Annotated in this window: 60 protein-coding genes (1 of these 60 cut by a window edge); 33 read left to right on the top strand and 27 right to left on the bottom strand. The window is 71.9% G+C overall.

Annotation, left to right across the window (positions count from 1 at the left end):
- The first annotated feature begins 7 nt into the window (after positions 1 to 7).
- Positions 8 to 166, top strand: coding sequence for a hypothetical protein (locus tag SOM35_RS09870; protein ID WP_181439167.1), 159 nt, complete (start codon positions 8 to 10; stop codon positions 164 to 166).
- Positions 159 to 326 carry a hypothetical protein gene (locus tag SOM35_RS09875; RefSeq protein ID WP_320515263.1) on the top strand — a complete coding sequence of 56 codons (168 nt, stop codon included), beginning with the start codon at positions 159 to 161 and terminating at the stop codon, positions 324 to 326. Before SOM35_RS09870 ends, SOM35_RS09875 begins: the two co-directional genes overlap by 8 nt.
- Here the strand turns inward: SOM35_RS09875 and SOM35_RS09880 are convergent.
- Together SOM35_RS09880 and SOM35_RS09885 are read right to left on the bottom strand one after the other, a co-directional pair.
- On the bottom strand, positions 323 to 1,009 hold the full coding sequence (locus SOM35_RS09880) for an NAD(P)-dependent oxidoreductase (RefSeq protein WP_320515264.1): 687 nt from the start codon (positions 1,007 to 1,009) through the stop codon (positions 323 to 325). The two genes, SOM35_RS09875 and SOM35_RS09880, sit on opposite strands and share 4 nt — an antisense overlap.
- Positions 1,009 to 2,085 (bottom strand): zinc-binding alcohol dehydrogenase family protein, encoded by a 1,077-nt coding sequence (locus SOM35_RS09885; RefSeq protein WP_320515265.1) that lies wholly within the window; start codon positions 2,083 to 2,085, stop codon positions 1,009 to 1,011. Before SOM35_RS09885 ends, SOM35_RS09880 begins: the two co-directional genes overlap by 1 nt.
- Positions 2,086 to 2,176: 91 nt before the next feature.
- On the opposite strand from SOM35_RS09885, the gene SOM35_RS09890 reads away from it, so the two are divergent.
- The 10 genes from SOM35_RS09890 (at position 2,177) to SOM35_RS09935 (ending at position 10,490) form a co-directional block, all read left to right on the top strand.
- On the top strand, positions 2,177 to 2,743 hold the full coding sequence (locus tag SOM35_RS09890) for a TetR/AcrR family transcriptional regulator (RefSeq protein WP_320515266.1): 567 nt from the start codon (positions 2,177 to 2,179) through the stop codon (positions 2,741 to 2,743).
- A gap of 53 nt (positions 2,744 to 2,796) precedes the next feature.
- The gene (locus tag SOM35_RS09895; protein ID WP_320515267.1) at positions 2,797 to 3,834 is read left to right on the top strand and encodes a zinc-binding dehydrogenase; all 1,038 of its coding nucleotides are present in this window, start codon (positions 2,797 to 2,799) and stop codon (positions 3,832 to 3,834) included.
- Positions 3,835 to 4,182: 348 nt separating this feature from the next.
- Complete coding sequence (locus tag SOM35_RS09900; protein WP_320515268.1) at positions 4,183 to 4,782, top strand: hypothetical protein; 600 nt, start codon at positions 4,183 to 4,185, stop codon at positions 4,780 to 4,782.
- Positions 4,779 to 5,234, top strand: a complete 456-nt coding sequence (locus tag SOM35_RS09905; protein ID WP_301221614.1) for a hypothetical protein — start codon at positions 4,779 to 4,781, stop codon at positions 5,232 to 5,234. The genes SOM35_RS09900 and SOM35_RS09905 overlap by 4 nt, the downstream gene beginning before the upstream one ends.
- A gap of 56 nt (positions 5,235 to 5,290) precedes the next feature.
- A complete protein-coding gene (locus SOM35_RS09910; protein ID WP_320515269.1) occupies positions 5,291 to 6,001 on the top strand; it encodes a GntR family transcriptional regulator in 711 nt (236 codons plus the stop codon).
- Complete coding sequence (locus SOM35_RS09915) at positions 5,998 to 7,038, top strand: ADP-ribosylglycohydrolase family protein (protein ID WP_320515270.1); 1,041 nt, start codon at positions 5,998 to 6,000, stop codon at positions 7,036 to 7,038. The genes SOM35_RS09910 and SOM35_RS09915 overlap by 4 nt, the downstream gene beginning before the upstream one ends.
- Positions 7,039 to 7,126: 88 nt before the next feature.
- Positions 7,127 to 8,635: a purine-cytosine permease family protein gene (locus tag SOM35_RS09920; protein WP_253465641.1), complete on the top strand. Its 1,509-nt coding sequence runs from the start codon at positions 7,127 to 7,129 to the stop codon at positions 8,633 to 8,635.
- Positions 8,632 to 9,552: a PfkB family carbohydrate kinase gene (locus SOM35_RS09925; protein ID WP_320515271.1), complete on the top strand. Its 921-nt coding sequence runs from the start codon at positions 8,632 to 8,634 to the stop codon at positions 9,550 to 9,552. The genes SOM35_RS09920 and SOM35_RS09925 overlap by 4 nt, the downstream gene beginning before the upstream one ends.
- 81 nt (positions 9,553 to 9,633) lie before the next feature.
- On the top strand, positions 9,634 to 9,918 hold the full coding sequence (locus tag SOM35_RS09930; RefSeq protein ID WP_320515272.1) for a hypothetical protein: 285 nt from the start codon (positions 9,634 to 9,636) through the stop codon (positions 9,916 to 9,918).
- A gap of 107 nt (positions 9,919 to 10,025) precedes the next feature.
- On the top strand, positions 10,026 to 10,490 hold the full coding sequence (locus tag SOM35_RS09935; protein WP_320515273.1) for a hypothetical protein: 465 nt from the start codon (positions 10,026 to 10,028) through the stop codon (positions 10,488 to 10,490).
- A 50-nt stretch (positions 10,491 to 10,540) separates the two neighbouring features.
- On the opposite strand, the gene SOM35_RS09940 is transcribed toward SOM35_RS09935, so the two are convergent.
- The 6 genes from SOM35_RS09940 to SOM35_RS09965 form a co-directional block, all read right to left on the bottom strand.
- Positions 10,541 to 11,026, bottom strand: a complete 486-nt coding sequence (locus SOM35_RS09940) for a hypothetical protein (protein ID WP_320515274.1) — start codon at positions 11,024 to 11,026, stop codon at positions 10,541 to 10,543.
- Between the two features lie 7 nt (positions 11,027 to 11,033).
- The gene (locus SOM35_RS09945) at positions 11,034 to 11,558 is read right to left on the bottom strand and encodes a hypothetical protein (protein WP_320515275.1); all 525 of its coding nucleotides are present in this window, start codon (positions 11,556 to 11,558) and stop codon (positions 11,034 to 11,036) included.
- Complete coding sequence (locus SOM35_RS09950) at positions 11,555 to 12,043, bottom strand: hypothetical protein (protein WP_320515276.1); 489 nt, start codon at positions 12,041 to 12,043, stop codon at positions 11,555 to 11,557. The genes SOM35_RS09945 and SOM35_RS09950 overlap by 4 nt, the downstream gene beginning before the upstream one ends.
- Positions 12,040 to 12,438: a hypothetical protein gene (locus SOM35_RS09955; RefSeq protein WP_221849267.1), complete on the bottom strand. Its 399-nt coding sequence runs from the start codon at positions 12,436 to 12,438 to the stop codon at positions 12,040 to 12,042. The genes SOM35_RS09950 and SOM35_RS09955 overlap by 4 nt, the downstream gene beginning before the upstream one ends.
- 110 nt (positions 12,439 to 12,548) lie before the next feature.
- Positions 12,549 to 14,513 carry an alpha/beta hydrolase gene (locus SOM35_RS09960; protein ID WP_320515277.1) on the bottom strand — a complete coding sequence of 655 codons (1,965 nt, stop codon included), beginning with the start codon at positions 14,511 to 14,513 and terminating at the stop codon, positions 12,549 to 12,551.
- A gap of 153 nt (positions 14,514 to 14,666) precedes the next feature.
- Positions 14,667 to 15,125: a hypothetical protein gene (locus SOM35_RS09965; RefSeq protein WP_320515278.1), complete on the bottom strand. Its 459-nt coding sequence runs from the start codon at positions 15,123 to 15,125 to the stop codon at positions 14,667 to 14,669.
- A gap of 405 nt (positions 15,126 to 15,530) precedes the next feature.
- Here SOM35_RS09965 and SOM35_RS09970 point away from each other — a divergent pair, with 405 nt between their 5' ends.
- From SOM35_RS09970 to SOM35_RS09980, 3 genes are all read left to right on the top strand, one after another.
- A complete protein-coding gene (locus SOM35_RS09970) occupies positions 15,531 to 15,905 on the top strand; it encodes a hypothetical protein (RefSeq protein ID WP_320515279.1) in 375 nt (124 codons plus the stop codon).
- Positions 15,906 to 16,119: 214 nt separating this feature from the next.
- Entirely contained in the window at positions 16,120 to 17,172 is a 1,053-nt protein-coding gene (locus SOM35_RS09975) for a BLUF domain-containing protein (RefSeq protein WP_320515280.1), read from the top strand.
- 315 nt (positions 17,173 to 17,487) lie between these two features.
- Positions 17,488 to 19,254, top strand: a complete 1,767-nt coding sequence (locus SOM35_RS09980; RefSeq protein WP_221849264.1) for a hypothetical protein — start codon at positions 17,488 to 17,490, stop codon at positions 19,252 to 19,254.
- Between the two features lie 83 nt (positions 19,255 to 19,337).
- On the opposite strand, the gene SOM35_RS09985 is transcribed toward SOM35_RS09980, so the two are convergent.
- A complete protein-coding gene (locus tag SOM35_RS09985) occupies positions 19,338 to 19,829 on the bottom strand; it encodes a MarR family winged helix-turn-helix transcriptional regulator (protein ID WP_320515281.1) in 492 nt (163 codons plus the stop codon).
- Positions 19,830 to 19,886: 57 nt separating this feature from the next.
- Here SOM35_RS09985 and SOM35_RS09990 point away from each other — a divergent pair, with 57 nt between their 5' ends.
- Positions 19,887 to 21,077 (top strand): FAD-dependent monooxygenase, encoded by a 1,191-nt coding sequence (locus SOM35_RS09990; protein ID WP_320515282.1) that lies wholly within the window; start codon positions 19,887 to 19,889, stop codon positions 21,075 to 21,077.
- A gap of 62 nt (positions 21,078 to 21,139) precedes the next feature.
- Here the strand turns inward: SOM35_RS09990 and SOM35_RS09995 are convergent, their stop codons facing one another.
- On the bottom strand, positions 21,140 to 22,021 hold the full coding sequence (locus SOM35_RS09995; RefSeq protein WP_320515283.1) for an SDR family oxidoreductase: 882 nt from the start codon (positions 22,019 to 22,021) through the stop codon (positions 21,140 to 21,142).
- An 88-nt stretch (positions 22,022 to 22,109) separates the two neighbouring features.
- Between SOM35_RS09995 and SOM35_RS10000 the strand changes: the two genes are divergently transcribed.
- Positions 22,110 to 22,688 (top strand): TetR/AcrR family transcriptional regulator, encoded by a 579-nt coding sequence (locus SOM35_RS10000; protein ID WP_320515284.1) that lies wholly within the window; start codon positions 22,110 to 22,112, stop codon positions 22,686 to 22,688.
- 63 nt (positions 22,689 to 22,751) lie between these two features.
- Here SOM35_RS10000 and SOM35_RS10005 read toward each other — a convergent pair whose 3' ends face one another.
- The 3 genes from SOM35_RS10005 to SOM35_RS10015 all read right to left on the bottom strand — a co-directional run bounded on the left by SOM35_RS10005 (position 22,752) and on the right by SOM35_RS10015 (position 25,673).
- Positions 22,752 to 23,279 carry a hypothetical protein gene (locus SOM35_RS10005; RefSeq protein ID WP_320515285.1) on the bottom strand — a complete coding sequence of 176 codons (528 nt, stop codon included), beginning with the start codon at positions 23,277 to 23,279 and terminating at the stop codon, positions 22,752 to 22,754.
- Between the two features lie 108 nt (positions 23,280 to 23,387).
- On the bottom strand, positions 23,388 to 25,289 hold the full coding sequence (locus tag SOM35_RS10010) for a glycoside hydrolase family 43 protein (RefSeq protein WP_320515286.1): 1,902 nt from the start codon (positions 25,287 to 25,289) through the stop codon (positions 23,388 to 23,390).
- A 258-nt stretch (positions 25,290 to 25,547) separates the two neighbouring features.
- Positions 25,548 to 25,673: a hypothetical protein gene (locus tag SOM35_RS10015; RefSeq protein WP_258366233.1), complete on the bottom strand. Its 126-nt coding sequence runs from the start codon at positions 25,671 to 25,673 to the stop codon at positions 25,548 to 25,550.
- A gap of 215 nt (positions 25,674 to 25,888) precedes the next feature.
- Here SOM35_RS10015 and SOM35_RS10020 point away from each other — a divergent pair, with 215 nt between their 5' ends.
- Entirely contained in the window at positions 25,889 to 26,446 is a 558-nt protein-coding gene (locus tag SOM35_RS10020; protein ID WP_111074101.1) for a MarR family winged helix-turn-helix transcriptional regulator, read from the top strand.
- 16 nt (positions 26,447 to 26,462) lie between these two features.
- Here SOM35_RS10020 and SOM35_RS10025 read toward each other — a convergent pair whose 3' ends face one another.
- Positions 26,463 to 27,803, bottom strand: a complete 1,341-nt coding sequence (locus SOM35_RS10025) for an AGE family epimerase/isomerase (protein WP_320515287.1) — start codon at positions 27,801 to 27,803, stop codon at positions 26,463 to 26,465.
- A gap of 151 nt (positions 27,804 to 27,954) precedes the next feature.
- Complete coding sequence (locus SOM35_RS10030; RefSeq protein WP_320515288.1) at positions 27,955 to 28,860, bottom strand: ROK family protein; 906 nt, start codon at positions 28,858 to 28,860, stop codon at positions 27,955 to 27,957.
- Positions 28,861 to 29,076: 216 nt separating this feature from the next.
- Here SOM35_RS10030 and SOM35_RS10035 point away from each other — a divergent pair, with 216 nt between their 5' ends.
- The 6 genes from SOM35_RS10035 (at position 29,077) to SOM35_RS10060 (ending at position 35,161) form a co-directional block, all read left to right on the top strand.
- Positions 29,077 to 30,222: an ROK family transcriptional regulator gene (locus SOM35_RS10035; protein WP_320515289.1), complete on the top strand. Its 1,146-nt coding sequence runs from the start codon at positions 29,077 to 29,079 to the stop codon at positions 30,220 to 30,222.
- Positions 30,223 to 30,267: 45 nt separating this feature from the next.
- On the top strand, positions 30,268 to 31,596 hold the full coding sequence (locus SOM35_RS10040) for a sugar ABC transporter substrate-binding protein (RefSeq protein ID WP_320515290.1): 1,329 nt from the start codon (positions 30,268 to 30,270) through the stop codon (positions 31,594 to 31,596).
- 102 nt (positions 31,597 to 31,698) lie between these two features.
- Entirely contained in the window at positions 31,699 to 32,634 is a 936-nt protein-coding gene (locus SOM35_RS10045) for a carbohydrate ABC transporter permease (protein WP_111074097.1), read from the top strand.
- A complete protein-coding gene (locus SOM35_RS10050) occupies positions 32,631 to 33,557 on the top strand; it encodes a carbohydrate ABC transporter permease (RefSeq protein WP_290155607.1) in 927 nt (308 codons plus the stop codon). Before SOM35_RS10045 ends, SOM35_RS10050 begins: the two co-directional genes overlap by 4 nt.
- A gap of 57 nt (positions 33,558 to 33,614) precedes the next feature.
- On the top strand, positions 33,615 to 34,109 hold the full coding sequence (locus tag SOM35_RS10055) for a DUF4126 family protein (RefSeq protein ID WP_320515291.1): 495 nt from the start codon (positions 33,615 to 33,617) through the stop codon (positions 34,107 to 34,109).
- An 89-nt stretch (positions 34,110 to 34,198) separates the two neighbouring features.
- A complete protein-coding gene (locus tag SOM35_RS10060) occupies positions 34,199 to 35,161 on the top strand; it encodes an SDR family NAD(P)-dependent oxidoreductase (RefSeq protein ID WP_320515292.1) in 963 nt (320 codons plus the stop codon).
- A 47-nt stretch (positions 35,162 to 35,208) separates the two neighbouring features.
- Here the strand turns inward: SOM35_RS10060 and SOM35_RS10065 are convergent, their stop codons facing one another.
- The gene (locus SOM35_RS10065; RefSeq protein ID WP_320515293.1) at positions 35,209 to 36,099 is read right to left on the bottom strand and encodes an SGNH/GDSL hydrolase family protein; all 891 of its coding nucleotides are present in this window, start codon (positions 36,097 to 36,099) and stop codon (positions 35,209 to 35,211) included.
- A gap of 125 nt (positions 36,100 to 36,224) precedes the next feature.
- A complete protein-coding gene (locus SOM35_RS10070; RefSeq protein ID WP_253465579.1) occupies positions 36,225 to 37,205 on the bottom strand; it encodes an aldo/keto reductase in 981 nt (326 codons plus the stop codon).
- An 88-nt stretch (positions 37,206 to 37,293) separates the two neighbouring features.
- Between SOM35_RS10070 and SOM35_RS10075 the strand changes: the two genes are divergently transcribed.
- The 4 genes from SOM35_RS10075 to SOM35_RS10090 all read left to right on the top strand — a co-directional run bounded on the left by SOM35_RS10075 (position 37,294) and on the right by SOM35_RS10090 (position 41,508).
- Complete coding sequence (locus SOM35_RS10075) at positions 37,294 to 38,274, top strand: NAD-dependent epimerase/dehydratase family protein (RefSeq protein ID WP_320515294.1); 981 nt, start codon at positions 37,294 to 37,296, stop codon at positions 38,272 to 38,274.
- 99 nt (positions 38,275 to 38,373) lie between these two features.
- Positions 38,374 to 38,769, top strand: a complete 396-nt coding sequence (locus tag SOM35_RS10080; protein WP_320515295.1) for a lactococcin 972 family bacteriocin — start codon at positions 38,374 to 38,376, stop codon at positions 38,767 to 38,769.
- Positions 38,770 to 38,842: 73 nt separating this feature from the next.
- Positions 38,843 to 40,870 carry a hypothetical protein gene (locus SOM35_RS10085; RefSeq protein WP_320515296.1) on the top strand — a complete coding sequence of 676 codons (2,028 nt, stop codon included), beginning with the start codon at positions 38,843 to 38,845 and terminating at the stop codon, positions 40,868 to 40,870.
- Positions 40,870 to 41,508, top strand: coding sequence for an ATP-binding cassette domain-containing protein (locus SOM35_RS10090; protein WP_253468014.1), 639 nt, complete (start codon positions 40,870 to 40,872; stop codon positions 41,506 to 41,508). Before SOM35_RS10085 ends, SOM35_RS10090 begins: the two co-directional genes overlap by 1 nt.
- 75 nt (positions 41,509 to 41,583) lie before the next feature.
- Here SOM35_RS10090 and SOM35_RS10095 read toward each other — a convergent pair whose 3' ends face one another.
- Complete coding sequence (locus SOM35_RS10095; protein ID WP_320515297.1) at positions 41,584 to 42,822, bottom strand: MFS transporter; 1,239 nt, start codon at positions 42,820 to 42,822, stop codon at positions 41,584 to 41,586.
- 154 nt (positions 42,823 to 42,976) lie between these two features.
- Between SOM35_RS10095 and SOM35_RS10100 the strand changes: the two genes are divergently transcribed.
- Positions 42,977 to 44,044: an SDR family oxidoreductase gene (locus SOM35_RS10100; protein ID WP_320515298.1), complete on the top strand. Its 1,068-nt coding sequence runs from the start codon at positions 42,977 to 42,979 to the stop codon at positions 44,042 to 44,044.
- 30 nt (positions 44,045 to 44,074) lie between these two features.
- Here the strand turns inward: SOM35_RS10100 and SOM35_RS10105 are convergent, their stop codons facing one another.
- Entirely contained in the window at positions 44,075 to 45,193 is a 1,119-nt protein-coding gene (locus SOM35_RS10105; protein ID WP_414648567.1) for a PQQ-dependent sugar dehydrogenase, read from the bottom strand.
- 138 nt (positions 45,194 to 45,331) lie between these two features.
- Here SOM35_RS10105 and SOM35_RS10110 point away from each other — a divergent pair, with 138 nt between their 5' ends.
- From SOM35_RS10110 to SOM35_RS10120, 3 genes are all read left to right on the top strand, one after another.
- On the top strand, positions 45,332 to 45,838 hold the full coding sequence (locus SOM35_RS10110; protein ID WP_320515300.1) for a hypothetical protein: 507 nt from the start codon (positions 45,332 to 45,334) through the stop codon (positions 45,836 to 45,838).
- A 55-nt stretch (positions 45,839 to 45,893) separates the two neighbouring features.
- A complete protein-coding gene (locus SOM35_RS10115) occupies positions 45,894 to 46,295 on the top strand; it encodes a (R)-mandelonitrile lyase (RefSeq protein WP_320515301.1) in 402 nt (133 codons plus the stop codon).
- Between the two features lie 82 nt (positions 46,296 to 46,377).
- On the top strand, positions 46,378 to 47,043 hold the full coding sequence (locus SOM35_RS10120) for an SDR family NAD(P)-dependent oxidoreductase (protein ID WP_320515302.1): 666 nt from the start codon (positions 46,378 to 46,380) through the stop codon (positions 47,041 to 47,043).
- Between the two features lie 208 nt (positions 47,044 to 47,251).
- Here the strand turns inward: SOM35_RS10120 and SOM35_RS10125 are convergent, their stop codons facing one another.
- Complete coding sequence (locus tag SOM35_RS10125; RefSeq protein WP_320515303.1) at positions 47,252 to 47,656, bottom strand: sigma factor-like helix-turn-helix DNA-binding protein; 405 nt, start codon at positions 47,654 to 47,656, stop codon at positions 47,252 to 47,254.
- An 8-nt stretch (positions 47,657 to 47,664) separates the two neighbouring features.
- The gene (locus SOM35_RS10130) at positions 47,665 to 47,883 is read right to left on the bottom strand and encodes a type II toxin-antitoxin system HicA family toxin (protein ID WP_320515304.1); all 219 of its coding nucleotides are present in this window, start codon (positions 47,881 to 47,883) and stop codon (positions 47,665 to 47,667) included.
- A 420-nt stretch (positions 47,884 to 48,303) separates the two neighbouring features.
- On the opposite strand from SOM35_RS10130, the gene SOM35_RS10135 reads away from it, so the two are divergent.
- Entirely contained in the window at positions 48,304 to 48,588 is a 285-nt protein-coding gene (locus SOM35_RS10135; RefSeq protein ID WP_111074083.1) for a hypothetical protein, read from the top strand.
- Positions 48,589 to 48,670: 82 nt separating this feature from the next.
- On the opposite strand, the gene SOM35_RS10140 is transcribed toward SOM35_RS10135, so the two are convergent.
- The 6 genes from SOM35_RS10140 to SOM35_RS10165 form a co-directional block, all read right to left on the bottom strand.
- A complete protein-coding gene (locus tag SOM35_RS10140) occupies positions 48,671 to 51,484 on the bottom strand; it encodes an FtsX-like permease family protein (RefSeq protein WP_320515305.1) in 2,814 nt (937 codons plus the stop codon).
- Entirely contained in the window at positions 51,481 to 52,212 is a 732-nt protein-coding gene (locus SOM35_RS10145; RefSeq protein ID WP_320515306.1) for an ABC transporter ATP-binding protein, read from the bottom strand. The genes SOM35_RS10140 and SOM35_RS10145 overlap by 4 nt, the downstream gene beginning before the upstream one ends.
- On the bottom strand, positions 52,209 to 52,811 hold the full coding sequence (locus SOM35_RS10150) for a PadR family transcriptional regulator (protein WP_320515307.1): 603 nt from the start codon (positions 52,809 to 52,811) through the stop codon (positions 52,209 to 52,211). The genes SOM35_RS10145 and SOM35_RS10150 overlap by 4 nt, the downstream gene beginning before the upstream one ends.
- A 159-nt stretch (positions 52,812 to 52,970) precedes the next feature.
- Entirely contained in the window at positions 52,971 to 53,852 is an 882-nt protein-coding gene (locus SOM35_RS10155) for an aldo/keto reductase (protein ID WP_320515308.1), read from the bottom strand.
- A 9-nt stretch (positions 53,853 to 53,861) separates the two neighbouring features.
- A complete protein-coding gene (locus SOM35_RS10160; RefSeq protein ID WP_221851331.1) occupies positions 53,862 to 54,488 on the bottom strand; it encodes a YdeI/OmpD-associated family protein in 627 nt (208 codons plus the stop codon).
- Positions 54,485 to 54,666, bottom strand: the 3' end of a protein-coding gene (locus tag SOM35_RS10165; protein WP_320515309.1) for a thioesterase family protein. The gene runs 352 nt beyond the window's last position; 182 of the gene's 534 nt are visible here — the last part of the coding sequence; its start codon lies beyond the right edge, outside the window; the stop codon is at positions 54,485 to 54,487. Before SOM35_RS10165 ends, SOM35_RS10160 begins: the two co-directional genes overlap by 4 nt.

Raw genomic sequence — 54,666 nt, forward strand, 5'->3', positions numbered from 1 at the left:
GACGCCCGTGTTCACCACCATCACCCCGATCGCGACCCGGATCGACCCCGCCGACGTGTCTCTGCCGCCGACCCGGTCGATCAGCCTGGGCCGGTGCCGACGGCCGCCCGTGCCGCCGCGCGAGACCCTGCACCACGACGACCGGCGGGACGGTGCCCGTGGCTGACCGGCACGCGATCAGCGCCGCCCGGGCCGATCCGGCGCAGTGGCGGCGGCACGGCCTGACCCCGCCGGAGGACCTGGCAGCCATCGTGACCTCGCGTCTCTGGGAGCCGGGGGAGCCGCGGTACTCCGACTTCTTCCGCGCCGAACCGCGGCTCCGCTAGCTGCGGTCCCGCGCGACGCCCCCTGCCCGCCGGCCGGTCTTCCGGTACGCGCTGAGGCTCATCGTGTGCACCGCCGTCGGGTCGTCCAGCAGCCGCAGGTCGTACGCGGCGCAGTCCCCGAACGTCCCGATGCCCGGCGTCCCCTCGGTCCGTTCGAGCACGCCCTTCGAGGGGCCGTCCGACCCGATGCCGGCGCGGTGCACCATCCACTCGAGGTCCATCGCCTCGTCGGCCAGGTACCGCATCACCGCCTCGTTGTCCCGGTGCTGGCCGTCGTAGCTGCGGGCGACGGTGTTCCGGATCGCCCAGAGCGTCGGCGTCAACCGTGCGTGCGGCGGCGCACTGAGGGCACCTGCCTGGTACAGGAACCGGCGCACCCCGGCCCGGCGCATCGCCGGCACCAGGCGTCGGACGAACGCCGTGTTCACCATCGCGGTCCGCTGCGCCTGCACGTCGCCGAGCAGCGAGACCACCGCGTCGACACCGTCGAGCAGTCCGTCGAGGTCGAGCTCCTCCGTCACGGATCCCTGCCGTACCTCGAGTCCGGCACGTGTGGGTCCGGCCTTCGCGGGCGTGCGGGCGAGGACGCGGACGCGGTGTCCGGCCGCGAGGGCGAGGTCGGTGAGGTGGCGGCCGGTCTGCCCGGTCCCGCCGAACACAAGGAGCGTGCGCTGCGACGGCATCAGGCGTCCATCCCGACGACGATCTTGGTCGCCGAGACGCCGTTCCGGAGGGTCTGTAGGGCGGTGGGGAGGGCCTCCAGTCCGTCGCCGACGACCGTCGGCTCGGGTGCCGGGCGGAACCGGCCGTCGGCCAGCGCCGCGGGCAGGAAGTCGCGGAAGACCGCCGGTCCGACCGGGGAGACGACGGGGGTGCCGCCCCAGATCGCGGTGACGTGCATGCCGCGGAGTCGTTCGATGCGCGAGCGCATGCTGGTCACCGGGTCGGGGTAGGCGGATGCGATCCGCTTCGTGCCGGGTGCGGAGCGTGCGATGCGCAGAGCGTGTCCGAGGGAACCCTTCCCGATCGCGACGGTGCCGACGAGGCGCCGTCCGCCGAGTGCCGCGACGACCTGACGGTCGACGTCGGCGTCGCGGTAGTCGACGACGGCCTCGGCGCCCAGGGCGCGCACCAGGTCGTGGTTCGCCCGTCCGGCCGTCGCGACCACCGTGTAGCCGCTGGCGCGGGCGAGCTGGACGGCGTTCATGCCGACGCTCGTCGACGCGCCCCAGACCAGGACGACCTCGTCCGCGTGGGACGCCCCGACCGTCGGGAACGGCAGGCCGAGCTGGTCCGCCTCGTACAGGCCGGCGGCGGCCGTCGCGAGTGCCAGCGGCAGGACCGCGGCACGGTCGAACGCGACGTCGGCCGGGAGGCGCGTGGTGACGCGCTCGAGGACCGTCACGTACCGCTGGAACCCGCCTTCGGACGCGCGGTTCCGCGCCTTCTCCTGTCCGGCGGCGAACGCGGTCACCCGGTCGCCGACCCGGAGGTCCGTGACGTCGGGGCCGACCGCGACGACCTCGCCAGCGACGTCGCTGCCGAGGACGGTCGGGAACCGCACCCACGGCGAGACGAGGCGGCGGAGCGGGCCGGTGATCGCGTCGACGGGGTTCACCGCGACCGCGCGGACCCGGACGACGAGCTCGCCGCTGCCGGGGGTGGGCATCGGGGTCGGGCGGACCTCGAAGGGGCCGCGCGGGCCGAGCAGGAACAGTGCTTCGTTCGGCGGTGTGGTGATGGGGTCGGCGGCGGTCATTTCGGTTCCTCGTTCCTCGGTGCCAGCGTGATGACACGTGATGTCATCGTAGGCCCTCATGGCACGTCGTGTCATCAGGTACGATCGACCGATGCGATGGGCTCCCGATGCACGAGGACGACTCGAGCGCGCGGCCTTCGAACTCTTCGCCGAGCAGGGCTTCGCGGCCACGACCGTGCCGCAGATCACCGCACGTGCCGGTCTGACCACCCGGACGTTCTTCCGGCACTTCGCCGACAAGCGCGAGGTCGTCTTCGCCGGCGACGAGATCCCCGAGAACGCCGCACGGCTCATCGCCGAGGCCCCCGCCGACCTCGAACCCATGCAGGTCATCCGCAGCGTGCTGCACCAGGTCGCCGCCGCACGCTTCGACGGCAACCACGCCCAGACAGCGGCCTGGCGCCGGATCGTCGAGGGCAGCGACGAACTCCGCGACCGCGACGCCCGGAAGCGCTCCGACCTGGTGCGCGCTGCCCGGGGCGCCCTCGTCGGACGGGGCGAGACGCCACTGCAGGCCACCGTCCTGGCCGAGATCGGCGTGCTCGTGTTCCAGGTGGCGCTGGAGTCCTGGGTCGAGGAGGACCCGGCGACCGCCCGCCCGATGTCCGTGGTGATCGACGAGGTCCTGGCCGCGCTGCCCCTCGCGGCTCGGCCCTGACCGTCCGGCGCTGACCGTCCGGCGTCGGCCCTCCGGGTGGCAGGATCGGGCACATGCGCGCCGTCACCTTCGACTCCTTCTCCGCGACGCCCGTCGTCACCGACGTGCTGGAGCCCGCGTGCCCACCGCACGCCGCCGTCGTCCGGGTCGTCGCCACCGGCGTCTGCCGCAGCGACTGGCACGCCTGGCACGGCCACGACGACACCGTCGCGCTGCCGCACGTCCCCGGCCACGAGTTCGTCGGCGTCGTCGAGCGCGTCGGCGACCAGGTCCGGCAGTGGCAGCCCGGCACCCGCGTGACCGCACCGTTCGTCAACGCGTGCGGCACCTGCCCGACGTGTATCGCCGGCCGCCAGAGCATCTGCCCGAACCAGACCCAGCCCGGCTTCGACCGGCCCGGGTCCTTCGCCGAACAGGTCGTCGTGCACCACGCCGACACCAACCTGGTCGCCGTGCCCGACGCCATCGACGACGCCACGGCCGCAGGGCTCGGCTGCCGCTTCGCCACCGCCTACCGGGCCGTCGTGAACCGTGCACGCACGGCGGCTGGGGAGCACGTGGTCGTCTTCGGATGCGGGGGAGTCGGGCTCTCGGCGATCGTCGTCGCGGTCTCGCGTGGTGCCCGGGTCGTCGCGGTCGACGTCTCCGCCGAGGCGCTCGCGCTCGCCCGCACCCTCGGCGCCACCACCACGGTCGATGCCCGGTCTGATGACGTCGACGAGCAGATCCGCGTCGCGACGGACGGCGGCGCGCACGTCGTCGTCGAGGCGCTCGGACGTGCGTCCCTCGTCCGCCAGGGCATCGCCGCGCTCCGCCCGGGTGGTCGGCACGTGCAGGTCGGACTCCTGGCGGGGGCGGACGCCACCCCGCAGGTCGACCTCGGCCGGGTCATCGGACTCGAGCTCGAACTGCTCGGCAGCCACGGTATGTCCGCGCACGAGTACCCGGCGATGCTCGCCGAGATCGCCGACGGCCGGCTCGATCCCGCGCCGCTGGTCGGTCGGACGATCCCGCTCGATGAGGCACCGGCGGCGCTCGAGGCGATGGACCGTCCGGCGACGTCGGCGGGGACGACGGTCGTCGTGCTGTAGCCGGATCGGAGGCGGACGGGAGGCGCCGGACCAGCCGGCCACGGGCCTCCCGTCCGTCGAACCGTCGGCCGCGAGCATCTCGCCGGACCGCTGTCCGGGCAACGTGGTTACGATGCCGAGCATGGGGGTCGAATTCGACGACGCTGCAGCGGGGGCGCTGATCAGGGCGACGCGTTCTGCAGACGGTGCGTCCACCGGGCAGAGCGGTGCGCGGCGGTGACACCGTCACGGCGGGTCGTCGGACCCGCGGTCGCGGCCCTCGTGGTCGTGCTCCTCACCGGATGCGCACCCGGACCCGACGGCCCGGCACCCGCCGGGTCGGCCAGCTCCGACGGAAGCGAGCACGGCGTGAGCCATCGAGGCCCCGAACCCACCGCACGGTCCTCCGAGAACGGGATCGAGACCTGGGACCTGACGGTGCCGCCCTCGGTCGAGGCGTTCGGGATCGACACGGACGTCCCGGACGGCGCGCGGACCCGGGTCGGTGCGTACGGCTCGGAGGCAGCGGGGGGACGACCGGTCCGGTTCCTGCTCCCCGGCGGCGAGCAGGTCCGGGTCCAGGCGACCCAGGTGGTCTTCGACGCGCTCGACAACGCGCAGGAGATGAAGGACGCGTCGGGCGAGGTGGTCCTGCCGAAGGGACGGCTGTTCCACCTCCGTGTCAACACGGTGCCGGTGGCCGGCGCGAAGGCCGGGGTGGACGGGTACCGCGACGTGCTCCGACAGCTCGATCTGCCGGACACCTCCGTCGGTGAGCTCGAGGAGAAGATCGCGTCGGCCGACGCGGTCGACCCGGTGGATGCGTCCCAGCGGGTCGGTGTCGAGGCCGGCGTGCCGAAGGCTGGCGGGTTGGACTTCGGGCCCAGCACGTCGTTCCGGCCGAACGACGATCCGCTGCTGTTCACCCTCCGGCTGAACGGTGCGTGGGACCCGGTGCGGATCCCATGACCGCCAACAGCGGCGGAGTCCGTCCGCCCGTGCGCGGGCCCGACGGGGAGACCGCGGTCGCCGTGCCGGTTCGTCTCCACTGGCGGGTCCTCGCCTGGCTCACGCTCGTCGTCGACGTGCTGCTGGTGGGCCTGCCGTTCCCGATCCTGATGTTCGCCCAGGCCTCCGGTCTGTCCGCGCTCGCGAGCATCGCGTTCCCGATGCTCGTCTGGGGTCCGCTCGTGGCTGCCGTCGCCACGGTGGTCGCCCTGTGGGTGGTGCCCGCGCCGCGCGCGCCCGTGAACTCCGCCGGGATCGTGCTGGCCATCATCTCGGGGGGCGCCGGACTCCTCTGGCTCGGCGTGGGTGCGAGCTTCGGTGGTGCCTCGATCGCGTTCGGCCTGCTGCTGCTCGGGGTGACGGTGCTCCTCGTCGTGCTCGTCGTCGGTGATGGTCCGCATTCGCGTCGCTGACCGTTCGAGTTCGCACTGGCTGGCTGAACAGGTCTTGTACATGTAGTCTCCTGTCCATGCCGGTCTCATCGAAGCGACGCCTCGTCGCCGACGCCCTGCGCGACGCGATCGCCACGGGTCGGTACGCCCCGGGCCAACGCCTGCCGGGCGAGCACGACCTGGCCGAGCGCTTCGCCGTCAGCCGCGGCACCGTGCGGGCGGCGCTCGCCGACCTGGCCGACGAGGAGTACATCGCCATCCACGGCGGCATCGGCTCGATCGTCACCTTCGACGGCGCCGCGCTCGACCCCCGCAGCGGCTGGGCCCGGTCGCTCGCCGCCACCGGTACCGAGATCGCCGTCCGGGTCCTGCGCATCGAGCGTGTCAGCCGACCCGGGCAGGCCGCCGAGCTGGGGCTCGACGACCCCGACTTCATCGCGGTCGACCGCGTTCGCCACGTGGTCGGTGGGCCGGACATCTCGCTCGAGCGCAGCCTGGTGCCGCCGTTCGGCAGACTGGCCCGCGCCGTCGACGAGGGGCTCGTCGACGACTCCCTCACCGCCACCATCGCCAGTGCCGGCCTGGTGCCTGCGCTCGCCGAGCAGTGGGTCGACCTCCAGCCGCTCACCGCGGAGGAAGCGGCTTCCCTCCACAGGACGGTCGGCGAGCCGTTCCTCCGCAGCCGACGGGTCTCCCGCACGGCCGACGGCACGTTCGTGGAGGCTGTCGACAGCCTGCTCGACCCGAGCCGGTTCCGCCTGCACATGAAGTTCGGGAGCGCGTCGTGACGACCACCGCCGAGTACGAGTACGAGCACGCGCTCGCGGCCTTCCGGGGGCTCGCGATCGGTGATGCCCTGGGCATGCCCACGCAGTCGATGTCCCTCGACCAGATCCGTGCCGACCACGGGGTGATCGACGGGTTCGTCGACGCCGGGCCCCACCAGCGGATCGCGCACGGCATGCCCGCGGCGAGCATCACCGACGACACCGAGCAGGCCGTCCTCGTGGCGCAGCTGCTCGTGCAGGGCGACGGACGACTGGACCCCGTCGACTTCGCCCAGGCGCTCATCGCCTGGGAGCGGACGATGGCGGCGAAGGGTTCGCTCGACCTCCTCGGACCGAGTACCAAGACGGCCGTGCAGCGCATCCTCGACGGGGTCCCGGCCTCTGAAGCCGGCTCGACGGGCACCACGAACGGTGCCGCGATGCGGATCACCCCGGTCGGCATCGCGACGCCCCTCGATGGTGTCGGTGAAACCGGATCAGGCGGTGTCGCTGCACTCGTCGACGCGGTGCAGGACGCCTCGCGGGTCACCCACGACACCGGCCTCGGCATCGCAGGCGCCAGCGCGATCGCCGCCGCGGTCTCCGCCGGCATCGACGGTGCGACCCGGTCCGAGGCACTCGACGTGGCGATCGCTGCCGCACGCGTCGGTGCGACCCGGGGGCACTGGGTCGCCGGCGCCTCGATCGCCGAGCGCACCGAGTGGGCCCGTGGACACCTCGCCAGCGTGCCGGCCGACCAGCGGATCGACGTCGTCTCCGGACTGATCGGGACGAGTGTCGCGTCGCAGGAGTCGGTCGTCGCGGCCCTCGCCCTCGTCGCCCTCGACCTCGACCCCTGGCAGACCGTCTGCACCGCGGCCAGCATCGGCGGCGACACCGACACCATCGCCGCGATGGCCGGAGCCGTCCTCGGCGCCGTGCACGGTGCTCCGGCCTGGTCCGACGACGCCGTGCGCCAGGTCGAGACCGTCAACGACCTGCACCTCGACGAGCAAACCCAGCAGCTCCTCGTCCTCCGCGCCGCCGCTCGACGGTAGCGCCCACAGACCGCCGGGCGGCGGTGTCCCCCCTTCACCGTCGCCCGGCCTCACCCCTCGCACCCTTCCGATGACGTAAGAGGACCTGATGACCACCACCCCCACGGACACCGGCACCAAGTCCGGCACCCTGACCACGATCGAACAGCGCGGCATCGAGCCGGTCCCCGTCGCCGAACGCACCGGCACACCCGGTGCGCTGTTCTGGGTCTGGTTCGCCGCGAACATCTCGATCCTCGGGCTGCCCCTCGGTGCCACCCTCGTCGCGTTCCAGGGCCTCACCGTCTGGCAGGCACTGCTCGTCGCCGTCATCGGTGCCGCCGGGTCGTTCGCGGTCGTCGGGGTCATCTCGATCGCCGGTCGTCGAGGCGGAGCTCCCGGTCTGACCCTCAGCCGTGCGGTCTTCGGCGTGCGCGGCAACATCGGCCCGACCGCCGTCTCGCTCCTCAGCCGTCTGGGCTGGGAGACCGTGAACACCACCACGGCCGCGTTCGTGCTGCTCTCGCTGTTCACGATCCTGTTCGGCACCGACGGCGGCTCGAAGGCGCACCCGGTCGTCACCGTCGTCGCGATCCTGCTGTTCGTGGCCGCGACCGTGCTCATCTCCGGCCTCGGCCACGCGTTCATCGTCGCCGTGCAGAAGTGGGCGACGTGGGTCTTCGGTGCCCTCAACGTCTTCGTCGCGGTGTTCCTCGTCGCCCGCATCGACTGGGACGTCGTCGGTGCCCAGCCCGCCGGCCCGGTCGCCGCCATGGTGATCGGCATCGGCACCATCGCCGCCGGCACCGGCATCGGGTGGGCGACCGCCGGCGCCGACATCGCCCGCTACACGCGCACCAGCGTCCGCGCCGGCAAGCTCGTCGCCGCCAGCGCCGCGGGTGCCGGCATCCCGCTCGTCGTCCTGGTCGGGCTCGGCTCCCTGGTGTCCGCCGGCGACCCGACCCTCGCCCAGGCCGGTGACCCGGTCGCCGCGATCCGCGACATGCTGCCCAGCTGGATGGCCGTGCCGTACCTGATCGCGGCGTTCGGCGGGCTCCTGCTGTCGAACCACCTGTCGGTGTACTCGGCGAGCCTCACCACGCTGACCCTCGGCGTGAAGGTGCCGCGGGTGTGGGCCGTCGCGGTCGACGTCGTCATCACCACGCTCGGCGCCATGTACTTCATGCTCGTCGCCGACGGCTTCTACGCGCCGTTCATCACGTTCATCTCGGTGCTCGCCGTCCCGATCACCGCCTGGCTCGGTGTCTTCATCGCCGACATGCTCCGCCGCACCTGGTACGACCCGAGCGCGCTCCTCGACCTGCGCCGCGGCGGTCGCTACTGGTACGCCGGCGGCATCGCCTGGCGCGCCGTGACCGCCTGGGTCGTCGCGATCGTCGTCGGCTTCCTGTTCACCAACGTCCAGGTGGGCGACGCCGACCCGGTGTTCGTCGGCGCGTTCTCGGACACCTGGATCGGCGCGAACGGCCTCGGGTGGGTCGTCACCTTCATCGTCGCCGCGGCGGTCTACCTGCTCACCGGCGGCCCGCGCGGCACCCTGCACGAGCAGCCCGACCAGTCCGCACCGCTCCCGCGCACCGAGCACACGATTCGATGAGCCGCCTCGTCTCCGTCGGCAACGTCATCGTCGACATCGTGATGCGCATCGGTGCCCTGCCCGAGCCCGGCGGCGACGTCATCGCCGACGGCTCGGAGATCACGGCCGGCGGTGGCCTCAACACGATGGTCGCCGCCCGTCGCGACGGCATGGACGTCGTCTTCGCCGGGCAGTACGGCACCGGCCCGTTCGGCGACGTCGTCCGCCAGGCGCTCGAGGAGTCCGGGGTCACCGTCGTGCAGCCCGGGCTCCCGGACGTCGACAGCGGCTACTGCGTGGCCCTCGTCGACGCCACCACCGAACGCACCTTCGTCACGAGCGTCGGCGCGGAAGGGCAGCTCACCCGGGCCGACCTCGACCGCGTCACGCTCCGCGCCGACGACGTCGTCTTCGTCTCCGGCTACGGCCTGGCACACCCGATCAACGGCGCGGCCATCGCCGACTGGCTCGGCACGGTGCCGTCGTCCGTCCGCGTGGTGTTCGACCCGTCACCCCTCGTCGACACCCTGCCGGCAGCCGTCCTGGCCGCCGTGTCCGCCCGCTCCGACGTGGTCAGCGCCAACAGCCGGGAGGCCCGCCTGCTGTCCCCGACGTCGGCCACCCTCGCCGAGGCTGCCGCCGCCATCGCCGCGGCAGCGCGGGGCACCGCCCTGGTCCGGGACGGTGCCGACGGCTGCTGGGTGGTCGAGTCCGGCAGCGAACCGGTCCTGGTCCCCGGGTTCCCCGTCGTCGCGGTCGACACCAACGGGGCGGGTGACGCACACGACGGCGTACTGGCGGCGGCGTTGGGTCGTGGGGCGAGCCTCCAGGACGCCGTCCGCCGGGCCAACGCGGCGGCAGCACTCGCGGTGACCCGCCCCGGACCGGCGACCGCTCCGACGGCGGACGAGACGGACGCGCTGCTCGCCGGGGCGTGAACCGTGAGCGGAGGTGCGAGCAACTGGTTGCACTACCGGACCCTCGGCAGGCGGCATAGTGTGCACGGAGGGAGGGCCACCATGGACGAACGAACCGTACGCAACCGGTACACCCAGCTGCCCCCGACCGTGGACCCGGCCGCCTTCGTGGTCGAGGTCCCGGCGTTCGAGGACGACCGACCCGCTCCGCCGCCGATCCCGCCCGCCGCTGCGCCGGAACTCGTCGCGGCCACGGAGTTCGCCCGCGGCGCCGGCGGCCCCCGGACGATCCGACGGACGCAGATCCCGGCCGCGCTGGTGATCGCCGGCGTGCCGATCGCGATCGTCGCCGTCATCGCGGTCGTCCAGGTGCTGTTCGCGCAGTAGAGGGTCGCCGGACGCGAGCACGGCGGCTGGAGCCGCGCGGATGCGCGGTGCGGCGGCGACGGATCGGGTGGGGGGCCATGAACGGACGGCGACGAGCAGGGCTGATCGTGGGGTCGCTCGGCGCGGTGCTGCTCACCGCGACGGTCCTGACCGGCTGTGGCAGCGGCATCGGGACGACCGCGGAGGAAGCGAAGAAGTCCGTCGTGGCCTTCGTCGACAGCTCGACCACTGCGCTCGGGGACGGGTGGGAGGTCGACAGTGGCCCGGGCCTCGGGAAGTGCGATCGAGGCCCCGGCCTCGGCGGGATCTCGTACGTGTACATCAAGTACGGCCCCGCGGGCCAGGACCCGGCGGCAGATGTCGATACCGTCGAGCAACTCTGGAAGCGTCAGGGTGTGACGACCGAGCGTTACGAGAGCGGCGGCAGCGATCCGGTCCGCGGCGTCCGCGGCACTGGCGGGCCGGTGGGTTCCGTCGACTTCCTCGCGAGCTCTGAGGGTTACAGCATCGAGGGCGATTCACGATGCGTCGCGGGAGACTTCGATCAGATCAGTCGCGACAGTCAGGAGTGATGCGTCGCGGGTGAACGGCGGTCACTCCGACTGCGGCCTGCTGTTCGGAGTCAGTCCGAGAGCTCGAGGGCGTCGCCGGGAGCGCACTTTGACACACCGGTGATCCGGTAGCCGCCGTAGTACGACACGTACCCGATCGACGTGACGGGGCCGCCGAATCCCCGGAGCCCGACGGTCGGGTTCTCCCCCTTCGTCGAGAACCGCTCGACGGCGATGCCCGCGTGTTCCCACGATCCCTCGAGCTTCCGCATGTCGGCGGCGACGTCGTCGTCCGCGCTCTTCGGACGCTCCACGATGTAGACGTACCGGACGTGGTCTTCGTCATGGTCGCTGCACGATTCCACGTCAGGCCCGCGGTAGACCCGCCAGTCGCCGCCGATGTCCGACGTTGCGAGCGTCACGGAGTGGACGATCTCCTTCTTCACGACCGATGGCCGCGCGTCGGTCTGTCCGGCACTGCAGCCGGACAGGGCGACCACGGCCAGCACCACGACGAGTGTTCCCCGAAGCCCTCGGATGAGATCCGCGCCGGTCATCGCGTCATCACTCGTCCTCGAGCAGGTCGCTCACGTTGCCGTCAGCGCACGCGGAGACCGCGGTGATGCTGTAGCGCTCCGGGTACGTGTTGAAGGCGATCGTCGTGATCGGACCCCCCTTTCCCCGCATCCCCAGGAGGGGGTTCGCCCCGCCGCTCTTGTACGCCGTGGTGGCGATCCCCTCGCCGTCCCAGAACTCCGCCATGGCTTTCACGTCGTCGGCCGGCTCGTCACCGGTCGAGCCGGACCGTTCCATGATGTAGACGTAACGGGCTTTGTCTTCCACGCCGTCCCCGCACCCTTCGACGGAGGGGCCGCTGTAGATCTTCCAGTTCCCGCCGACAGCGGCGGCCGAGCGCTCGACGACATCGACTACGGACTTCCGCACGGTTGCTGGTTCGCGGCCGCTGTCGCCTGAGGTGCTGCTGGCGCTGCAGCCCGCCAGCGTGCCCAGGCAGAGCAGCGCCCCGATCGCTGCCACGGCTGCCCGTAGAGCATCCACGAGTGGTCTCCTGTTCGTCATGCCGGTCACTCCGACTTGCGTAGTTCGCTCACGTTCCCGTCAGCGCACTGGGACACCCCGGTGATGCTGTAGCCCTTCGGGAAGGCGTCGAAGCCGATGGACGTCGTCGGGCCGCCGGATCCGCGGACGCCGAGCAGTGGGTCCGCACCGCCGCTCTCGTAGTCGGAGACCTCGATACCGTCGCCCTTCCAGAGCTCCTTGATCTCGTCGAGGTCCGCGGTCGGGTCGCCGCCAGGTCGGTCGACACGGTCCATGATGTACACGTAGCGCGCGCTGTCAGAAGCGCCGTCGCCGCAAGCTTCCACCGACGGACCGCTGTACACCTCCCACTTGCCGCCGAGTGCTGCGGTGGAGCGCTCGACGAGATCGACGATCGACTTCTCGACGGTCGACGGCTGTCGCCCGGTCCCGCCGGACCCGCTGCTCCCACAGCTGGTGAGGAGGAGCGCGACGGCAGCAACCGTGGCGACCGCGCAGATGACGCGTGTTCTCACTCCGCCTGGCGCAGTTCCGCGACGTCACCGTCGGAGCACTTCGAGACTCCGCTGATCGTGTAGCCCTGCGGGTACGCGTTGAACCCCACGGAGGTGACGGGACCGTCCACCCCGTTGATGCCGGTGAGCGGGTCAGCGCTCCCGCTCTCGAAGCGCTCGGTCGTGATCCCCTTGCTCTTCCAGAGCTGTTCCACCTTGCGGATGTCGGCGGCCGGAGCGGCACCGTCCGCGCCGGCGCGCTCGAGGATGTACACGAAACGTGCACCCTCACCGCCTCCGGGCTGCTCGCAGACCTCAGCGGAGGGACCTCGGTAGAGCGTCCATTCGCCACCGACAGCGTCGGTCGACTCCTTCACGAGGTCGACGACGGACTTCTTCGCATCCGACGGTTTCACTGTGCTGCCTCCGGGGCTGTCGCTACAACTGGTCATGGTCAGGCCCGCCGTCAGGACGAGAGCGACGCCGATGCTCGTCCTGACGGGGCCGTGGCTTCCTCGATGCACCATCACAGTGTCCACTGCGGCGTCTCGAGGATGGACCTCTGGTACTGGGTCGGGCCCTTCGGCGGGTCGGCCGTGATGTCGTCGGCATGCCCGGTCGTGGCGTAGCCGACGTTCCGCAGGGACTCGGTACCCAGATCGAGGTACCCCCGGCCGTTGCCCGTGTGCGTGCCGTGGTCCTCCACCGGGTTCACGTCGCCCCCGTCCGTCACGATCCCGTCGGTACCGAACGGTGTGGCTCCGAAGTCGGGGTCGATCGGGTTCTGGCTGTGTTCTGGACTGAGGCGCCCCGTCCACGCCCACTGGTCGCCCTTCTCCGGCTCGATCAGCCACACGTCCTGCGCCTGTCCGGCGTAGACGTCGTCGACGTGCAGATCGGTCGCCTGGTCGATCTCGTTGGGCAGGCCGGCGGACCCGACGGTCGTGAGCGTGTTCACGTGGACGTCGCTCTGGGTCAGCGCGTAGGCCGAGGCGGTCGTCCCGTAGGAGTGCGCGACGATGTTCGTCGTCGGTACATCGCCCGAGCGCACGGCGTCGAGGCCTCGGATGGAGTCCGCGAGGTTGTCGCCGCCCTTCTGGGCGTACTCGCTGCCGAGGACGCCGAAGTCCAGTTCCCCCGAGATGACCGGCTGCGGCGGGGTGTCGTAGCCCATCCAGCTGATGACGGCTCGATCGTCGGGACCGATGTCCTTCTGCTGGTCGTAGATGTTCTGCGCCGAGTCCGTCCAGCCGACCATGCCCGTCGTGTCCGAACCCATGCCGGGCACGGCCCAGGTGACGTTGTCGGCGGTGTCGAGATCGCCGATGGAGACCGCTGCGAGCGGTGGGACGTCGTCGGTGAGGGAGACGATGAACCGCTCTCCGGCCTTGCTGTCCCCCTGGAACTTGCTGGCGGTCTTGATCGCCTGGAGCGCTTCGAGGTTCGTCGACGCCTTCCCCCACGAGGCCCCGTTGTCGTAGGCGATCGTGTTGCGCAGGGACTCGACCTCCTGCTCGGCAGCGGTGATGCGGGCGTCGAGCACCGCACGGTTGGCGGTGTCCCGTGCCCAGTAGTCGACCCCCTCCAGGTTGCCGATCTTGCTGAGCACCGGGATCGGGAGGGCTTCGAGGTCGCGCTGGTCCGCCTTCGAGTACCGGAGCGCCGCCCAGCGCTCGGCGACCTGCGCGGGGGTGAGGTCCGGGTCGAGCAGCTCCGTGATGGCCGCCGGCAACTCCGCAGCGGCCGAGACGTCGAGCGTCGCGTTCGAGATCGACCCCTGACCGCCCGCTCGTTCGAACGCGTCGGCGATCCGGTCGGCCCAGGCAGCGTCCTCGCCGTTCTCCTCGAGCAACCGGTCGAAGCCGATGAAGAAGGTCGCTGACGAGACACGCACCCACCCGCACGAGCCCGTGAAGCCGTTCCACGCGTTGCGCAGCGTCGTCTGCTTCTCCGTCGTCGCCAGGTCGAGGGCCCGGTAGTCCGCCGCGAAGGACCGCAGGTGGTCCGGGTCGGCTGAACTCTTCCCGCCGGACGTCCCGCTGCCGGTCCGTGTCCGAGACCGCGCCGAGAACGCTGCCGAGATGCTCGGCGGCGCGATCGGTGTCTCGGACGGCTTGACGTCGAAGCCCAGTGCGGGCGGGGGCTCGAAGAACGTGGTCGGGGACTCGGCAGCCTTGCGGTCCCGTTCGTCCTGTCGGACCTGCCACGCGGCCAGGTCCTCCTGCCGCTCACGTTCGCGCTTCGCGGCCGCGGTCGCCGCGGTCACCTGGTCGCTCAGGTCGTCGAGCACGGTCGCGAGCTTCGGCCGGTCCGCCGCTTCGATCTGCGCCGACTCCTCGAAGCGTGTGGCGTAGGCGCCCGAGAAGTCGTCGGTGCCCTTCTCGACCGCGGCCCGGCGGCCGGTGCCCTGCCCGCGCAGCTGTTCGGCAGCGGCGTCTGCCGCGCGCACGAGTGCGTCGGCGGACGCTTCGTCGTACTGGATGTCCCCCACGATGTCTTCCCCCCTGCGCACCCTCACAGGCGTGCTCGTCCGACTGTACCCACCGTGCCGCTCGTTGCCCATGGTCGAGTTCCCGGCGCGACCACGCGGCTGGCTGCTTGGCCTGATCGGTCCGTTGCGGCCGTACGGACGGCTACCTCTCCGTCACTCTTGTTCGCGGAGCTCGCGTGGATTGCCTGGCGCACAAGTCGAAGTGCCGGCGATCGTGGAGCCCCCAGGGAGCGCATCGAAGCCGATCGTCGTGACTCGACCGCCCTTGCCGCGGACACCGAGGAGCGGGTCGGAACCGCCACTCTGGTAGTCGACGGTTCGGAGTCCTTCGTCTCGCCAAAGCTCTTTGAGCTTCCGGATGTCGCTACCCGGAGCTACCTCAGCATTCGCCGGACGTTCCATGGTGTAGGAGTAACGCACCTCGTCGGGTGCGTCCTCGCCGCAGATCTCCACTGCCGGACCGCTGTACACCTGCCAGTCGCCGCCGATCGCGTGGGCTGACCGCTCGACGATGTCGACGATGGACTTCTTCGCCTGTGACGGCTTGAGGGTGTTCTCTACGGGTGGGCCGCTGCAACTGCTCAAGGTCATGATCGCGATGATTCCGATCATGAAGAACGGAGCGCTTCGGTGGGGGCTGGGAACTGGACGCATGGTCAACCCCACCTCATCAACAGTCGTCCCAAGATGTCCCCCACGATGTCTTCCGCCATCTGTGCGCCCGCGCCTGAGACGCACGTTCGACTGTACCGATCCTCTCGATCGGGGCGCTCTGCCGACCGCCAGCTCGGCGCCGGTGGCTACTGTGTTGGACGTGCGTCCGGGCGCACCGGGGGAGGCACGGGGATGCAGCAGGCGGCGACCACCACGACGAGACGACGAACGCCCGACGCGGTCGGCGTCCGCACCTGCAGTGTCGTTGCGGCATCGATCGTCGCGCTGACACTCGCCCTCACCGCCTGTACCGGCAGCGGGCACGTGCAGCCCGAAGCAGCCGAGAGGTCGATCGTCAGCGCCGTGGACGACACGACAGCGACGATCGGCGGCCACTGGAAGGTGTACAGCGAACCGACCGCTGAGTCCTGCACCGAAGCAGCCGACGACGGCCTCACCTACACGTACATCCTCATGCAGGACGCACCGCCGACCGATCCGGCGAAGGCCGTCGCAGCGGTCGAGCAGCTGTGGAAGGACCGGGGCATCACGACCGAGCGGTACCGGACGGGAGCCGCTGACCCGGTCCTCGGCGTCCGCGGCCGTGGCGGCCCCGCGACGTCCATGGACTTCCGCGCAGACGCGCGCCGCTTCAGCGTCGTCGGCGTCTCCGAGTGTGCCGCGGGCAGCGCGGTCGAGGAGCGGAGACGACAGAGCACGTCGTCCCCGACACCCTGACCCAGCCGCAGAGACGGACAGCGCTGACCCGGTGGCACGGCGACCCGTCGCCGGACGGGAGGCGCGGCCCGGCCCCGCACCGCGCCTCCCGTCCGGCGGTCCCGCCGCCACCGCGCCCACGCGACCCGAAGACGGGGCTGGTGCCGCAGCCCACGGAGCGCTTGACTCGTTCCGGGGGCACACCGCCCCCTTCCTCGACACAGGGAGGCCGGCGATGCGCTCGCTCGTCTACACCAGCACGCAGACCCGGCCGATCTCGGACTCGGAGCTCGCGCAGATCCTGGCCGTCGGCCGCGAGAAGAACACACGCATGGGCGTCACCGGCATGCTCGCCCACCGGGACGCCAACTGCATCGGGATCATCGAGGGCGAGGACGACGTCGTCCACGAGCGCCTCGAGCAGATCCGCCTCGACCCGCGGCACGCCAACGTCCGGGTGCTCTGCGACGACCCGGTGCAGCAGCGCTCGTTCCCCGACTGGTCGATGGCGTTCCAGCCCCTCGACCCGCTGATGCGCGAGGTCCCCGGCTTCAGCGACCTGTTCGACACGCAGCGTCCGACCGACGCCGAGGCCGGCGCCTCCCGGGCCCGCGCGCTGCTGGAGTGGTTCCGCAAGCACCCGCTCGCACCGCTGACGAGCCAGGACGCGGCTGACGCCGAAGCACCGCGCACCCGGGTCCTGAACGGCGCGATCGCGGTGCTGCACGACGCCGGTACGGTCGCGTTCTCGACCCAGGCGGTCGCCGAACAGTGCGGCATGCGTGTCACCGAGGTCGAGGGGCTCTTCCCGAACCGGCACGCCCTGCTGGCCGCGACCGTCGAACGCTGGAGCCTCGCCGTGTCGGCACCGCTCCTGCCGATGATCACCGAGCGCGGCACGGTCGCGTTCCTGCATGCGCTGCTCGCCGCCCACGTCGAGGAGCCGGGCCTGATGCGCCTGCTCGCCTCGATCCTCGGCGCCGCCACCGACCCGACCGTCGACGGTGCCGACTACTACCGGTCGGCGTACCTGCAGTTCCGGCAGACGATCCGGACGGCGCTCGCCGCGGACGTCCGCGACGGTCGCGAGCCGGCCACGATGGATCCGGAGCGGGGCGCGCAGCAGCTCCTTGCTCTGTACGACGGGCTCCGGCTGCAGGCGCTGCTCACGCCGGACACGGACCCGGTCGACGCGTTCGACCGCGCGGCTGCCCGGATGCGCCGCGGCTGGTCCGAGCAGTACGAGCAGCCGACGTACTGGGACATCCCGGTCGCCCCGTCCCGCTGAGCGGAGCGCGCTGCGCCCCGACCAGCGCCCCGACCAACCGGTCTAGCCGTGGAGTGGGGGCGGTGGAGCGCTCCCGGTTCCGCCATGATGGTCCCCAGGGCGTGGACCGGGTATCTGCGCCCTGCTCTCTCACCCAGGGTGGTGAGCCGGCCGTCTGGTCGCCTTCGGGTGGTGATCAGGCGGCCGAACGCGTTCCCCGGGTCGGCACTTGTCCGCCGTTCGTGGGACTGCGGAGCGTGCTCGACCAGGTCTAGCGTCGCGACCGTGCGGCAACGACGCCGCACCGGTCATGAATCGAGCATCATGCAACGACGGATGAGAAGTCTCGTCGCCCTCGCCGTGAGTGCCGGCGTCGTGGGGGCGCTGGTCCCGGCGATGTCGGCCCAGGCGGTCACGACGAGCGACACCCCGGACTTCGGCAGCAACGTGAAGGTCTACAGCCCCTCGACACCGACGTCGACCATCCAGGCCGACGTCGACGCCGCGTTCAACGCCCAGCTCCGCAGCCCGACCGCGCAGTTCGGCACGCAGCGGTCGACGTTCCTGTTCAAGCCGGGCAACTACGGCCGGGTGTGGGCGAACCTGGGGTTCTACACCTCGGTCGCGGGCCTCGGGAAGAACCCCGACGACGTCACGATCAACGGCGCGGTCAACGTCGACTCCGGGTGGAACGCCGGTGACGAGTCGAACGCCACGCAGAACTTCTGGCGCTCGGTCGAGAACCTGGCGATCGTGCCCGAGGGCGGGACCGACCGCTGGGCGGTGTCGCAGGCCGCGCCGATGCGCCGCGTGCACATCAAGGGCAACCTGACGATGGGGCCGTCGAACCAGGACGGCGGTCAGGGCTACTCGTCGGGCGGCTACATCGCGGACAGCAAGGTCGACGGCACGGTCACGTCGGGCTCGCAGCAGCAGTGGTACACCCGCAACTCCACGCTCGGGTCGTGGCAGGGCGGCAACTGGAACATGACGTTCTCGGGCGTGCAGGGTGCTCCGGCGAACGACTTCTCGAAGAGCTACACGACGCTCGCGACCACGCCGACGACCCGCGAGAAGCCGTACCTGTACATCGACTCGTCGAACAAGTACCACGTCTTCGTCCCGTCGCTCAAGCAGAACTCGAGCGGTGTCACCTGGCCGAACACCGGCGGCACGGACCTGCCGATGCGGAACTTCTACGTGGCGCACCCGGGCGACTCCGCGGCGACGATCAACAGCGCGCTGGCGCAGGGCCTCAACCTGTTCTTCACGCCCGGCACGTACCAGCTCAACGCCGCACTGAACGTCACCCGGCCGGACACCGTCGTCACGGGCATCGGCTTCCCGACGCTCGTGCCGACGGCCGGCAACGCCGTGCTGACCTCGTCCGACGTCGCCGGCGTGAACGTGTCGAACCTCGTGGTCGACGCGGGTTCGCAGAACAGTGCGCAGCTGCTCCGCCTCGGCACCAGCGGGTCGCACGTCGACCACGCGGCCGACCCGCAGAGCATCCAGGACGTGTTCTTCCGCGTCGGCTCGAGCATCCAGGGCCGGGCGACGACGACGCTGCAGGTGAACGCCGACGACACCCTCGTCGACCACATCTGGGCCTGGCGCGCCGACCACGGTGGGGCCGCGACGGGCTGGACGGTCAACACCGGAGCGACCGGGGTCGAGGTGAACGGCAACGACGTCCTGGCCACCGGACTCTTCGTCGAGCACTACCAGAAGTACGAAGTGCAGTGGAACGGCAACAACGGGAAGACGATCTTCTTCCAGAACGAGATGCCCTACGACGTGCCGGACAACGCCTCGTGGCAGAGTCCGACCGGCGCCGGGTACGCGGCCTACAAGGTCGCGTCGACGGTCACGACGCACGAGATCTGGGGCGGCGGTGTCTACTGCTTCTTCAACACGAACAAGTCGGTGCACGCCGACCGCGCGTTCGAGGTCCCACAGACCGCCGGCGTGAAGGCACACGGGCTGGTCACGGTGTCCCTCGGTGACACCGGCACCATCTCGAGTGTCATCAACGGCGTCGGTGGTGCCGTCCCGACCCCGGCGGGCAACACCGCGCCGAACCGGGTGGCCAGCTACAACTGAGCGCGGTCGCGACGCGACCACCTGACGGACGGGAGGCCCGGTACCAGCTGGTACCGGGCCTCCCGTCCGGCAGGTGGTGCCGGCTACGAGCGTCCGGCCCGGAGCCTCGTCGTGGCGTCCGACGCGGCGGCGGCCATCGTGCGGACGAACGCCGTCGAGGTCGCGAGGTCGGTGGCGGACGCGCCCTGCAGCGCGGCGGCGATCTCGGCGCTCGACTCCGCCAGGAACGCGCGCGCACGCTCCCGCGCCGCGGGTGTGGGCCGCAGGGTCACCCGGCGGCGGTCGCTGTGCTCACGGCTGCGTGCCAGCAGGCCCGCGGCCTCCAGTCGGTCGACCAGGACCGTGACGGAGCCGGAGGTCATGCCGATCCGCTGCCCGAGCCGCGCGGGTGAGAGCGGATCCCCGGACGAGTCGGCCCAGAGCACCTGCCCCAGCGCGTTCGCGTCGGTCGTGGGCAGGTCGAGCCAGGACGACATCTGCTGGTTGAGTTCCGCGAACGCCACGGCCCAGGCCCGGAGTGCCTCCATCGCCTCGACCTGGGGCGCATCCCACTGCGTCTCGAACACGTTCGTCATCCTGCTCCTTCACTGTGTAGTGTCTTTACTGTAAAGCTCAACCATCAGAGGAGCACCATGGAGCACCGCACTGCCGTCGTCTCAGGAGCCAGTATCGCTGGCCTGTCGACCGCCTACTGGCTCCGCCGGACCGGGTGGGACGTGACCGTCATCGAACGAGCCGCTACCTTCCGAGACGGCGGACAGAACGTCGACGTCCGCGGAGTCGCACGTGACGTCCTCCGCCGGATGGACCTCTTCGACGCCGTCAAGGCACGGAACACCACCGAGACGGGCACGGTCCTCGTCGACGAGCGCGGCGCCGTCACCACCGAGCTGCCCTCCGACGGCGCCGGCGGCGCGACCGCGGAGCTCGAGATCCTCCGCGGCGACCTCGCCCGGACGATCCTCGACGCCCTGCCGGCCGGGGTCACGTTCGTCTACGGCGACAGTGTGTCCGCCGTCGACGACGACGCGGACGGGGTCACCCTAACGACCGAGTCCGGACGGCGACTCCGGGCCGACCTCTTCGTCATCGCCGAGGGCGTCCGCTCCCGCACTCGCGCGATGGTGTTCGGCGAGGACGTCGTCGACCAGCGCGACCTCGACGTCACGATGGTCTTCGGCACGGTCCCGCGCGCCGACCGCGATGACGACCGCTGGCGGTGGCACAACGCCGTCCGTGGTCGTCAGGTCCACCTCCGGCCGGACCCGTACGGCACGATCCGTGCGATCCTCGCCTACTCGCCCGGGGACGACGTCCTCGGGCTGACTCGGGAGGAGACCCTGGCCGTGGTGCGACGCCGCTACGACGGCGTCGGGTGGGAGGCGCCGCGGATCCTCGACGCCCTCGACACCTCGCCGGACGTCTACATCGACCAGCTGCAGCAGGTGCGGATGTCGACGTGGCACCGCGGGCACGTGGTGATGGCGGGTGACGCCGGGTGGTGCGTCACGCCGATGGGCGGTGGCGGCGCCTCGCTCGCGCTCACCGCCGGGTACGTCCTGGCCGCCCAGCTGGCCGACACGACGCAGGACCAGGAGGCGGCGTTGGCCGCGTACGAGTCGTGGTTGCGCCCGCTGGTCGACGACGTGCAGGACCTCCCGCGCGGGCTGAAGGCGTTCGCGTACCCGCAGTCCCGGCTGGCGCTCGCGCTGCGCGGGGTCATGGGTCGGGTGCTGATGGCGAAGCCGCTCCGCCCGCTCGCGGCGAAGCTCACCGAGGTCGCCGAGACCGACCGCGCGTTGCCGGCGCTCGTCGAGCGCTGAGCCGGACGGGAGGCGCCCCACCAGCCGGCGGGGCGCCTCCCGTCCGCCGCGTGGTGCGTCGGTCAGGGCTGCAGCGCCTCGAGGTCCTCGAGCAGGGACGGGTGCGTCGGCTCCCACCCGAGCGCCTGCCGGGTGTGCGCACTGGAGGACGGCTGGTCCATCGCGAAGATCGGTCCGAACGGGCCGAACGTCTCGTCCGGGACGGACTGCACCGGCAGGCCGAGGCGACGCCCGACGACGGTGGCGATGTCGAGGACCCGGTCGCCCTCGTCGGCGACGGCGTGCCAGGCGGTGCCGCCCGGTGCGGACTCGAGCGCGAGCCGGAACAGCGCAGCGGCGTCGCGTGCGTGCACGGCGGGCCAGCGCTGTTCGCCGTCGCCCGGGTAGCCGGCGATCCCGGAGCGCCGGGCGGCGTCGGTGAGCAGCCCGGCGAACCCGCCCTGCCCGTCCTCGTGGACCGTGCGGGGCATCCGGACGGCCGAGGTCCGGACGCCCTGCGACGACAGTGCGAGCAGGTCGGTGACGGCGACCGCGCGGCTCGCGACCGGGCCCTCGGTCGGCAGTGGGTCGGCCTCGGTCGAGGGGCGTCCCGTCACCCACGGGGTGCCCGAGACGGTGACGAGCGGCTTGTCCGTGCCGATCAGTGCGGCACCGAGGGCCGCCATCGCGTCGCGTTCCTCGGCCAGCCCCTGCTCGAGTGCCTCGGCACTGCCGTAGTCGCGGCTGAAGGCGAGGCTGATCACACCGTCGGCCCGGGTGGCACCGTCGCGCAGGACGTCGAGGTCGGTGAGGGAGCCGCGCAGTGGCTCTGCGCCGGCAGTGGTGAGGGCGGTGGCGGAGGCGTCCGAGCGGGCGAGCCCGAGGACGGTGTGGCCGTGGGTGAGCAGTTCGGCGATGACGGCGGTGCCGATCGTGCCGGTGCCACCGGTGACGAAGACGTGCATGGGGACTCCTCGAGTCGAGTGATGGGACATGTGTACCGTCACTGTAGACCCGTGATGGGACAATTGTCTCATCGACTAGGATCGGACCATGGCGCGATGGGAACCAGGAGCACGCGAACGGCTCGTCCTCGCCGCCGTCGACCTGTTCACCGAGCAGGGCTACGACGCGACGACCGTCACCGAGATCGCCGAACGCGCCGGAGTCACCAAGAGCACCTTCTTCCGGCACTTCCCCGACAAGCGCGAGCTCCTCGTCGCCGGGCAGGAGACCCTGAGCCGCCTGCTCGCCGAGGGGATCACCGCAGCCCCGGCCGACGCCAGCCCGCTCGAGGCCGTCGCCGCCGGACTCGAACGGGCCTCTGGCGAGATGGGTCCCCGGAACCGGGAACTCGGCCCACGCCTGAAGGCCGCCGTCGCCGCCAGCACCGAACTGCAGGAGCGCGACGCGTTGAAGAGCGTCGGGATGGCTGCGGCGATGACCTCGGCGCTGCTCGAGCGCGGCGTCCCCGAGAGCACGGCGCACCTGGCCAGCGAGATGGGGGTCCTGGCGTTCAAGCAGGGCTACGCCCGCTGGTCAGAGGGCGAGCGGAGCGACGACGACGGGCTCGCGCGTCACGCGCTCGACGTCCTGCAGGAGCTCCGGACCGCGACGGCCGCCCTCGGCTGACCCGACCGGTCACGCTGACCCGACCCGTGGTGCTGACCCGACCCGTGGTACTGACCCGACAGCTCAGTCGCGGACGACGACGCCCTGCCGCAGCATGTCGCGCGCCACGCGTGACCGCGGGATCACCCACAGCGCACTCCACAGCGCCAGGCCGGCCCACAGCCCGAGCAGCAGCACTGTGATCACGGTGCCGTGCTGGTCACGCATCGACCAGGTCATCGCACTCCAGAACACGGCGAGCACGATCTTGCCCCAGCCGGCGGTCTGCTGGTCGGCCTGGGCCTGCAGCCGCGGGATCCAGATCTCCGCGGGCACCCCGGTCGGCACCTGCCGCTCGGTCACCCAGCGCTCGACCATCACGACGGCCTCGTAGCCGCCGTCGACCCGCCAGGAGCGGAGCTGCAACCAACCGGCGACCCCGGCACCGATCAGGGCCGCGGGCAGTCCGACCGACACGAGCACCTGCGGCGTCGCGGTCTGGAACGAGGACAGCACGAGCATCGTGAACACGAGCGCGAAGCCCGCACCCGCCGCCGCGCTGCCGAGCAGCCGCAGCCGTCCGGCCTCGTCGACCTCACCGATCCCGTGCACGCTCCGACCGTACCCGCGTCGGCGTGCGTGGCGCTGGTCGCCGGGGCAACGCACAGGAGGCCCGTCACCGGTCCCGCAGACCGGTGGCGGGCCTCCCGTCGGTGCGTGTCAGCCCTTCGACACCATGATCCAGCTCACCTGGATGCCGTACTTCGTGGCCGGCGAGATGCGCAGGTCGACGATGCCGTCCTTGCCCACGGTCGCCGTGGTCGCGAGGGTGCGGAAGGTGCCGTCGATCGGCTGGTCCGTCGCCACGGTCTCGCCGTCGACGGCGACCGCGGCAGCCCGACCCGGAGCGCTCTTCGTCCACGGGTCCCAGAACCCGACGTCCACGCGGTACGAGCCCTTCTTCAGGCCGCCCAGGGCGTACTCCAGGTCGGTCTCGTCGGCCTGCCAGCGGACGGTGTCCGTGATGGTGCCGCCGCTCGTCCCCGAGGTGCCGCCGGTGGTGCCGAGGTACCCCCAGTGGTTCCCGGTGGCGGGGTCGACGCCGAAGCGCTGGTCCTCGACGCTGTTGAGCAGACGGTCGCCGCGCTTCTGCAGGAAGGCCAGGTCCGCGGCGTGGTCCGCGGTGCCCTGCCCACCGGCGTCGACGAAGTACGCCAGCTTCTTCGGCAGCACGGTGACGGTGCGGGTGAAGGTGCGGCCGTCGTCGAGCGTCCCGGTGACGGTCCGCTCGCCCGCGGTCGCCAGGGCGTCGTCGGCCCAGGTGACGCGGTGGGTGCGGGTGGTGGAGCCCTCGCGGACGGCGACCCTGCCCGGCAGCGCCTTGGTGTCGTCGTCGAGCGTGGCCTGGCCGGCGATCGGCGTCGTGACCGTCCACGGGGTGGAGGGATGCAGGTCGGCGAGTGACCACGAGGTCGTGTCGCACGAGATCGACATCGCGCCGCCCTCGCCGAAGGTCACCGGCAGCCAGACCGACGGTGCCGTCCGCAGGTCGGTGGCGTTGTTCCACCGGTCGCCGATGTACACGACGCGGCCGTCGCCGAGGTTCAGCAGCGACGTGCTCTGCGAGTTGCAGGTCGTGTCCGCGCCCGTGCCGGTGGCCGGGTTGCCGTGCGCGGTCCAGGTGCCGAGCAGGTCGGTGGCGGTCGCGTACGCGGCGGCGTTCGGTGCCCAGCCGGTCGCGCCCGACGTGACCAGGTAGTAGGTGCCGCCGACCTTCGTCAGGGCCGGGGCCTCGCGCTGCCCGCCGATCCACGGCTGCGGGCGGCGGAAGTCGACGCCCTCCACGGCCTTGCTCGGCTCGGCCGACAGGTTCGTGTAGTCGGCGTCGAGCTTCGAGATGTAGAGGGTCAGGTTCTCCTCACTGGCGTAGACGATGTACGCGGTGCCGTCGTCGTCGACGAACAGGTTCATGTCGCGGGCCATGCCGGGGGAGTCCGGCTGGTGGTTGGTCGGGTCGTCGGCGGGGACCCGGTCCAGGCGGTAGGAGTCGATGTAGCGGAACGGCCCGGTGGGGGAGTCGGACACGGCGACGCCGGCGGTGGCCTTGGCGTACTGCGCGTCCGAGTCAGCGGTGGGACCGTCGGCGTGCACCCACATCACCCACTGCCCGGTCTTCGCGTTGTGGACGACCTTCGGCCGCTCGAGGATCGCGCCGGGGCGGGTGGTGCTCTCGGCCGTCACCCCGAGGTCGCGGTACACGGCGTCGCGCTGCGTGCCGTCGTAGCCGCCGTAGAGGGCCGAGAAGTACGGCTGGTCGAAGTCCGACCGTGCCGTCATGGTCCGGAGGGCCAGGCCCTGGTCGGTCCAGTTCGTCAGGTCCCGGGACGAGTAGACGTGCACGCCGCGGGTGTCGGTGTACCCGTTGACGCGGTCCTCGCCGTACCAGTAGTAGATCGTCCCGCCGGCGTCGTCCGTGCTCGTCACGACCTGGCCGCCGTGTCCCTGGATCGGCTGCCCGGTGTCGTCGAGCCACTGCTGGCCCGGGTGGAAGGTCGCGGACGTCGTGTCCGCGAGGGCGGGTGCGGCACCAAGGCCCCCGATCGCGAGGGCGGCTACGGCCACCCCTGCTGTGAGGCGCCACCACCGGCCCGCTGACGTCGTGTCCCGCTCTGTCCGTCGTTGGCGAATCCCCATCGATCCGGCCTCCTCAGCTCGTGCTGCCTCCGTTGGCAACGTCAACATCCTGTGGCCAGGCCACGGAGAGCGCAAGGCTCCGGGGTGGAACGGACAACGAGACGGGAGGCGCGGTGCCAGCTGGCACCGCGCCTCCCGTCCGTGTCGTGGTCGCCGCCGGAGCGGCGGCCGGAGCGGCCGGAGCGCTCAGTCTCCGGCGTTGATGAGTCCGAGCCAGCGGCCGAAGCCCGTCGGTTCGTCGTCCTGCAGACGGAACTGCGGGTGCTGGGCCACGTCGGTGCGCTGGCCTGGGGTGCGGTCGTCGTCGATCACGGCGGACTCCTTTCGTCGAGGTGATCATCTGTACACGCGCAGCCCTGCGCACATTCCCGCCTCCGTCCACTTCGCGGGGGACGCGCGGGCGGGCGCCTCTCGAGCAGTCGGCGGTCGGGGGACAAGTCCGCAGAGGCGCTGGACCCGGCACCCCGACGTGCTGGTACTCCTGGGGGATCGGCCGCACCCCGCGGTCGAGGACGAGGTGGGACGCCATGGTCGACGCGAGGACCTACGACGAGTCCGGGTACTGGTACCCCGACCGCGCGACCAAGACCGGCGTGGAGCTCCTCAACGCGATGCGCCGCTACCGGTCCGCCGAGGTCGCCATGCGGCAGCGCACCCGCGACACCATGCAGCTCGGTCCGACCGACATGGCCGCCGTCCGCTTCCTGCTGCAGGCGCGACAGCGCGGCACCGTGGTGAAGCCGACCGGCCTGGCGGCGCACCTCGGCATCACGACGGCGTCGACCACGGCGCTGGTGAAGCGACTCGTCGCCGCCGGCCACGTCGAACGACAGACCGACCCGAGCGACGGCCGCGGGTTCCTGCTCGTCGCCACGGACAACGGCGACGACACCGTCCGGTCGCACCTGACCGGGGTGCACGCGCGGATGATCGCCGCGGCGGACCGGCTCTCGGCGACGACCCTCACCGAGATGAGCGCCTTCTTCGAGGACCTGACCGCCGCGATGGACGAGGCGGCCACCGGCGACGTCGTGCCCGACGACGCCCGGGGCGCCGGGGCCGTGGCACTGCCCGCGCACCACTGACCACGGCACGGCGCCGTCAGAGGCGGAACGGGTTCGTCCGCGTCACCGCCAGCAGGTACCACGCCGTCGCACCCGTGTGCAGGCTCGCGTAGTACAGGTCCCCGAACCCGGTGTCGAGCCCGTCCGACGACGCCGACACGATCCCCTTGCCGTCCCCGTTCGGTTGCGTCCGCTGCGCGAGCTGCACGCTGTCCAGGACCGACGAGGCCCGGGCCCGGTCGCCGCGTGCACCACGGGTCTCCAGCGCGAGCGCGAGTTGCCCCGAGCCCTCGAACCAGACCTTGCTCGTGTCGGTGTCCGAGAACGACGGCCCGGTGTACGGACCGTCGTGTGCGATGAGGGTGTCGAGCACCCACTCCACCGACGCCGAGTACCGGCGGTCGAGGGTCGCCAGGAACGCCCAGACCTGGACGTCCTCGGGGATCGGCACCCGGTTGACCGTCACGCCGTCCGGGTCGGTGCCGGTCCACAGGTGCCCGTCCGTCCGGTCCTGCATCGCCCGGACGAACGACTCCGCCAGTGCTGCTCGACGCTTCCACACCCGGTCGCCGCTGAGCTGCGCCAGCTGGGTGAAGAACGCGGTCACGTCGATGTTGTGCTCGGTCGACTTGTACGTGATCGGCTGGTCGTCGGCGTTCCGACCACCGGTGTACCCGGCGGGCTGACGGACGTCGTCGCGGGCGTGCTCCTCGATCCACGAGCCGAGGCGGAGGGCGCCGTCCAGGAACCGCCGCTGCCGCGTCACCGCGTACAACCGGCAGAACGCCATCCCGACCCACGACTGGTTGCCCGTGTAGGCGGCGGGGGAACCGATGTCGATCGGCCGCGGCGGGCTCGCGACCGGGAACGTGTCCGGTTGGTACGACGCCCGCGTCCGGCCGTCCCCTATCGGGTCCGCCGCCTGCAGGGACAACAGGGTGTCACCGAGGACCGTCGCCCGCTGCACGTCGCTCCGCCGACCGCGTCCGAGCCACGCCAGGACCATCAGCGCGTCGTCGTACGCGAACGAGGACACGAACTCCGTCGGCAGGGACGCGAAGTAGCCGCCGGAGTAGCTCCGCGGCAGCCGGAGGGCGGTCCCGCTGCCGTACTCGTCCATCCGCAGGTCGAGGTACTCGTACGCCAGGTCCCGGGAGCGTGTGCGGGACAGCGTGGGAGCTCCGGGCCGGCGGCCGGCGCTCGGGACGGTCGCCGTGCCTCCCGGGCTGGCCGAGGCGACCCCCGGTGAACCGAGGGCCACGGCTGCGGCGGCGACGGCGACGGCGCCACCGAGGACGACGCCACGGCGGCTGAGCGAGCCGGACGCGCGGTGGTCGGCAGGGGTGGACGGCTCGGAGGGACGTGTCGGGTCGGTCATGGCGTACTCACTTCCAGCCGCGGCGGTCGCGGCGGACGGTGGATCCGGACGGGAGGGGCGCCGGACCGACCGGGTGGTCGGCGCCGACAGGGGCCGTGGCGACCGACGCGGCGGACGGGAGGCCCGGCTCGGCCGGGTCCCGCCCCTCGCGTCAGGCGGTCGTCACGGCGGACTCGGGAGCCAGGTGGGCGGCACCGAGTGCGGCGAGCGGCTGGTCGAGCGGTGCGAGGCGCACGCGGGACGAAAGGCCGAGCGACGCGACGAAGGGGGAGGCGCGTGCGGCCTCGTCGAAGTCCGCGCGGAGCGGCAGGAGGAGGCGCTCGCCGAGGGTGGCGAGCCCGCCACCGATGACGACGGACTCGACGTCGGCGGTCACGACGAGGATCCGGACGGCCGAGGCGACGCCGGTGACGAACCGGTCCCGCACCGCGGTCGCGGCCGGGTCCCCGGCGTCTGCACTGTCGAAGACGTTCGTGGCGGTGCTGCCCGGGTGTCCGGGCCAGGCGGTGGCCAGGGCCGAGCCCGACGCGACCGTCTCGAGGCAGCCGCGCTGCCCGCACACGCAGACCGGGCCGTCGGCGAGGACGGGGATGTGACCGACCTCGCCGGCGTTCCCCCGGGCACCGCGCCAGAGTCGTCGGTCGACGACGATGCCCGCCGCCAACCCGGTGCCGATGTTGAGGTAGGCGTGCGGCCCGTCGAGCTGCATGGCCTGCGCCGCCCCGAGCGCGGCGACGTTGACGTCGTTCTCCACCTGCACGGGCAGTCCGACGTGCTCGGCGACGAGCGGTCCGAGGGCGACCTCGGACAACCCGAGGTTCACGGCGTGCCGGACCCAGCCGGTCTCGTGGTCGATGAGCCCGGGGATCCCGATGCCGACCGCGGTCGGTGCCGTGCCGGTCCGGGCGCGGAGCGAGTCGATCACCTGCAGCGTGTTCCGGACGACGGCGTCGGCGCCGAAGCCCGTCGGCACGCGGACCCGGTCGACGGTCTCGCCGGTCGGGGCGACCGCGACGGCATCGATCTTCGTCCCGCCGATGTCCAGGCCGATCCTCATCGGGAACCGGTCGTCGGGGTGTCCGGCCTCGGCGTCGAGGACGCGGCGTCTGGGCTGCGCATGCGGGTTAGTAAACACGCCTTACGCATCCGTGGCAAGCGATGACTTCCGCCTGTTTCCGCCAGATCACGCACGTGTTACGGCTGCAGATCGGGTCTTGACAGGTGATTAGGAACGGTCCTTTACTAAGGCAACCGCTCGGAGGGAGGAGATCTGATGCCGAACGAGACGGACGTCCAGACCACCTTCGGCGCGCAGCTCCGACGCTCCCGCAGCAAGGCGCTCCCGCAGCACAGCCGAGCCCACAACCGCTCGCTGATCCTGCAGACGCTCTTCACCGACGGGGCCATGAGCCGCGCCGACCTGTCCCGGCAGTCGGGCCTCACCCGCCCCACCGTGTCCGGGCTCGTGGCGGAACTCGAGGTCGACGCACTGGTCACCGAGCTCGGCCCGCGGGAGGACCTGCGGGTCGGCAAGCCCGCGACGCTCATCACCCTCAACGTGGACGCGTTCCACATCGTCGTCGTCGACCTGTCCCTCCCCGACCACTTCGTCGGGGCGGTCACGAACCTCCGCGGCGACGTGGTGGACAGCGCCAAGATCGAGGTCGACGGTGCCACCGGGGAACAGGCCGTCGTCCGGATCATCCGGCTGGTGGAACGCCTCGCGACGATGACCACCCGCCGCCTGCTCGGCATCGCGGTCGGCTGCCCCGGGGTCATCGACGCCGACGGCACCGTGCTGCACTCCGTGGCCCTCGGCGCCGACCTGCCGCTGCAGGCACAGCTCACCGAGCACTTCCGGCTGCCCGTGCACGTGCTCAACGACGCCAACACCGCGGCCCTCGGGGTGCACGCGTTCGAGGCCGAGCCCGGCAACGACCTGCTCGTCGTCGCACTCGAACACGGTGTCGGCACGGGCATGGTGCTCGGCGGCCGCCTGGTGCTCGGCGAACGGTTCGCCGCCGGTGAGATCGGGCACCTGACGATCGACGAGGACGGCGAACCCTGCCTCTGCGGTCGCCGGGGCTGCCTCGAGGTCCTCATCGGCGCCGAGCACCTGACCCGCCGGATCGCCGCGTCGCCCGACAGCCGCGACGCGGTCCTGCGCTCCGCCGGCAGCACGCTGGGCGGTGTCCTCGCGCCGATCATCAGCGCAGTGAACATCACCGAGATCGTCGTCACCGGCCCCGCCGACCTGGTGCAGGGCCCCTTCATCCAGGCCGTCCGCGCGACGGCCACGGCACGGACCCTCGCGAGCGTCGGCAACGACCTCGCCGTGACCGCCACCTCCACCAACAGCGACCTGATCCTCCGGGGCGGAGCAGCCTTCCTGCTCGCCGCGGAGCTCGGCGTGAGCTGACCCGACCCGACACCGACACCGCAGAACGACCACCAAGGAGAAGCAATGCGTACGACGAAGTTCGCGGCAGCAGCTGCCGTGGCCCTGACCATCGCGATGGGCCTGACGGCCTGCTCCAGCGCCGGCAACGCCGGTGGCGGGGGCGGCGGTGGGACCAAGGACGTCGCCGACGTCAAGGGCGACGGCAAGACGCTGACCGTGTGGGCCATGACCGGGGACTACTCCGACAAGACCATCGCCGCGATCAACAAGGAGTTCGAAGCGAAGACCGGCGCGAAGGTCAAGGTGCAGATCCAGCAGTGGGACGGCATCACGACGAAGATCTCCACCGCCCTGGCGACGAACACCCCGCCGGACGTCCTCGACCTCGGCAACACCCAGGTCGCCAGCTACGCCGCCAACGGGGCGCTCCTCGACCTGACTCCCTACGAGAAGGACCTGGCGCAGGGGCAGACCTGGCTCGCCGGGCTCTCGGACCCGGCGACCGTCGACGGCTCGCTGTACGGCGTCCCCGGGTTCGCCGGTGCCCGGTCGGTCATCTACAACAAGCAGATGTGGGCCGACGCCGGCATCACGACGGCCCCGACCACCTACGAGGAACTGACCGCGGACCTCGACAAGGTCAAGGCGAAGAACACCGCGAACGACTTCTCGGCCTTCTACATGCCCGGTCAGTACTGGTACGCCGGCATGCAGTTCGTCTGGGACGCCGGCGGCGAGATCGCGACCGAGCAGGACGGCACCTGGACGGCCGGCTTCGGTGACGCGAAGGCGCAGCAGGGTCTGACGGACTTCAAGGAGTTCGCGAACGACTACTCCTCGAAGGCCTCGGCGACGCTCAACACCGACAGCCCGGACATGAACCAGGTCTTCGCCGACGAGAAGGCCTCGGCCATCCTCAGCACCAGCGGCACGCTCGGGCTCATCGAGCAGGCGAACCCCGAGATGACGGCGGACAAGCTCGGCACCTTCCCGTTCCCGGGCAAGTCCGGGAAGACCCAGCCGGTCATGCTCGGCGGCTCGGACTGGGGTGTGGCCGCGAAGTCGAAGAACACGGACCTGGCCCTGCAGTGGGTGAAGATCGCGTCCGGCCCGGACATGCAGAGCAAGTACGTCTACGGCGACAACGGCTGGATCCCGAACAGCACCGACGGCATCAAGGCCGCCGACTCGACGCTCAGCGACATCAACAAGGGCTTCTTCACGGCAGCCCTGAACTCGAAGGCGACGCCGGCGAACTCCCGCTGGGCCGACCTCGAGGGTGACCAGAGCATCAACGACCTGTTCTCGAGCATCGTCTCCGGCTCGAAGACCCCGGAGGAGGCCGCCGCGACCTTCGACAAGGCAGCCGACGCGACGCTCAACAAGAAGTAGGCCGCACTCCTCGACCGACGCAGGACGGCGCGGGTGCCCCGGCACCAGCCACGGCGACCACCGCGGTACCCGCACCGTCCGCCCCTCACGGAAAGGCCAGACGTGACCGTCTCCGCCACCCGCCCGAGCCAGGAGCGCACCGGCCGTCCCGCCCGCTCGTCCGCCCCGCTGTGGCTCCTCACGCCGGCGGGCCTGGTGCTCGTCTTCGTGACGATCGCCCCCATCGTCTTCCTGGTCTTCACGTCCTTCACCGACTACGACCAGCGCTCGCTCTACACCGGGGCCTACGACGCCGTCGGCCTGGCGCAGTACGTGCAGATCCTCACCGACCCGACGTTCTGGGCCTCCCTGGTGCGCACGGTCCTGTTCACCGCCGCGATGGTGCTCGGCAGCATCCTCATCGGCGCCGGCGTCTCCCACCTGATGACCCGGCTCGGCGTGGTCCTCCGGTACGCCGTGACGATCGTCCTGATCTGCGCCTGGGGCATGCCGAACGTGGCGTCCTCGCTCGTGTGGAACTGGTTGTTCCAGCCGGGCTACGGCGTCGTGAACTGGGCGCTCACCCAGCTGCACGTCTTCGGCGACATGACGAACACCGACTGGGGCAACAGCGCCGGACTGGCGTACACGTCGATCTGGATGCTCGTCGTCTGGCAGGCGGTGCCCTTCATCGCCCTGACGCTCTACGCGGCCGAGACCCAGATCCCGCTCGAGGTGAAGGAAGCCGTCCGGCTCGACGGCGGCTCCGAGTGGACCGTCTACCGCGTCGTCACCATCGAGTACCTCCGCCCGACGCTGCTCCTCGTGACGATGCTCTCGATCATCTGGGACTTCAACGTCTTCAACCAGATCTGGCTCGTCTCGCAGGGCGGCCCCGACGGTGCGACCTCGACCCTCGGCGTCTTCACCTACATCACCGCGTTCGTCGGGCACGACATCGGCACCGGGTCCGCCGTCGCCGTGATCGCCGCGCTGATCCTCATGGCCCTCAGCGCCCTCTACATCCGGAACCTCGTCCGATCGGGAGAAGAGCTGTGACCACCGCACTGCCGACGGGCGTCCCCGTCGACGCCGACGTCCCCGCCGCCGTCCCCACCCCGAAGGGCGTCGCGGCCACCGAGCGCATCCGCCGCCGCCGCCGACCGGTGCGGTGGATCAGCAGCACCATCGCCGTGGTCTTCTGCGTGGTGTGGATCTTCCCCGTCTACTGGATGGTGAACACCGCGTTCAAGCCGCGGTCGGAAGCGCTGACGAGCACCCCGCTGTTCGCCCCCGCACACCCGACGATCGACAACTTCGTCACCGCGTTCACCCGCGCCGACTTCCTCGTCTACCTGAAGAACTCGAGCATCGTCGTGGTCGGGGCGGTCGTCCTGTCGCTGGTGCTCGGGATCCTGGCGTCGGCGGCGCTGTCGCGCTTCCGGTTCCGCGGACGCCGGACGATCCTGGTCGTGATCCTGCTCGTCCAGATGCTGCCCGGCACCGCACTGCTCATCCCGCAGTTCCTCATCTTCAACCAGACCGGGCTCACCGGCAGCTACTTCGGCCTGATCCTGGCCTACGTCGCCGCGGTGCTGCCGTTCTCGATCTGGGTGATGCGCGGATTCTTCCTCGCCATCCCGATCGAGATCGAAGAGGCGGCCCGCATCGACGGCGCGAGCACCTGGCAGGTCCTGACGAAGGTGCTGTTCCCGCTCGTGATGCCCGGCGTCATCGCGACGAGCGTGTTCGCGTTCATCGCCGCGTGGAACGACTACATCGTCGCCTACACGTTCATGCAGGACCAGGCGCACTACACGCTGCCGGTCTGGCTGGCGTCCTTCACCACGCAGACCGCCGGCACCGACTTCACCGGGCAGATGGCCGCCTCCGTGCTGTTCTCGCTGCCCGTCGTGGTCTTCTTCATGATCATCCAGCGCAACCTGGTGTCCGGCATGTCCGCGGGAGCGGTCAAGGGCTGAGCCTCGGGGACAGCCGGACTGAGTAGCGTCGACCGGGACACGAAGGAGACGGAACACATGTCGAAGAAGAGCCGGACCACCAGCACCTTGACGCGAGCCCTGCTGCTCGGGATCCTCAGCGGCGGTCGCTCCGCCACGCCGCTCGCCGTCCTCGGACTGCACCACGGCGACAAGGACCTGCGCGGTGAGTGGCAGGACTGGAAGACCTTCGACTCGTCGATCGGTCGCGCCGGTCTCGTCGTCGGCGCCGCGGGCGAGATCGTCGCGGACAAGATGCCGAAGACCCCGAACCGGATCGCCTTCCCGGCGCTCCTCGGGCGCATCGGTGCGGGCGCGTTCGCCGGTCTCGCCCTCGGCACCACCACGAAGTCCGGCAAGTCGGACCTGCGCATCGAGGGCGCGATCCTCGGCGCGATCGGAGCCCTCGTCGGCTCCTACGTCGCCTGGGCCGCCCGCAAGGCCGTCGGCGCGGTCCTGCCCGACCCGGTCGTCGCCGTCGCCGAGGACGTCGCCGTCATCGCCGGCTCGCGCGCGGTGGTGCGCGCCGGCTGACGCGACCACCTGACGGACGGGAGGCCCGGCACACGACGTGCGCCGGGCCTCCCGTCCGTCGACGACACCTGTTGCGTAGACTCCCGGGCATGTCCAGGATCACGACCCCGTTCGACGCCACGACCACCGCCGCGGAGGTCCTCCGCGGCATCGACCTCACAGGGCTGCGGGTCATCGTGACCGGCGGTGCCGCCGGGATCGGCGCGACGACCTCGGCCGCCCTCGTCGGTGCCGGGGCCTCGGTCGTCCTCGCCGTGCGGCGGCCCGAGCAGGGGGAGCGGACGGCCGGACGACTCCGCGCCGACGTCCCGGGTGCCTCGGTCGAGGTCCGCCCGCTCGACCTCGCCGACCGTGCCTCCGTCCGCGCCTTCGTCGCCGCGTGGACCGGGCCGCTCGACGTCGTCATCGGCAACGCCGGCGTCATGGCGACCCCCGAGCTCCGGACGCCGGAGGGCTGGGAGCTGCAGTTCGCCACGAACCACCTCGGGCACCACAGCCTGGTCACCGGCCTCCGTGATGCCCTGCGCGCCGGGGCGGACCGGACCGGTCGCGCCGCACGGGTCGTCGCGTTGAGCTCCGCCGGGCACCACACCGCCGGGATCGACCTCGACGACCTCATGTTCGAGCGGCGCCCCTACGACCCGTGGGTGGCCTACGGGCAGTCGAAGACCGCGAACGCGCTCTTCGCGGTGGAGGCCACCCGACGCTGGGCCGCGGACGGCATCATCGCGAACGCCGTGCACCCCGGCGGCATCCTCACCGACCTCTCCCGGCACCTGTCGCACGAGCAGGCGCTCGCGATCGGCATCGTCCACGAGGACGGTTCGCCGGCCGAGGGCTTCAAGACCCCGGAGCAGGGTGCCGCGACCTCGGTGCTCGTGGCGGCGTCACCGCTCGTCGAGGGTGTCGGCGGCCGGTACTTCGAGGACTGCGCCGAGTCGGTGCCGGCGAGCGACGACCGGCCGCTCGTGGGAGTGCGCCCGGAGGCGCTGGACCCGGAGTCCGCCGAGAAGCTGTGGGACGCGAGCGACGCGTTGCTCGCCACGCGCTGAGTCGTCAGCGGAGCACGCTGCGGTGCCGCCCCGAGCACGTCGGCGCGTCAGACCCCGGTCGCTGTCGCGGTCGTGCCGGCCGCCGACGTGGCGGTGGTCGCCGAGTGGCCCGTGGCGACGATCGCGCGGGCGAACCGCCGCGCGATCGCGGTGTTGGCCGCCGTCGTCGGGTGGATCCCGTCGAGCGACGTGCCCGGGGCGTACGCGCCGTCTGCGGTGCGGACGGCGGCGAACGGGTCGATGACCGTCCAGCCGTGGTGCCGGGCGTCGCTCGCGAGGTCACGGTTCATCTCGGCGTTCCCGGTCCGCCGGTCGACGCCCCACAGGCTCGTCGTGTGGTCGGACGGCGGGGTGTCGACGACCAGGACGTGCGGTGCGCCGTCACGGGCGACCAGGGCGTTGATCGCTGCGATCGTGCGGGTGGCCGGGACGTCCTGGTTGACGTCGTTCGTGCCGAGCTCGACGACCAGGACGTCGGCTCCGGGCACGGCGGGCATGAGCGCGGCGACCTGGTCGGCACGGTAGCCGCTGTGGGCGTACCCACCGAGGGCGTGCACGGCAGGATCGGCGGCGAGGTCGCGCAACCACGAACCGGGGCGGGCGGTGACCGAGTCTCCCGCGTACGCGAAGCGCACGCCACTGGGTGCTGCCGTCCCGAGCGGCCCGGTCAGCACCTGGTCCGGCGTGTGGTCGAGTTCCCACGTGCGCTCGGCGTCGACCCGGACGGTACCCGCCGGGACGACGTCCGCGCCGCGCTCGTGGGGCGCACTCCCGACGACCGCCGGGTGTTCAGCCGCCGAGGCGATGCCCGGCACCACCACCACGCCCGCGCCGAGCAGGGCGGCGGCACCGAGGACCCCCGCGACGCACAGCGTGCGTCGGCGACGACCCGGACGTGGCTCGTGGACGCGGGGCTGACGGAGGGCACGTGGTTGCACGGCATCACCGTAGGACCGACCGGCTCGCGCAGGCCGCGGGCCGGATGGGAAGTGGTCCCGCTTCCTGAGGTCCTTCCGAGCGGACCACAGGAACCCGGGACGTCAGCGGGCCCCGAGGCCGCCGGTCACCAGCGTTCGTGCACCGTCGCGCGGAACCACCGGTCGTAGAGCTCGTGCACGGTCGCGTCGAGGTCGGCCGGCAGGTCGAGGGACCCGGCGGCGGCGTTCGAGCGGGCCTGCTCGGCGTTCCGGGCACCCGGGATCGCGGCGGTCACGCCCTCCTGGGCGACCACCCACGCCAGCGCTGCCTGCGGGACGGAGACGCCCTCGGGCAGGGACGCGGCGAACTCCTGCGCCGCACGGACACCGTCCTCGAACGGCACGCCGCTGAAGGTCTCGCCCTGGTCGAAGGCCTGACCCTCCCGGTTGTAGGTGCGGTGGTCCTCCGGCGCGAACGTCGTCTCGGTCGTGTACTTGCCGGTGAGCAGCCCCGAGGCCAGCGGGACGCGCGCCAGGATCGCGACCCCGGCCTCCCGGGCGGCGGGCAGCACGCGGTCCAGCGGCTTCAGGCGGAACGCGTTGAGGATGACCTGCACGCTCGCGACCCCCGGGCGGGCGATCGCGGTCAGGGCCTGGTCCGCGGTCTCGACACTGACGCCGTACGCCGCGATCGACCCGTCGGCGACCAGGGCGTCGAGCGCGTCGTAGACGGCGTCGTCGGAGAAGACCTCGGTCGGCGGGCAGTGCAGCTGGACGAGGTCGAGCGTGTCCTGGCCGAGGTTCTCGCGCGACCGGTCCACCCACTGCCGGAAGTTCGCGGCGACGTAGTTCGACGGCACCTGGTCGACGCGGCGACCCATCTTCGTCGCGACGGTCACCCCGGCCTCGGGGTGCGCGGCGATCCAGCGGCCGATGAGCTGCTCGCTCCGGCCGTCCCCGTACACGTCGGCTGTGTCGAACAGGGTGGTGCCGGCCTCGGCGGAGGCGTCCATCACGGCGAAGGCGTCCTCGGCCGCGACCGGACCCCAGTCGCCGCCGAACTGCCAGGTGCCGAGTCCGATCACGGAGGTCTCACGGCCGGTACGGCCCAGTGTGCGTCGCTGCATGGGATCGACGCTAGCCCCTGGTCGCCGGGCGGACGGTGGCATCGTCCGCTGCGCGTGGCGAGCGGCGGGCCGCGCGTACGGTGACGGCATGAGCAGACAGCGCGTCGTCGTCATCGGTGCCACCGGCCACATCGGCACCTTCCTCGTCCCCCGTCTGGTGCGTGCCGGTCACGACGTCGTCACCATCAGCCGCGGCACCCGCGCGGCCTACGTCGACGCCCCGGAGTGGCAGCAGGTCGAGCAGGTCACCGCCGACCGCGAGCAGGAGGACCGCGACGGCGTCTTCGGCGACCGCATCGTCGGCCTGCGCCCCGACGTCGTCATCGACCTCGTCTGCTTCACCCTCGAGTCCGCCACCGCCCTCGTCGACGCGCTCCGCGGCACCGACGTGCACCTGGTCCACTGCGGCTCGATCTGGCGCGCCGGACCCAGCACCGTGCTGCCCGTCACCGAGGAGAACGCGACCCCGCCGGTGGGCGAGTACGGCACGCAGAAGGACGCCATCGCCCGGATGCTCAAGGAAGAAACCGCCCGTGGGGGTCTCGCAACGACCTCGCTCCACCCGGGGCACATCAGCGGCCCGGGCTGGGCGCCGATCGGCCCGGTCGGCAACCTCGACCCGTCGGTCTGGCGCACGCTGTCCGCCGGGGAACCCCTGCTCGTGCCCGGCCTCGGTGTCGAGACGATGGCCCACGTCCACGCTGACGACGTCGCCCAGGCCTTCGCGCTCGTCGTCGAGCACCGAGACGCAGCAGCCGGCCAGGACTTCACCGTCGTCGCCCCCACGGCACTGAACGTGCGGGGGTACGCGGCGCTCGCCGCGTCCTGGTTCGGTCAGGAGGCCCGGCTCGAGCCCGTCACGTGGGACCGGTTCCGCGAGGCCGCCGCCGCCGAGCACGCAGACGCGAGCTGGGAGCACCTGTCGCGCAGCCACGTGTTCAGCATCGACAAGGCGCAGCGGCTGCTCGGGTACGCGCCGCGGTACACGGCGGAGGAGACGGTGCTCGACGCGGTGCGGTGGCTCGTGGAGCACGGGGAAGTCGAGGTGGCGGCGACGTTGGTCGTGTGAGGTCGAGTCGACCCATCTGAAATGCGATGTACTTGACATCAGTACCGTACACCTGACAGCCTCGGCCTGCCTCAATCGGGGGCAGGAAGAGGAACACACATGGGGAACAAGAAACCAGTCCTGATGGTCGGTCTCGCGCTGGCGTCCGCGCTCGTCGTCGGACCAGCGTCCCTCGCGTCGGCGACGCCGACCGAGATGCTCGGGCACGGCTCTGAAGCAGGTGGCGTCCTGATGACGAACGACGGGCCGGGGTCGAGTGGCGAGGCCCGCGGCAGCACGGTTCGCAAGGACGACGGTGGCGGTGGCAGCTTCTGGCAGTGGGGAGTCGGGAAGGACGACGCTTGGTCGAACTTCTTCCGCGAACGTCGGTGTCACGGAGCCACCGCTGTCGGGGTGAAGTCGAAGCGCGTCACCGGAGTCGCGGGCGGCAGGTACGCGCTCGCCACGGCGCCGAAGGCCCGGAGTGGCAACAAGGCGTACTACCACAACTGCTGAACGGACAGCGGGGCGTTCTCCGGGGAACGCCCCGCTCGCCGCTCTGCCCATCGGTGCTGCCGGAAGGAGACCCATGCGCATGCGCTCGGTGCGTCTCGCCTACGTCATCCCACCCCTGCTCGCCGTCGTCCTCGCCTTCCTCGGAGCGACCCGACTCAGTGAGTCCGGCGTGGTCGGTGTCTCCTCCGTCGTGACTGCCGTGGCCGAGCGCGGGATCACGTCGAACGGCCGGATCGCCGCCTCCCTCGAAGACGTCGCACGACGACACCAGGCCACGGTCGTCCGGACCGTCGCCGACCGGTCCGCACCGACCGCCCGGCGCACCGCTCTGGTGACCGCCGCGCCGGGGACCGACGGTGCCGAGTGGCTGCGGGACGGCTACGCGGACTTCTCCCGGACGGTACGCACGACGGTGCGGCCGATGGCGGCGCTCGACCGCTACGACCCCGCCGGCTCGTACGAGGTCATCGGTGACGATGGCGCTGGACGGGCCACTGCCGCAGCGCTACAGGCCGCCGGTTTCACGACCAGTTCCGAGTCGGTCCCCGTCCTCGACCGCCTCGGCGTCGCCGGGGGCGTCCAGGGCACGTCCGGACTCGTCGGTTGCCTCGTGCTCGGTTGTGTGACGCTCTGCCTGGTCGGGACGATCGGATCGCCACGCCGGACGGCTGTCCGCGGTCTGCACGGTCGCAGCGCCTGGGCGATCGTCGGCTCCGAGCTGTCCGAGGCCCGGACGACCGTGCTCGTCGCGCTGGTCGGAGCACCGGTCGTCGGACTCATCCTCTGGTGCCACAACGGTCTCGCGGCGTGGGCGACCTTCGCGACCTCGGCAGCGGTGTTCCTGGCAGCCCTGCTCATCCCGGTCATGGCGGTCCACGTCGTCGGAACGCTCATCGCGGCCCGCCGTCCGATCGCGGCCACCCTCAGGGGAGCTCGGCCTCCGGGGACGATCGTCCTGGTGGCACAGGTTGCTCGACTCTCCGCGACGTTGCTGCTGGTCGCCGCGGTGTTCGACCTCACGGCGGCAGCCGCAGCGGCCCGGTCGGGATCCGGTGACCGTGAGCTCCGTGCGGCCGGCGAAGCCGTCCAACTGTGGGTCACCCCGGACCCCCGGCCCGGATCGACGACGCAGGACTACTGGGACCGGATCGGTGATCTCGTCGGCACCGCTCTCGACCGGCACGAAGCCCTGCTCACCGCCGCGGTCGAAGTCGGCACGGGAACCCGTTCGGGGTCCGCCCCCGCGCTGTTCGTCGACGCCGAGTACCTGCGTCATCAGGACCTCCGGGCCGAGAACGGTGACCGCATCACGGTGACCGACGACCGCATCGCGGTTTGGACCCCGCCGGGGTCCGACCTGGACCGAGCGGCGGTGATCCGTGCGCTGGTGGGCTGGGAGCTCCGAGGGGCGTCCGACGAGCAGCGGCGGCACATCGGCGGTGGGGTCCTCCGATCCGCCGGGGCGTACACGTACGCCGGTGACTCGTCGGCGGTCTCCTGGCTGACCGATGCCGTGGTCGTCGTCGTCCCGGATGCCTCCCGTGTCTTCACGCCGGACCAGCTCGGGGCTTGGCTGTCCACCGGTGACGTCGTCTTCACCTCTGAAGCCGCTGCCGATCGCGCCATCGACGCGGCCGATCTCGGCGACGAGTTCAGCGCAGTCGTGTCCGTGGGGCAGGCGGCAGCTGAACGTCGACGCCAGGCCGAGACCGCCGTGGGCATCGCGGTGCTCGCGACGATCAGTGGTCTGGCGGTCGTCGTCGCCCTCGCCGTGATCGGTACCACGGCACATCACCGACGTCACGGCCGTCGGCTCTTCACCGACATCGCGGCCGGTCGCCCGTCGGCTCGTGCGAACGGCGACCTGCTGCTCGTCGAGAGCCTCCTGCTGGCAGTGGGCGGTGTCGCGGTCGTGAACCGCTGGTGGCGAGCACGACCTGACGGGTCGGGAGCCGTCTCGGCACTGGATCCCGCCGCGCGCGCGGCGGGCGTGGGTGGAGCATCGGCAGCCGCGGTGCTCGTGCTGCTCTCGCTGGTGGCCGTGGCCGTGGTCGCCGTCTCGACCCGGGCGGTCGTCCGGTCCCGTGGAGGTCGATCGTGATGCTCGAAGTCGACCGTGCAGCCAAGCGTCGGGGTGGACGGCTGCTCTGGCAGGACCTGTCGTTCGGTGTGGCGCGAGGCGAGGTCCTCGCACTCACCGGACCGAGCGGATCGGGCAAGTCGACCCTGCTCGACTGCATCGGGCTCATCGACTCACTGGACTCCGGGGCGGTCCGCATCGACGGGACGACCGCGGGCAGGAGCTTCGGTCGAGCCAGACGACTCCGGCGGGACCACCTCGGCTACCTCTTCCAGGACTTCGGCCTGGTCCACGACATGACGGTCGACGCCAACATCGACATCGGACGTCCGGGTCGTGCACGAAGGGGGTCCCGGATGCGGACTGCCGAGGCGTTGGAGCGGGTCGGACTCGCAGGACGCGGAAGCGACCGTGCGCACGACCTCAGCGGCGGTGAGCAGCAGCGCGTCGCACTCGCTCGACTCCTCGTGAAGCAGCCCGACGTCATCCTGGCCGACGAACCGACCAGCGCACTCGACGACGACAACGCCCGGATGGTGTCGGAGACGCTCACCGACTTCGCATCGGCCGGAGCTGCTGTGCTCGTCGCGACGCACGACCCCTCCGTCGTCGCCTGGGCGGCGAGCGTCCTGCGGCTGGAGCCGACGGGCCTGAGGTGAGCCACCGGCAGTGGTCCTGGCGTGCGCTGCGGCCGCTGCTCCGCGACGGTCGTGGTAGCTCCGCGACGGTCGTGGTCAGGGCCTCCCGGCTCCCGCCGCGGCGTCACCACCACCCGGCAGCGCGAGTGCCCCGCGGCGGTGGACCGCCCACACCGTCAAGGCGAACCCGAACAGGACGGCCCCACCGATCGTGACCGCCGTCCACCCGCCGAGCCCCCAGAGCACCGAGGCCAGCGCGGAACCGACGGCGCCCCCGATGAAGTTCCCGGTCACGAAGGCCGTGTTGAGCCGACTCCGCGCTGCCGAGTCGATCGCGAACAGCCGGGTCTGGTTGAGCACGTTCGCCGCCTGCACCCCGATGTCGAGCAGCACCACTGCGACGAGGACCACCACGATCGACCGCGCTCCGAGCCCGGCGACGACCAGTGACAGGAGCCCGAGCGCGAGCGCCGCCCCGGTCACCGGCACCGACAGTCCGCGGTCGTGCAGACGTCCGACACGCTGGGCAGCGACAGCCCCGGTGAGCCCGGCCAGTCCGACGAGACCGATCGCGGCCGGCGAGTACCCGAACGGCGGAGCACTCAGCAGGAACGTCAGCGCCGTCCAGAACATCGTGAACACCGCGAACGCCGACGCGCCGAGCACCAGGGTCACCTGCACCGACCGGTGGTGCGCGACCGCACGGAACACCGACCCGATGAGCTGTGGGTACGGCACCCGGTCGCGACGGTCGAGGTGGGGGATCGCCCGGCGCAGCAAGACCGCGAGCACGAGGGCGGCGACCGCGGCGACGACGTAGATCGCGCGCCAGCCGGCCACCTGGGCCACGAGCCCGCTGACCGTCCGCGACACCAGGATGCCGGTGAGCATGCCGGACGCCACGGTGCCGACCACACGACCTCGGGCGGCCGGGTCGGCCAGGTCGCCGGCGAGCGGTGTGAGCAGCTGCCCGGCGACGGTCGTCAGCCCGACCAGGCCGAGGGCACCGAGCAGCACGCCGAACGAGGGTGCGACCGAGGCGAGCAGCAGCGCGACCGCCGACGCGACGAGCACCCCGGGGACCAGACGCCGACGGTCCAGGACGTCACCGAGCGGGACGACCAAGAGGATCCCCAGCGCGTACCCGACCTGCGTCACGGTGACGAGCAACCCGGCCAGCGACGACGAAGCGTGCAGGTCCGCGGCGATCTCGTCGAGCAGCGGCTGCGCCCAGTACAGGTTCCCGACCGCGGCGCCACCGCCGACGGCGAACAGGAGGGTACGGCCGGTCGTCATGCCGTGCGGTCCGGACGGGTTCGGGGTCTGTGGTGTCACGTGGACGACGGTAGACGGAGGCGACCACACGAGGGAGGTGACGTCCGTGCCCCTGTCCCCACGTGCCTCCCGGCCGGGGACCACGCGCGGGACGGAATGCACACAGCCGACAGGTGTTGTCTCCGGTTCACCGCCCTCCACCGGAAGGACCCGCATGACCGCGACCCCGCACGCCCTCGTCGTCGGCGCCACCGGCATCGCCGGATCGGCGATCGTCGACCACCTCGTCGCCGACGGCTGGACCGTCACCGCGCTCTCCCGCCGCCCGGGAGCGGAACGCACCGGGGTCACCTGGCGCTCCGCCGACCTGCGCTCCGCAGAGTCGTTGACCACGACCCTGGCGGACGTCCCCGCCACCCACGTGTTCTTCACGGCGTGGTCGCGGCAGGCGACCGAGGCCGAGAACATCGCCGTCAACGGGGGAATGGTCCGCGACCTGCTCGCCGCGCTCGCCGACGCACCGGTGCAGCACGTGGCGCTGATGACCGGGCTGAAGCACTACCTCGGCCCGTTCGAGGCGTACGGGCAGGGCGCGATGCCGGACACCCCGTTCCACGAGGACGAGCCGCGCCTGGACGTCGACAACTTCTACTACGCGCAGGAGGACGAGCTCTTCGCCGCCGCCGCGCGTCAGGACTTCACCTGGTCGGTGCACCGCTCGCACACCGTCCTCGGGTACGCGGTCGGCAACGCCATGAACATGGGGCTCACCATCGCGGTCGCCGCGGCGATCAGCCGGCACACCGGCCGACCGATGGTGTTCCCCGGCAGCGAGACGCAGTGGAACGGCCTGACCGACGTCACCGACGCCGACCTGCTCGCCGCGCAGATGGTGTGGGCGGCGACGGACCCGGCCGGGTCCGACGAGGCGTTCAACACCGCGAACGGCGACGTGTTCCGCTGGCGCTGGATGTGGCCACGGATCGCGTCGCACCTGGGTGTCGAGGCCGAAGGCTTCGACACCGCCCCGCGCCCCTTCGAGGAGCAGATGGTCGACGCGGCACCGGTCTGGGCCGACATCGTCGCCGAGCACGGCCTGGTCGAGCCGGACCTGGAGCGCCTGGCGTCCTGGTGGCACACCGACGCGGACCTCGGGCGGGACATCGAGGTGATGACCGACATGTCGAAGAGCCGGCTCGCCGGGTTCACCGAGCACCACCGCACCCTCGACTCGTTCACCCGGCTGTTCGACCGCTACCGGGCGGAGCGGCTCGTCCCCTGACCTGATCGGGTGCGGCACCGCGTGGCGCGGTCAGGACCCGGTGGTCAGCGGGACCTGCACGATCCGGTCGTCGCCCGCGCCGGGATCACCGCGCCCGTCGGTGTTGTTCGTGACGAACCACAGCGTGTCGTCCGGCCCAGCCAGGACCGTGCGGATCCGGCCGTACTCCCCGGCGAAGTACTCGTGCGCGCTGCCGGGGTCGTCGACCGGGACACCGCGGAGCACCCGGCCCTGCAGGTTCGCGATGAACACCGTGTCGCCGACGACGGCCAGACCGCTCGGGCTGGCGTCGTCGGTGGCCCACTGCTGCACCGGGTCGACGAACCCCTGGTCCTCGCCGCCGGTGCCCTCGACCTCGGGCCAGCCGTAGTTTCTGCCCGGCTCGATGACGTTGAGCTCGTCACGCCGGTCCTGCCCGAACTCGGAGGCGAACATCGTGCCGTCCGCACTCCACCCGAGGCCCTGCACGTTCCGGTGCCCGAGGCTCCAGACGGGGGAGTCCGGGAACGGGTTGTCGTCCGGAACGTCGCCGTCCGGGGTCAGTCGCAGGATCTTGCCGGCGAGCGAGTCCTGGTCCTGCGCGTCCTCGCTCGCGCCGGCGTCCCCGACGCTGGCGTAGAGCATGCCGTCCGGTCCGAACGCGATCCGGCCGCCGTCGTGGAAGGTGTTCGCGGGCAGGTCGTCGATCAGGGTCGTCGCGTTCCCGAGCGTGTACGAGCCGGTCGAACCCCGCAGGTCGTAGCGCTCGATGCGGTTGCCGTCCTCGCCGGTCGAGTAGACGAACAGGTCGTCGTCGTGCAGGGCGAGACCGAGCAGTCCGCCCTCGCCGCCGTGCCGGACGCCGGGGACGGTGCCCACGGTGCGGGTGTCACCGTCGGCTGACAGCTCGAGCACCTCCGCCGAGTCGCGCAGGCTGACGAGCGCGTCGGCACCGTCACCGGTGCGCACGACGGACCAGGGTGCCTCCAGTCCGGTGACCACGTCGCTCGCTGGCCCGTCCGGTGCGACCTGTCCGGTCGCCAGATCGGCCGGGGCGGAGGCCCGGGGTGCGCCCGACGGGTCGCTCCGGTCGTCGCCGGTGCAGGCGGTGAGGGCCAGGGCGACGAGCGCGACGCTCACGGCCGAGACGGTACGACGGGTCTGCGTCATGGGGTGCCTCCGGGGTGGGTGTCGACCGATTGCACCCCGCGGAGGTGCGGAGAGGCTGGGCGCGTGCGGGTCACGGACACGACGCGGACACGACACGGACACGCTCGTCGTGTCGGTCGGCCGTGCCATGCTCCGGGCATGCAGACCACCGCCGGCAGTCGTCGCCTCGTCGTCGTCGCCGCACTCGTCCTCGGCGTCCTGGCGCTGACGGCGTGCTCTGGCACCGACGCCGACCGGCAACGTTCCGCCCAGGCCTGGCTCGACCGGACCGCGGACACCGTCGCCGACCCCGACGGCTGGGACAGCGGCGGTGGGCAGCTCCTCCGCAGCGGCGACGTCGCCGAGGGCGGCCTCATCAGCGAGTCGACCCCGGCTGGCGACTACGACGTCGTCGCGGTCTGCCGCGATGCCGGAGCGGTCCGGGTCACGGTCCGGGTCTTCCCCGAGGGCCGCGACGGCGAGGACGGCGTCGTCGCTGGCCGGGCCGCGCTGCGGTGTGGACGGACGGCGCGCATCCCGATGACCGTGCCCGCTCGTTCCGGGGTGTGGATCCAGGCGCGCACGAGTGACCGGTCGGAGTACGCGCTCTGGTACGGCACGATCGCCACACCCGGGTGGACGCCGCAGGTCTCTGGCTCTCGCTGAGGGGTGTCCGACCAGAACCTCCCGACGCCGACCCGATCGTCCTACCGTCGACGGCATGCAGATCGAACCGAAGCAGCCCACCACGAAGAACCCGCCCGAGATGTTCACCGGCGACGTCTGGCTCGACCCGATCGCGGCACCGAAGGAGCCCGGACAGACGATGACCGTCGCGATGGTCCGGTTCACACCGGGAGCCCGGACCGCCTGGCACTCGCACGCCAAGGGGCAGACGCTGCACGTCACCGACGGGGTCGCCCTCGTCGGCACGCGGGACGGCCAGGTCGTCGAACTGCGCCCCGGCCAGACGCTGTACACGCCCCCGGGCGAGGAGCACTGGCACGGCGCGACCCCCGACGACTTCATGGCGCACCTGGCGATGCTCGACAACGCCGACGACCCCGCGACGACGACGACCTGGCTCGAGCACGTCGCCGACGACGAGTACCACCGCCCCTGAACGAACCGGCCATCGACCCCGGGCTGCCGCACCGGGCGGCCTGGTTCAGTGGAACGACCACCAACCGTCCCCGGAGGACCACATGACCACCATCGCCATCGTCGGCGCCGGCAAGGGCCTCGGGCTCGCCGTCGCGGAACGCTTCGCCCGCGAGGGCTTCGCCGTCGCCCTGATCTCCCGCAACCAGGCGCGCCTCGACGAGCTCGTCGCGTCCCTCCGCGAGCAGGGGCACCAGGCAGCCGGCTTCGCCGCGAACGTCCGTGACGGCGACTCGCTCCGCCACGCGCTCGAGCAGGCCACCGAGCAGCTCGGCCCGATCGAGGTGCTGCAGTACAGCCCGCTTCCCGCCAAGGAGTACATGCGTCCCGTCCTCGAGACCACCGCCGAGGACCTCGTCGGCCCGATCGAGTTCTCGGTCTACGGCTCGGTGAACGCCGTCCGTCAGGTCCTGCCCGGCATGCGCGCGCTCGGCCACGGCACGATCCTGTTCGTGAACGGCGGCAGCGCCGTCCGCCCGGGAGCCCGCGTCACCGGCACCTCGGTCGCGTTCGCCGGTGAGACCGCGTACGCGCAGCTGCTCCACGACGCCGTCCGCGACGAGGACGTCCACGTCGGCCAGCTCATCATCCCGTTCGGCATCGACGACGGCCAGGACGAGCACTCGGGTCGGTCGATCGCCGAGCGTCTCTGGGCGATCCACACCGAGCGCGGCGAGTTCCGCACGTACGCGGAGCCGCTGCCCGAGTGACCGCCGCCGGACGGGAGGCGCGGTGCCGGCCCGCCCCGCGCCTCCCGTCCGCCGCGGCCTGCGGGCCTGCTGGCGCGAGCTGCCGCCGCCCAACAGCAACCGGCCCGAACCACGGCAGTCCGTGGTTCGAGCCGGTTTCTGTTGTGCGCAGCCCGGACGCAGCCCGAGCGCGCCCGGCCCTGCCCAGGCCATCCGCTCGGCAGCCGCCTCACACCGCGGTGAGTTCGCGTCCGTTCGCCTGTTCGATGCGGTGCACGCGCTGCTCCGAGAGGCCGAGTGCTGCCGCAGCTTCCTTGTAGGTCCACTTCTGGACGCGGAGGGCGTGCACGACGGCCCGGCTCTCGGCAGCTGCCGCCAGTTGTTCGGTCGCAGCTCGGGCAGCGCGTTCCCTCGCCGCGCGCCACTTCGCCTCGAGTTCCTCGGGCAGCCCGACGCTGACCTCGACCCGGACCTCCGCGGGGTCGACGTCGAGGACGAGTCCGGCGATCTCCTGTGCCACGTCCTGGACCTCGCCGAGGCTCCGAGCCTGTCCGGTGACGTCGAGCGCGGGGACCTCCACGGTCCACCACCGTCCGTCCTTGCGTGCGACCGCTGCGTACGTGATGTCGGCCATCGTCTCTCCTATCGCCAGTTGTCGGGAGTGTTCGGGAGCTTCCGGAGGAGCTTGCCGACCACGCCGGCGCTGATCTCGCCACCCGGTCCGTGGTTGCTCACGACCTCGTACACGAAGCCGTCCGGCGGTCCCCACAACTCATGCGAGCCCTTGCCGGACCGCAGCAGGATCCATCCGTTCGCACGGAGGACCTTCACGACGTCCCGGTACTTCTGTGGCTTCGGCATGCAGCGTAATCTACCGGGGGGTGAGGTGTCCATCATTCCCCTGTTGACAACTCCCGTCGCCGCAGCCCGATAGCGCGCCGCCACCGCCGCACAACAGAAACCGGCTCGAACCACGGCAGCCCGTGGTTCGAGCCGGTTTCCGTTGTGCGCATCCCGGATGCGCCGCCGGAGCGCGCTGGCCCAGCGCGCCGCGGGCCGCCCGGCCGTCGCCACCGGTGGCCCCGCGCCTCCCGTCCGCCGCGGCCCGCGGGCCCGCTGGCGCGAGCTGCCGCCGCACAACAGCAACCGGCTCGAACCACGGCAGTCCGTGGTTCGAGGCGGCTTCCGTTGTGCGCAGCCCGAGCGCGCCCCGCCGCCCCGCCGCCCAGGCGCCCCCCGCCGCCGGTGGCCCTCCGGGCACCCGCGGGCTACCGTGGGCGCATGCGACGCAGGGACCGTGCGACGGGCGACACCGCGCTGACGGTCGACGAGGCCACCGCCATCGCCGAGCACGCCGAGAACGGTGACCTCGACATGGAGGACCCGGAGGTCCGCCGCCTCGTCGGCGAAGCGAACCGCCTGCTCGTCCGCGCCGGCGTCTGGGGCATCGCGGAGAGCCCGAAGCAGCGCAGTCGCCGCCGCCTCCTGGCGGTCGGTGCCTCGGTGCTCGTGCTCTCCTGGCTCGCCGGGCTCTTCTTGCCACTGCTCGTCCGGCTCACCGAGTAGCGGCCCGCGACCACCCACCGGACGGGAGGTACGGTGCCCGCTGGCACCGCACCTCCCGTCCGCCGGTCAGGCCGTCCGCCGGTCAAGCGGTCCGGCGCACCGCGACCCGCCGCCGACGCCCGGCCACGGCCCACACCCCGGCGGTGACCAGGAGCGGCAGCCCGATCGCGAGCACCACGAGCGAGGTCGGGTCCGGCGCGAACGGCAGGTGCGAGACCCCGAGCGGCGTCGGCGTGAACCGCAGCGTGAGCGCACGGAGCGGCAGGACCCCGAGCGCGACCCCGACCAGCGAGCCGACCAGGGTGAGCACCGCGGCCTGCCAGGTGGAGACCCGACGGCGCACCCCGGGGGAGGCGCCGATCGCGTCCAGTACCTCGTCGTCCCGGCGACCGTCGGCGCGGGCCAACCCGATCGCGACCGTCGTGGCCCCGAGCGTGACGATGCCGGCGAGCAGGACGACGACCAGGGCGATCGGACGGAACGGGTCCTGTGGCCCGGCCTCGACGGTGAACGACGGGTACCAGGTGTCGGCCTGCTGCCCGGCGGCGGCCTGCCAGGTGGCGGCGAGGGTGTCCGCGCGTTCCGTGGACAGGCCGTCGGGGAAGCTGCCGACCAGGTAGTTCGGCGCGGTCTCCAGGCCGTGCCGTGCGGCGCCCTGCGGGGTGAGGAACACGGCGATCTGCAGCGGCTCGTCGGTGTGCTCGACCACGGCCGGCACGGTCGTGGTGTGCAGCGCCTTGCCGGTCGGCTTCTCCCCGTACATCGCGAACTGCGAGGCCTTCCGGGTGTCGAAACGGACGGCGCCGTCCTCGACGAACTCGCTCCGGACCGCCACCGCGTCGCCGCGCTCGAGGGCTGCGCGCGCCGCTCGGGACGGCTGGTGCCCGATCAGCACGCCGAGGTCGTCGGCGCTGCCCGTCAGGACGTGCGGGCTGCTGCTGTCCGGCCCCGCCAACCAGGCCGAGCAGGGTCCGCTGTCACCGCTCGCGCAGTCGGGCCGGTGGACGTCGACGGGCAGGGTGATCGGTTGGTCGTCCGAGCGGTTCTCGATGCTCGCCCCGAGCACGCGGACGTGCGCCTCCGGGACGACCTGTCGCACGACGCGCACCGCCCGTGCGGTGAGGTCGGCATCCGCTGCCCCGTCGGTGTCGGTCACCGAGGTCGTACCGACGCCCTCAGCGGTCCGGAACGTGTACTGCTCGTTGCTCTGGGCCGACTGCGACGCCGTGAAGGTCAGGACGACGGTGGCGACGAACACGACGCTCATCACGCTCGCGAGCACCGGGACGGTCCGGACCGGGTTGCGGACGGCGTCCCGGACGGCGATCCGGGCGGGCAGGCCGAACCGTTCGCCGACGCGGGCGACCGCGCCGAGCAGCCGCCGGGCGGCCAGGACGATGCCGAGCTGTGCCAGGCAGGGCCCGAGGGCGACTCCGGCACCGACGACGAGGGCCAGGTGGTCCTCCTGCACGGGGCGGGCGTTGAGCGCGAGGACGACGACACCGCACACCAGGGTCATCGCGATGCCGACGACCGTGAGCACCGGTCCGGCCGCCGCTGCCCAGCGTCGCCGGGAGACCGGGGCGGGGCGCGTGGCACCACGCAGGGCACTGTCGACGTCGACCCGGCTGGCGCTCCGGGCGGCGACGAGCGACGCGGCCCAGCCGGCCAGGATGCCCAGGACCAGCACGACGAGCAGCACCAGCCAGGGCAGGTGCACGCCGGGGTACTGCAACCGGTCGCCCGAGTCGAGCAGGTGGAACGCGACGACGCCACCGACGATGCCGAGCGCGGTCCCGACGGCCGCCCCGACGGCACCGAGCACGAGCCCGGACGACGACACCACCGTGAACAGGAAGCGCCGGTCCCCGCCGACGCTGGCGAGCACGGCGTGGGTCCGGGTGTCGGCGCGGGAGCTGACCAGGAACGCGGCCGCGGCGAGCAGCCCGACCTCGAAGAGCGCGAACACCCCGGCGAGCCCCACGTACCCGTAGCTGATGAGGGACCCCGAGCCGCGGGAGCTCGCGCTCGGGAACGGCGGGTGGAGCACGACGGCCCGCGACTCGACGACGATGCCGTGGTCGTTGTACCGCTGGATCTCCGGCCAGGTGATGCTGCGGTCGGGCAGGAACACCTGCGCGCCACCGTCGTCCGTGAGCCCGAGCGACCCCCACTCCCCGAACACCGCGAGGTCCGAGCTCGGCATGCCCAGGTCGCGGAGCGTCCCGACGACGGTGACCTGCCGCTGGACGGGGTCGTCGAGCTGCAGGGTCTGGCCGATCGCGATGTGCAACCGGTCGAGTGTCGCCGGGGTGACGAGGACCTGGTCCCCGGACTCCGGGACGCTGCCCTCGAGGTGCTGCCAGTGCCCCTGCAGGGCGCCGGCCCAGGTCTGCCCCTCGACGGCGTTGACCGTGACGGGGACCTTCGGGCCGCTGACGACCGCGGTGCTCTGCCGGACCGGGATCGACGCCGCACCGTCGGGTACGGAGCCGAGCAGGTCGGGCGTCGGGAAGGCGCTGGCGTCGGCGTCGGAGGTGTCCGGTCGGTCGTAGTACCGCTGCAGCGGGCTCTTCTTGGCGATGGTCGAGGTGTACCGGTCGACCGGGTCCTGCCGCAGGCCGGCGAGGTCGGGGCCGTTCGCCTCGAGCATCGCCGCGGACTGCCCGAGTTCGACGTCCAACCGGTCCTGGGTGCTCGGTGTGGTCGACGCGATGAGCACCCCACCCGCGGCCAGGCCGGCGATCGGCAGCCCGATGAGCGCCGCGACGAGCACGGCCCGCCCGGGCCGGGCGAACGCCAGACGTCGGGCCAGCAGCAGCGCCGGCCGGACGGCGAACGGGGTGCGGTTGCGGATCGTCGGGCGGTGCGTGTCCCGACGGGGCCGCTCGCTCACGGGTGGTCCTGCGCGTCGGTCAGGGCCAGCTCGACCCCGGCGTACACGGTCTCGTCGACGATGCGGCCGTCGCGGAGGAACACGATCCGGTCCGCCCACGCAGCGTGCCGGGCGTCGTGCGTGACGAGCAGCGCACCGGCACCGGAGTCGACGTGTCGGCGGAGCATGCGGAGCACGACCTCGCCGGTCTGGGAGTCGAGGGCCCCGGTCGGCTCGTCGGCGAGGACGAGCTTGCGATCGCCGACGACCCCGCGGGCGATGGCGACCCGCTGTCGCTGCCCGCCCGAGAGGTCGTCCGGCCAGGCGTCCAGCCGGTGGCCGAGTTCGACGCTCTCGAGCGCCAGCTCCGCCGCCTTCCGTGCACGTCCGGTGCGCCAGCCGTCGAGTTCGAGCGGCAGCGCCACGTTCTCGACCGCGGTCAGCGAGGGGATGAGGTTGAAGTCCTGGAACACGAAGCCGAGCACGCGTCGCCGCAGTGCTGCGAGTTCGCGGGCCGGGCGGTCGGACACCCATTCGCCGTCGATGCGGACCTCGCCGCTCGTCGGGGGCATCAGGGTGCCGGCGACCGACAGCAGCGTCGACTTCCCGGAGCCGGAGGTGCCCATCACGGCGACCATCTCACCGGGACGGATCGTCAGGTCGACACCGGCCAGGGCGGTCACAGCCTGCGCACCGCTGCCGTACTGCACGGCGACGGCGTCGAGTTCGAGGAGCGCGGTCGTGCTCATCGGACGGCACCCGTGCCGCGGCGGCCGGTGGGCTCGCTGCCGTACACGTCCTCGTCGTCCGGGGTGTCGGCGCTCGCCCGGGGAGTGGGTCGGTACCGCGCGACGCTCGACTCGACGTGGTCGAGCCACCGCACCTCGGACTCCGCCTGGAACACCATCGACTCGAGGACGAGCGACCACGCCAGCTCCGTCTCGGGGTCCGTGGTGCGCTTGAGTCGGGTCAGGTCCTGCAGCGCCCGGACCGCCGCCGTCCGCTGCACCTGCACGAGGCGCTGCACGTCCACGCCGGGCACGGTCACCGCGATGGCGAACTTGATCGCCAACTCGTCGCGGCCGCGCTTGGCGGGCACCGGTTCGCTGAACCACCGGTCGACCGCCTCGCGTCCCGCGTCGGTCGCCGTGTAGACGACGTGTCCGTCGTCGTCGGCGTCGCCGCGGGCCACGAGGCCGTCTCGCTCCAACCGGTCGAGCGTCGTGTAGACCTGGCCGATGTTCAGCGGCCAGCTGCCCCCCGTGCGGTGCTCGAACTCCCCCCGGAGCTGGTAGCCGTAGCCCGGCTCGGCCACCAGCAGTGCGAGTACGCCCATGCGAACGCTCATCGTTCCCCCTCGACCCGGCGGAGCACTTCTCCGCGGGCATACCGAGTATGCACATACTCGGTATGGGTCGGCAAGCGAACGCCGCGAACATCATCCGGACGACGGACGGGAGGCTCCCCACCGGACCGGTGAGGAGCCTCCCGTCATGCAGTCGGTGCGTCAACTGTGCAGCTTCGACAGCTCCTGGAACTCGTCGTCGGAGAGTTCGATCGTCGCGCCCTGCAGGTTGTCCTCGAGGTGGTCGACGCTCGAGGTGCCCGGGATCGGCAGCATGACGGGGGAGCGCTTCAGCAGCCAGGCCAGTGCGACCTGCGCCGGGGTGGCGTCCTTCTGCTTCGCCAGCTCGGTCAGCGGCGACTCCGCACCCGTCAGCCCACCGGTCGCGAGCGGGAACCACGGGATGAACCCGATGCCCTGCTGCTCCGACCAGTCGAGGAGCTCCTCGGCCGAGCGGTCGGTGAGGTTGTAGAGGTTCTGCACGGAGACGATCGTGGCGATCTCCTGCGCGGCCTTCACGTCGTCGACGGAGACCTCGGACAGGCCGATGTGGCGGATCTTGCCCTCGTCCTGCAGCTTCTTGAGCTCACCGATCTGGTCCCCCAGCGGGACCTTCGGGTCGATGCGGTGCAGCTGGAACAGGTCGATGCGCTCGAGACCCAGACGGCGGAGGCTCATCTCGGCCTCCTGGCGCAGGTACTCCGGGCGGCCGACCGGCGGCCACTCGTTCGGGCCGGTGCGGGTCAGGCCGGCCTTCGTCGCGATCACGACGTCGTCGCCGTAGGGGTGCAGGGCCTCCTTGAGGAGCTCCTCGGCGACGTAGGGGCCGTACGAGTCGGCGGTGTCGAAGAAGTTCACGCCGAGCTCGACGGCGCGCTTGAGGACGCGGATCGCCTCGTCGTGGTCCTTCGGCGGTCCCCACACGCCGGGGCCGGTGAGCTGCATGGTGCCGTAGCCGAGGCGGTTGACCTCGAGGTCCCCGCCGATGCGGAAGGTGCCGGACGAAGCGGCCGGACGGTTCGTGGTGTCAGTGCCAGTGGTCATGCACCCGGTCTACGCCTGCCCGGCACCACGGTCCTGAGGGTCCACCCGGGGACGGGGGTACGGCGTCTCTCCACGCTCGAGCATCCCGACCAGCTTCGCGACCCGGTTCGCCCGCGCAGTCGGGCTCGGGGCGGTCACCACCCGGTGCACGACCGCGTACCGGTTCGTCGCGTCGAGGTCGGCGAACAGCGCAGCTGCCGTGGGTACGGCGTCGAGCGCCGACCGGAGGTCCGCCGGCACCTCTGCGGTCGCGGCACCCGCGTACGCCCGGTCCCACCGGCCGTCGGACTTCGCCCGGTCGATCTCCGCCTGACCGCGTGGACGCATCCGTCCGGCCTCGACCAGCGCCGCGACCAGCCCGACGTTCCGCTGCGACCACAGCGACGCCTTCCGTCGCGGTGTGAACCGCTGGAGGAACGTGGCGTCGTCGAGGCCGCGCTTCGACCCGTCGATCCAGCCGGAGCAGAGCGCCTCGTCGAGGGCCTGCGCGTACGTCAGGCTCGTCGGACTCGTCGTGCCCTTCTTCGCGAGGACCAGCCACACCCCGTCGGACAGCTCCTCGTGCCCGTCCAACCAGGCACGCCAGGCAGCGGCGTCGGCGACGACGAACGGCTCGATCTCGGCGGCCACGCTCAGCCCCGGTCGTCGCTGCTGATCCGGACGGACGCGGCCCACGCCGACACCCAGGCCGGCAGGGTCAGGTCACGAGGTGACCCGCCGGTCGCCGCGAGCAGCTCGTCGGGCGACACCGAGCCTCCCGTCCGTCGCAGGAACCGGGCCTGCACCACCGCACGCGCCACGACGTCCCCGCGGC

Origin of the sequence: Curtobacterium sp. CFBP9011 (genome assembly GCF_034045095.1) — a bacterium.
In the GTDB taxonomy this organism is placed as follows: Bacteria; Actinomycetota; Actinomycetes; order Actinomycetales; family Microbacteriaceae; genus Curtobacterium.

Bases quoted from the DNA above. Each gene is read 5' to 3' on its own strand.
- SOM35_RS09880 (WP_320515264.1), bottom strand. From the start codon at position 1,009: ATGCCGTCGCAGCGCACGCTCCTTGTGTTCGGCGGGACCGGGCAGACC.
- SOM35_RS09885 (WP_320515265.1), bottom strand. From the start codon at position 2,085: ATGACCGCCGCCGACCCCATCACCACACCGCCGAACGAAGCACTGTTC.
- SOM35_RS09890 (WP_320515266.1), top strand. From the start codon at position 2,177: ATGCGATGGGCTCCCGATGCACGAGGACGACTCGAGCGCGCGGCCTTC.
- SOM35_RS09895 (WP_320515267.1), top strand. From the start codon at position 2,797: ATGCGCGCCGTCACCTTCGACTCCTTCTCCGCGACGCCCGTCGTCACC.
- SOM35_RS09905 (WP_301221614.1), top strand. From the start codon at position 4,779: ATGACCGCCAACAGCGGCGGAGTCCGTCCGCCCGTGCGCGGGCCCGAC.
- SOM35_RS09910 (WP_320515269.1), top strand. From the start codon at position 5,291: ATGCCGGTCTCATCGAAGCGACGCCTCGTCGCCGACGCCCTGCGCGAC.
- SOM35_RS09920 (WP_253465641.1), top strand. From the start codon at position 7,127: ATGACCACCACCCCCACGGACACCGGCACCAAGTCCGGCACCCTGACC.
- SOM35_RS09925 (WP_320515271.1), top strand. From the start codon at position 8,632: ATGAGCCGCCTCGTCTCCGTCGGCAACGTCATCGTCGACATCGTGATG.
- SOM35_RS09930 (WP_320515272.1), top strand. From the start codon at position 9,634: ATGGACGAACGAACCGTACGCAACCGGTACACCCAGCTGCCCCCGACC.
- SOM35_RS09940 (WP_320515274.1), bottom strand. From the start codon at position 11,026: ATGACCGGCGCGGATCTCATCCGAGGGCTTCGGGGAACACTCGTCGTG.
- SOM35_RS09965 (WP_320515278.1), bottom strand. From the start codon at position 15,125: ATGATCGGAATCATCGCGATCATGACCTTGAGCAGTTGCAGCGGCCCA.
- SOM35_RS09975 (WP_320515280.1), top strand. From the start codon at position 16,120: ATGCGCTCGCTCGTCTACACCAGCACGCAGACCCGGCCGATCTCGGAC.
- SOM35_RS09980 (WP_221849264.1), top strand. From the start codon at position 17,488: ATGAGAAGTCTCGTCGCCCTCGCCGTGAGTGCCGGCGTCGTGGGGGCG.
- SOM35_RS09985 (WP_320515281.1), bottom strand. From the start codon at position 19,829: ATGACGAACGTGTTCGAGACGCAGTGGGATGCGCCCCAGGTCGAGGCG.
- SOM35_RS09990 (WP_320515282.1), top strand. From the start codon at position 19,887: ATGGAGCACCGCACTGCCGTCGTCTCAGGAGCCAGTATCGCTGGCCTG.
- SOM35_RS09995 (WP_320515283.1), bottom strand. From the start codon at position 22,021: ATGCACGTCTTCGTCACCGGTGGCACCGGCACGATCGGCACCGCCGTC.
- SOM35_RS10000 (WP_320515284.1), top strand. From the start codon at position 22,110: ATGGCGCGATGGGAACCAGGAGCACGCGAACGGCTCGTCCTCGCCGCC.
- SOM35_RS10020 (WP_111074101.1), top strand. From the start codon at position 25,889: ATGGTCGACGCGAGGACCTACGACGAGTCCGGGTACTGGTACCCCGAC.
- SOM35_RS10025 (WP_320515287.1), bottom strand. From the start codon at position 27,803: ATGACCGACCCGACACGTCCCTCCGAGCCGTCCACCCCTGCCGACCAC.
- SOM35_RS10030 (WP_320515288.1), bottom strand. From the start codon at position 28,860: ATGAGGATCGGCCTGGACATCGGCGGGACGAAGATCGATGCCGTCGCG.
- SOM35_RS10035 (WP_320515289.1), top strand. From the start codon at position 29,077: ATGCCGAACGAGACGGACGTCCAGACCACCTTCGGCGCGCAGCTCCGA.
- SOM35_RS10040 (WP_320515290.1), top strand. From the start codon at position 30,268: ATGCGTACGACGAAGTTCGCGGCAGCAGCTGCCGTGGCCCTGACCATC.
- SOM35_RS10055 (WP_320515291.1), top strand. From the start codon at position 33,615: ATGTCGAAGAAGAGCCGGACCACCAGCACCTTGACGCGAGCCCTGCTG.
- SOM35_RS10060 (WP_320515292.1), top strand. From the start codon at position 34,199: ATGTCCAGGATCACGACCCCGTTCGACGCCACGACCACCGCCGCGGAG.
- SOM35_RS10070 (WP_253465579.1), bottom strand. From the start codon at position 37,205: ATGCAGCGACGCACACTGGGCCGTACCGGCCGTGAGACCTCCGTGATC.
- SOM35_RS10075 (WP_320515294.1), top strand. From the start codon at position 37,294: ATGAGCAGACAGCGCGTCGTCGTCATCGGTGCCACCGGCCACATCGGC.
- SOM35_RS10080 (WP_320515295.1), top strand. From the start codon at position 38,374: ATGGGGAACAAGAAACCAGTCCTGATGGTCGGTCTCGCGCTGGCGTCC.
- SOM35_RS10085 (WP_320515296.1), top strand. From the start codon at position 38,843: ATGCGCATGCGCTCGGTGCGTCTCGCCTACGTCATCCCACCCCTGCTC.
- SOM35_RS10090 (WP_253468014.1), top strand. From the start codon at position 40,870: ATGCTCGAAGTCGACCGTGCAGCCAAGCGTCGGGGTGGACGGCTGCTC.
- SOM35_RS10100 (WP_320515298.1), top strand. From the start codon at position 42,977: ATGACCGCGACCCCGCACGCCCTCGTCGTCGGCGCCACCGGCATCGCC.
- SOM35_RS10105 (WP_414648567.1), bottom strand. From the start codon at position 45,193: ATGACGCAGACCCGTCGTACCGTCTCGGCCGTGAGCGTCGCGCTCGTC.
- SOM35_RS10110 (WP_320515300.1), top strand. From the start codon at position 45,332: ATGCAGACCACCGCCGGCAGTCGTCGCCTCGTCGTCGTCGCCGCACTC.
- SOM35_RS10115 (WP_320515301.1), top strand. From the start codon at position 45,894: ATGCAGATCGAACCGAAGCAGCCCACCACGAAGAACCCGCCCGAGATG.
- SOM35_RS10120 (WP_320515302.1), top strand. From the start codon at position 46,378: ATGACCACCATCGCCATCGTCGGCGCCGGCAAGGGCCTCGGGCTCGCC.
- SOM35_RS10125 (WP_320515303.1), bottom strand. From the start codon at position 47,656: ATGGCCGACATCACGTACGCAGCGGTCGCACGCAAGGACGGACGGTGG.
- SOM35_RS10130 (WP_320515304.1), bottom strand. From the start codon at position 47,883: ATGCCGAAGCCACAGAAGTACCGGGACGTCGTGAAGGTCCTCCGTGCG.
- SOM35_RS10135 (WP_111074083.1), top strand. From the start codon at position 48,304: ATGCGACGCAGGGACCGTGCGACGGGCGACACCGCGCTGACGGTCGAC.
- SOM35_RS10145 (WP_320515306.1), bottom strand. From the start codon at position 52,212: ATGAGCACGACCGCGCTCCTCGAACTCGACGCCGTCGCCGTGCAGTAC.
- SOM35_RS10150 (WP_320515307.1), bottom strand. From the start codon at position 52,811: ATGAGCGTTCGCATGGGCGTACTCGCACTGCTGGTGGCCGAGCCGGGC.
- SOM35_RS10155 (WP_320515308.1), bottom strand. From the start codon at position 53,852: ATGACCACTGGCACTGACACCACGAACCGTCCGGCCGCTTCGTCCGGC.